The sequence below is a fragment of the Ruegeria sp. CF3 genome, from assembly GCF_056537365.1.
Genome location: NZ_JBQFRK010000009.1, coordinates 1 through 55,843 on the forward strand (window position 1 = coordinate 1; position 55,843 = coordinate 55,843).

Genomic DNA, 55,843 nt, shown 5'->3' on the forward strand with positions numbered 1-55,843 from the left:
CGATAGGTCACTTAAAGTGTCGCGGGATGGAGCAGCCCGGTAGCTCGTCAGGCTCATAACCTGAAGGTCGCAGGTTCAAATCCTGCTCCCGCAACCAACTTTAGAAAATCCAAACACAGCCCGTGCGGACTACAATTGATCAACCCGATCAATTGCTTAACGATCAAACCTCGTCAGGCTCATAACATGAAGGTCGTAGGTTCAATTCCTACTCCCGCAAATAAAAATACACCGTGCAACATCAGATGTTTACGCACCGCCCTAGGGCGGTGTTTCTATTTGCACCAATACTTCTAGAAGCACTGTGGAAGCAACGATAGGAAACTTCTTTTCGTAACTAGCCACTTACCCCCTCAGCTCTTTTTTGCCAACTTCTGTGCTTCGCCCACGGTGACCTTGCCGTGACGACCGATGGAAATCCTCTCCTTAGAGCGTGTTGAAGCATTCAGGGCACGAACAACTGGTTCGGCGAACTGCTGTCTTTGGTATCAACTATTTTGGTAATAAAACGATAGCCTGCGGCTTGACCCGCTTGGTGGGCGGGGAAATGGAGCGGCGCGGATGACTTGATCTCTGGCGGCGCGTTCGATTTCAGGTGAGCCAGAGCTATCGACGATATCAACCCAAGCCAGTGATCCATCAGGATTAATTTCGAAGAATACCTGCGCAAACCCGCGGACCGGTACATAGACGACGGGCGTTTGATTGAGGTGGACCAGGACTTGTCCGGCATAGTTAGTGGTATCGGAGTTTCCAACGCCGCGACCCGAGGATTGATTTCGGCCACTGCTGGTTCGGAACGGATCAGCCCCTTCCTTTTGATACAGGCTTAAGGGCGACTCTACTGTCCGCGAAGGGTTGCGCAAATTGTCGAAGTTACTGAACCCATCGAGCGATTTTGGCGTATCCGTTGCGGGCCTTCTGTCCGGGAGGCGGGGGCGTTTGGAAACAGATACAGCCTGATCGGAAGGCGCGGCTTGTTCTTCTGGTGGCTCGTTTGTTGGCTCATCGACCGAACTTGGGATTTCTGGTTCGACTGCCGTACTCTCAAGTGGAGGGACCGGCGCAGTAGAGGCGTCTGTGGGCGGTAAAGCTGCCAAGCGCTCGGGTTCCGGGTCGACCGCTGACGTTACGGAGGTATCTGCGTCTGTGGCTGGTTCCGGATTGGACGGGGCGACCGGTTTGGTCGGCACCTCTTCCTGTAGCTCTGATCGTGGGGCGACGGGCGCTCCGACATCGGGTGAAGATACCTGCTGAGGATTGGGGGAAGCGACGAGTGTATCGCTGATCGGGATGTCGGCAGTATCGGGCTTAACAGTGTCTTCAACCGGAGGCTCGGGTGTTTCAGCAGAGTCCGGCTGCACCGGGTCCGTCGTGTCTTCGGTGAATTCCTCGAATGTGTTGCCAAGCTCGATCAAACTGACCGATTCCTCATTGGCCCGCAGTTCTGGCAGACTGGAACCGTAGAAACTGATCCCAAAGATATGCAGGACAAGCGAAAGCACACCCGCCAACGCAGCGATGGCTGCTGACTTCCGGATCATTATAAAGCCTGCTGGGTCACGAGGTACACAGATGGCGCCCCATGCCGTCGAAGGGCACCGGTTACCTCCATCAATCGTTGGCCTGAAACATTGCGGTCGGGGACAATCCTGACGGGTCCGTCATCATGGCTGGCCATAAAAGCCTCAGGGTCGGTTTGCACTCCGCGAAAGCTGAGGATGCCATCAGCGTTCAAGACAAGCGCATCGGGAGGGTCGCGGCCTTCGAGTTCCGATGTGTCGACAAGCTGAAGCTCGGGATCAAGCGGTGGTGCCAGGGTGCCTGCAATCAGAAAGAAGATCAGCATCAGAAAGACGACGTTGATCAGAGGGATGGTCGAGTCTCGTTTGCGGCTTGGGCGACCAAAGCGGATCATCGGTCTACTCCAACACCGTGACGGTCAAGCCATCGCGGCCACGCAAAACAACCAGCAAATCCACAAGTCGTTGGGCGGATGTATCCGCATCAAGGCTTACCAGTGCCTGACCGGCCCCGATCCGCGTAGACAGTTCATCCAGCGCCAGTGTTTCGCCATTCAAAGTCACGCGCTCGGTACCGATCTGGATGAATATTCGCTCGACGGGTTCAGCCGATTCTGATGCGCCTGAGGTTGCGCTGCTGATTTCGATCTCCGCGAACTTTGAGAAAGTTGAAGACAACATGAAAAACAGCAACAGCAAAAAGATGACATCGATGAGCGGGGTCATCGACATCGGTCGTCTGACAAAGGGCGCCGTGTTACGCATGTTCAGCGTTCAGAATCTCGGTCCTGCCTGAGGCGGGCTGGTTCGAGCTGTTCGGGACCAGAACCGTGCGCAGTGCTTTGTCCGCAAACACCCGTTCCCGGGCAGTTCGGCTTTCAAACCAAGACAAGACCATTGAAGTCGGCATTGCCACCGCAAGGCCAACGGCTGTTGTTACCAGAGCAACCCAGATGCCACCTGCCAACAATGAGGGATCGACAGAAGACCCGGCAGACTGAAGGCTTTGGAATGCATTGATCATTCCCAAAACTGTTCCGAACAATCCAAGCAGGGGTGCAAGCTGGGCGACCGTATCCAAAAGCCGAAATCCGCGCTCCAGCCCGGCCAGTGCCAATCCAGCTTCGGCATCCAGTCGAGCGTCCAGATCAGGAGTGTCCGGCGCGTCCATCGCGGCTTCGACAAGCGGTGCAAGATAGCTGCTGCTCCGAGCGAGGCGCGCGCGTGCAGTGGCTCGATCTCCAGCATCCCAGGCTTGCAGCGCTTGTGACAGAACCTTGTGCCGCCCTACGCCACAGGCAGCGAACTGCCAAAGCTTGTAAAGAGTAACTGCTAAGGTCAGGACCGACATGACAATAAGGATAGCCACAACGGGCCCGCCAAGGGTCAGGATCTCTCGAAGAGAAGAGAGAATATTCATCCAAGCAACTCCACTTCAATCCGGCTGCTGAGCGTTAGGGTCGATTGACAGATGTCGCTCTGAGAGCCTTTTACCACGCATGAACTCGCGCCATTGATCAATGCGCGCCCAACAGTCGTGCAAGACATCTCTGGCAGATCGAACTGACGGACACGTGGGCGATCCAAAGGTAAGTCGCGAAAATCAAAAAGCGAGAGGGTAACGACACTGCCTTCGGTGTCAAATATCACCGTCTCGAATACGGCTTCATCGATAGTGGCTCCGGATTGGTTGGTCACCAGAAAGGTCAATCTGCAGGCACTACCAACGTCTTCCAACGCATTGAGCTCTAACGAAATCTCAGCGACAGGCGCCTCAGCGGATTGGGCCAGAGCTGCAAAAGGAAGCAGGCATGCGAAACAGGTAAGCAGGACACGGAGAGATCTCATTGAAGGCACCTATATGCTTGGGCGAACCGCGATTGCCCGCGTTGTATAGCCGACAATGGTCCTCTCATACCTGATAGTACAATCACTTCAAAGGAGCGCTGAAACGATTGTGAATTCGACCATGTTCGAAGTCATATTCGAGTAAGTTATTTAGCAAAGTGACGTATAATATGGCAAAATGACGGAATATTACCTCATTTCGTCAAGATACGATCTGCAATCCGAACAAGTCGCCCTTCATAATCAAAAGAAACACAGAATGGAGGCGCGTTTTGAGCTGGAATATTTGCGTAGTCGGGGCGGGGAAGATCGGTCAGATGATCGCGACTTTGCTGAAAACCTCGGCACATTACACGGTGACTGTTGCCGATCACGATCTTGCGGCCCTGTCAGCATTCAAGAAACGGGGCATTTCTACGCGGCAGATTGATGCCAGCGATAGCGCGGGCTTGGAGAAAGGCCTTAAAGGGTTTGATGCGGTGATCTCTGCTGCGCCGTTCTTTCTGACACCGGCGATTGCGAGCGCGGCCAAAACTGTTGGGGCGCATTACTTTGACCTGACCGAAGATGTCGCCGCCACCAACGCGGTGCGCGAGCTGGCGCAGAACAGCGAGACGGCATTTATGCCGCAATGCGGGTTGGCCCCCGGGTTTGTCGGGATTGCAGGCGCTGCGCTGGCGGCGGAGTTCGATGAAATCGACAGCCTGCATATGCGGGTCGGGGCGTTACCGCTCTATCCGACCAACGCGTTGAAATATAACCTGACTTGGTCAACCGATGGGCTAATCAACGAATACTGCAACCTCTGCGATGCCATTGTGAATGGCGAGAGGGTTAAGACAGCCCCCCTCGAAGATTATGAGCTGATCGGCCATGACGGAGTCGAGTACGAGTGCTTCAATACATCGGGCGGGCTGGGCACCTTGCCCGAGACGCTAGACGGTAAGGCGAAGGCGGTATCCTATCGCTCGATCCGCTATCCGGGCCATCGGGATATCTTGCGCTTGTTGCTCAGTGACCTGGGACTAGAGCGTCGCCGCGATCTGCTGAAAGAGATTTTTGAAACGGCCTTGCCGCGTACGGATCAAGACGTCGTGTTGGTCTATTGCACTGCAAAGGGCATCGTTGACGGCACGTTGCGTGAGAAATCCCTGATCAACAAGTCCTTTGCGCGCACCATCGATGGACAAGTCTGGAGTGCGATCCAAGTAACCACTGCGGCAGGCGTATTGGGTGTCGTCGATCTGATGCGGACAGGGGTTCTGCCCTCGAAAGGCTTTGTTCGGCAAGAGCAGGTAAAGCTTGCCGATTTCCTGAACACCGAATTTGGCCGGCTTTATCGCGCCGGTGACGTTACCGAACAAAACAAGGCGGCTTGAGATATGAAAGACATTATAATGACTGCTGAAACCACGCTTGCGAATTTGGACCTGACTGCAGCTGAGCTTAGCGGCGGGTCGCTGCGGGTGACCTCTCCGATAGATGGCAGCCTGTTGGCCGAGGTTCACGAAACTCCGGTTTCCGAGATGGGGGCCATCTTTGCCCGCTCGAAAGCGGCGTTCAAGGAATGGCGCGTTGTGCCGGCTCCGCGCCGGGGTGAGTTGATCCGACTGCTGGGCGAAGAGCTGCGGGCCGCCAAGGACGACCTTGGCGCGCTTGTCAGTTGGGAGGCAGGCAAGATCACCTCGGAAGGTCTGGGCGAAGTGCAGGAGATGATCGACATCTGTGATTTTGCTGTTGGTCTGTCGCGGCAGCTTTATGGTCTGACCATTGCTTCGGAACGCCCGGGTCATCGGATGATGGAAACGTGGCATCCGGCGGGACCGGTCGGAGTGATCTCGGCCTTTAATTTCCCGGTGGCGGTATGGTCGTGGAATGCTGCGCTGGCCCTGGTCTGTGGTGATCCGGTAGTTTGGAAACCGTCCGAGAAAACGCCTCTGACCGCGTTGGCTTGCCAGAAAATCTTTGAGCGGGCGTTGGCCCGGTTTGGTGACGCCCCCGAGGGGCTTTTGCAGACCCTGATCGGTGGTGCCGATCTGGGTGAGGCGCTGGTTGCAAGCGAGGATGTGCCGATCATTTCAGCCACCGGCTCGACCCGGATGGGCCGCGCGGTTGCGCCGATCGTGGCGCAGCGCTTTGGCAAGTGTATTCTTGAGCTCGGCGGAAATAACGCGATGATCGTTGGGCCGTCGGCTGATCTGGAAATGGCGGTGCGCGCGATCGTATTCTCGGCTGTCGGGACAGCGGGGCAGCGCTGTACGACACTGCGGCGGTTGATTGTACACAACTCGATCCGCGAGGAACTGGTTGGGCGTCTGAAGAAAGCCTATGCAGGTCTGCCCATCGGTAATCCGTTGACCGAGGGTACGTTGATTGGGCCGTTGGTGGATGAAGCTTCGGGCAATGCGATGACCGCAGCGCTTGAATCAGCAAAGGCCGAGGGTGGTGCCGTGTTCGGAGGTCAGCGCGTGACCGAAGGTGTGCCGGGCGGTGTTTATATGCAACCGGCCATCGTTGAGATGCCGGGCCAGACCGCGACTGTGAAGGCCGAGACCTTTGCTCCGATCCTTTACGTCATGGGCTATGACGATTTTGCCGAGGCGATCGAGATTCAGAACGACGTGCCACAGGGCTTGTCGTCCTGCGTTTTTACACTGAACATGCGCGAAGCCGAGCAATTCCTGACAGCGGCCGGGTCGGATTGCGGGATTGCCAATGTGAACATCGGCCCGTCCGGGGCCGAGATCGGTGGCGCATTTGGTGGCGAGAAGGAAACCGGAGGCGGGCGCGAAAGCGGATCAGATGCCTGGAAAGCCTACATGCGCCGTCAGACCAACACGGTAAACTATTCGGCCGAGTTGCCATTGGCGCAAGGTGTCAAATTCGACATCTGAACTCGAATGTCCGGCGGCACCTGATCGTGCCGCCGGATTCAATCAGCGAACAGGTAATCCAGTTGCATGATCGCTTTGGCCTGATCGGCACTGATCCCCAGAAATTCCGCGATAATCACCTCATTCTCCGAACGTTCCGCCGCTTCGCGCAAATGGAACAGCCCATCATTCTGGGTACTGCGGATCAATTCAGATTCGTAAGCCAGCGCATTGCGAAGGGTCGGTAGCAGACGTGCGAGAGAATCCTGTGAGCTGTTCTGGCCCGCAAGACCGACGCGATAGGCATGGCCGGTCAGATATTCATCTGAATAGGCACATTCGATTTCCAGAACACGTGTTTGGGCCTGGTCTGCACAGAAATCCTGAATGACGTCCAGATTGGCCGGATCTACGCAGAGTACCAGCCTGTCGCTTTGGAAATAATCGAACAACATACGTGCAACGGCCCGCCGATGGCGCGACCGCTTAATCAGGGTCGTCTCGATTCCACCCAAATCGGGCAATGGCGTATCCTGCTCATCATAGATGTATTCGATACAGGGAATGGGGGTTTCCGACGCGATCTGGTCAACAAGCCGTTTGGCGACATGCCACTTCTTGCAAACAATCAAAAACGCCTGCCGCTCGGGGCCTAACGTATTGCCGACCTCCCAAAAGCGCTGAGCGAAACGTCGTCCTACCCGACCGCGACCGGCAAGGAAGTGATACAGATTACGCCCTTCGTCCGAGATGTGGAACGTGACTCCTTCGCTGGCATAAAGCTGACCCAACCGTTCCTTCAACTCATGGGCCTCGGGGCTGATCTTGCGAGCGAACAGGTAGTTCTGCCCCAACAGCATGTCATAGTGATCATTGTAGAAGGTGACAGGCATGCCATAGTCGGAAAACATCAAAAATGTCAGTGTACGGTTTTCGATTTCCTGCTTCGGGACGAGGTGGCGAACAAGCGTCTGAAAGAACGTCTCGTCCGGAATCCAGGTGGTCGAGAAAAACCGGACCACATCGCGGCGTTGGTGCAGGAAGTCCAGAATCATCTCGACTGTGCGACGGCGCAGGCACCACCACTGGCTGCCGATCTTGACCTGCAGGTCTGCAGGTATGCCGCGGGTCAGACCGAAACGCTTTTGCATTTCGTATGCGGCATAGAACAGGCGCGGCTGATTGCGTTCGTTGAAATAGTGGCGATAGATCAGCCGGTCTTCTTTCATTCCGGTCTTAATCCAATTGCTTTCGAAGAAGTCATGGCTTTCGATGAAATCCATGTCGCGTTCATCAAGGAAGCTGTGCACATACTCGGCGGTTTTAATTGCCATGCAATCGCCGGACAGCATGTAAAAATGGGTGACCCTCGGGAACTGATCCACCGCCGCCTGCAATGCATGGAGCGTGGCCTGAACCAGTGACCATTCGCCCCATCCGCATTTGATCCGCTTCGTTGCAAATGTGACATTGCGGTTATCTTTCAGGGCGTCGCGTATCTGCGCATAATCCGTATCGTTGGCGCGGGCGTCAAAATGGATCGCCATACAATCGCCGGCAGCCGTCAGCTGACGTGCCTGCGCAATGATCGCGTCAGGATCTTTGTGGCACAGCAAGATATAGGCAATCTTTGCCATTTGCGTCTCGTAATTCCCCGTTTCTGCCCAATTGCAACCGTGATACTGAGGATGAGCGATTGAATAAACAGAATATTTTTGGTTCTTTGGGTCAAAATGCCGGAGTATCAATGCGATAACTGGCTAAGGAGGCGCAGTAGATGGGTTTTCCCGGAACGTGGATGACCGAAAGTCAAAGCATGGTCTACCGTGTTGTGCCGAAATGCGCCTGTTCGACGATCGGGCAAATCATGTATTTCTCGGATCATGGCAGCTTCTTTGATGGTGACATTCACGATGCCAAGGACGGAATGCACAAGTGGGCCTTTGGTGCCAGTCAGGATCCGATTGCCAGAAATGTTCAATCGCACCAGTCCTATACATTCACCTGCGTGCGTAATCCCTACACACGCATTCTCAGTTCCTTTTTTGACAAGATCTGTGGCATCCAGCGCAACGGCAAACGATATCGCGGCAATCTGGTGCCAACGCTGATTTACAACTATGGAATCGAGGTTGGCGGTGACGATGGCAAAGGCGAGTTCGATCAGATCGCCAGTTTCCGCCGGTTTCTGTTATTTGCACGTGACACGATCCGTTGGCGGCGTCCGATGGACCCCGACATTCACTGGTCGGCCATGTCTGGCCATGTCTCGACGCTGATCGCTAATGGCGGGCGATATGATCGGATTTTTTGGACCGAGAAGTTCAACGATGGGATGCAGGGTGTATTGGACAATCTTGAAACCTCGCATCCCGTGACTCTGTCCGAAATCCCGCGCTTCAACGAATCCGAAGGCCATGGGCCAAAACGCGTGCATCCGGTCGAGGATTACTTTGACGATTTGTCGATGCATCTGGTCTACGAGATCTACAAACAGGATTTTGAACTGTTCAAGTACGATTTCGAAAATCCCGCCAACAAAATGCCGACGGGTGAGATCGATCTAGATGAGATTCACGCCAAGCTGGGTGATTAAGACGCTCGAAGTGTGAGGCTCCCGCCCATCGTCAATGTCTCTTGTGAGACATCTCCTCTGGTTGGGCCCGGCGCCGCGCAAAGCGCGGCGCCGGGCCCAAATTCCGATACATGGAATCGGCGCAGCCGATTCCATGTATCGGGTGCGGGAGTATTCGCCCACCCGCAGTGCTTAGACCTGACGGACGGCCCCTTTTGCGGCACTGGTCGTCAATTTGGCATAGGCTTTTAGCGCGGTGGACACTTTACGCTTACGTGGTGCAACGGGCTGCCAGCCCTTCTCGTCCTGCTCTTCGCGCCGCGCGGCCAGGTCTTCGTCGGAGACCGCCAGATGGATGCTGCGGTTGGGAATGTCGATTTCGATCGTGTCGCCGGTTTTCACCAAACCGATCTCACCACCTTCCGCTGCTTCGGGCGAGACGTGGCCGATTGATAAGCCCGAGGTGCCACCCGAGAAACGACCGTCAGTCAGCAGCGCGCAGGCTTTGCCCAGCCCCTTGGATTTCAGATACGAAGTCGGATACAGCATTTCCTGCATTCCCGGCCCACCACGCGGGCCTTCGTAGCGGATCACCACCACGTCACCTTCCTTGACCTTGCCGGTCAGGATGTCATTGACAGCCTGGTCCTGGCTTTCGCAGACATAAGCTGAGCCCGTGAATTTCAGGATGTTCTCATCCACACCCGCAGTTTTCACGATACAGCCGTCGCGCGCGATATTGCCGAACAATACTGCCAGACCGCCATCCTGGCTGAATGCGTGCTCTTTCGAGCGGATCACGCCGCCTTCGCGGTCAGTGTCCAGCTCCTTGTAGCGGTTCGACTGGCTGAAGGCTTGTGTAGTACGCACGCCGCCGGGCGCCGCTTTGAACAGGTCCTGAGCCTTCGGGTTGTTGGCGACTTTGATGTCCCAGTTGGCAATTGCTTCGCCCATGGTGCCCGAATGCACTGTATGGCAATCCTCATGCAGCAAGCCTGCGCGGCTGAGTTCACCGAGGATCGAGAAGATGCCACCAGCGCGGTGGACGTCTTCCATGTGCACGTTTTCGATGTTGGGCGCGACTTTGCACAAACAGGGCACTTGGCGGCTCAGGCGGTCCATGTCGGACATGGTGAAATGCACTTCACCTTCGTGCGCGATGGCCAGCAAATGAAGCACCGTATTGGTCGATCCACCCATTGCGATATCCAAGCTCATGGCATTTTCGAACGCGTCGAACGTGGCGATTTCACGCGGCAGGAAGCCTTTCTCGTCCAGATCATAGTGGCGCTTGGTGATCTCGACGATGCGGCGACCAGCTTCCAAGAACAACTCTTTACGGTCGGCATGTGTGGCCAGGGTCGAGCCATTGCCCGGCAGCGCCAGACCCAGTGCCTCGGCCAGACAATTCATCGAGTTCGCGGTGAACATGCCCGAGCATGAACCACAGGTTGGACAGGCGTTTTCTTCAATGTGTTGCACCTGCTCATCGGTAAATCGATCATCCGCTGCGGCAACCATGGCGTCGACAAGGTCGATCTTCTTGGCGTCCAGATCGGCGATGTCGATCTTGCCCGCCTCCATAGGTCCACCCGAGACAAAGATCGCAGGGATGTTCAGACGCATGGCCGCCATCAACATGCCGGGCGTGATCTTGTCGCAGTTCGAGATACAGACCATAGCGTCCGCGCAGTGGGCGTTAACCATGTATTCAACAGAATCCGCAATCACCTCACGCGAGGGCAGCGAATACAGCATCCCGTCATGGCCCATGGCGATGCCGTCATCGACCGCAATGGTGTTGAACTCTTTGGCGACACCGCCAGCGGCCTCAACCTCACGCGCAACCATCTGTCCCAGGTCCTTCAGGTGGACGTGACCGGGTACAAACTGGGTGAACGAGTTGACGATGGCGATGATCGGTTTGCCGAAATCGTCGTCTCCCATACCGGTGGCGCGCCACAGGCCGCGAGCACCGGCCATGTTGCGGCCATGGGTGGAGGTTCTGGATCGGTACATTGGCATGATGCTGTATCCCTATTGCCCAAACTGCGATATTGGGTGTGTACGTTATAGCGCACGTATCATATGTACGTTATAACGCACAAGACAAATCGCAGGGCGCGGCTATGGAATCGGACGAACTAACGCTGAAACTAAGGGATGTGCGGGCGGCATCCGGGCTGAGCCTGTCAAAAGTCGCGGAACTCACCGGGGTCAGCAAAGCTATGCTGGGCCAGATCGAGCGTGGCGAATCAAGCCCGACCATCGCGACCCTGTGGAAGATCGCGAAGGGTTTCCAGCTCCCGCTGAGTGCTTTGATTGGTACTGCTGCAATGCGTGACACGACAGATGCCGATGTGTTCAGTACCGTGAGATTTCCAGGAAGCATCGAAGTCAAGATTGTCTTTCCCTTTGATCCCGCATTGGGGGCCGAAACATTTCATGTCGAGTTGTCACCCAATCAAAGCCACGAATCTCCGGCCCATGCAGCAGGCGTAACCGAAGAGGTTTTTGTTCTGAGCGGAGCTTTGGACGTGCTGCGAAATGGAAACTGGGTTCCGCTGCAATCCGGTCAAGGATTGCGATTTTCTGCGGATGTGCCGCATGGATACCGCGCTGGTGATCAGGGAGCAGCTTTTCTAAATATGCACCACTATTCGCAACCAGCGGAAGTTTCAGAATAGGAAAGCCCCATACAATGACCGCACTACTGGACAGTTTGACCGTCGTCGATGCCATCGGCTCATTCGGGGCTTTGATCGTTGTTGCGGCATATTTTGCGACCCAGATGCGAGTGATGAACTCGGAGGATCTGGCCTTTCCGCTGGTGAATCTTATCGGTTCGGTGCTGATCGTGTTCTCACTGCTGCAGAACTTCAATCTTGCGTCCATGCTGATCGAAGGCTTCTGGATCATCATCAGCGTTATTGGGATCATCCAGTATTATCGCCTGCGTCGTTTGCGATAAATCCAGTGTGGTCGGGACGCTAGCGCTATCCAGCCTTGAACCTGCATCCTGCCAAGTATAGGGAAAACCCAAGCTCGCTTAGGGGAGGCATAGATGCAGGACGATCCAAAAACCCTCGTTTCTACCGAATGGCTTGCCGCACATCTCAAGGATCCGGATCTAAGGATTCTGGATGGGTCGTGGTACCTGCCGCAGCAAGCGCGAGACGCCAAGGCAGAGTATGACGCTGCCCACATCCCTGGTGCGCGGTTCTTTGATATTGATGAGATATCCGACCATCGTTCCGACTTGCCGCATATGGCACCTCCGGTCGAGAAGTTCATGTCGCGCCTGCGCGCGATGGGCGTTGGCGATGGCCATCAGGTCGTGGTCTATGACGGTGCGGGGCTGATGTCGGCGGCGCGGGTCTGGTGGTTGTTCCGTCTGATGGGACAGGACAATATTGCCGTTCTGGATGGTGGACTGCCAAAATGGCAGTCCGAAGGGCGCGAGATCGAAGACCTGCCCCCCATTATTCGCGACCGTCACATGACGGTGCGGGTTCAGAACCACCTTGTCCGCGATGTGACGCAAGTTTCATCAGCCGCGAAGCTTGCGGATCACGAGATCATCGATGCCCGCTCGGCGGCCCGTTTCGTCGGGACCGAAGCTGAACCGCGCGAGGGGTTGCGCTCGGGTCATATCCCAGGCTCGCGCAACGTGCCTTTTGGAATGCTGTTGAACAAGAATGGCACGATGAAGTCGCCCGAGGACTGCCGCGCGGTTTTCGAAGATGCCAGCGTCGACTTATCGAAACCCGCGATCACATCCTGTGGCTCTGGTGTGACTGCCGCAATTCTCAGCCTTGCCTTGGAACGCATGGGCAAGAAAGACCACGCGCTATATGACGGCTCCTGGGCTGAATGGGGTGCCTTCCCAACCCTGCCCGTCGCAACCGGAGAGAACTGATGTTCGAGAACCTTAAACCGCAGCCAGCAGACAAGATTCTGGCGTTGATGCAGATGTACCGCGACGACCCACGTGATCAGAAGATCGATCTGGGCGTTGGTGTCTACAAGAACGCCGAGGGGGTCACTCCGGTGATGCGCGCGGTGAAAGCAGCTGAAAAGCGTATTCTCGAAGAGCAGGAGAGCAAGGCTTATACCGGTCTGGCTGGTGATCCAGCCTTTGCGGACGCGATGATCGACTTGATCCTCGGAACTTCTGTCCCGCGTGGCAACATTGCAGCCGTAGCCACCCCCGGTGGTACCGGAGCCTGTCGTCAGGCGTTTGAGATGATCCGTATGGCCAACCCCACCGCGCGTGTTTTCGTGTCGAACCCCACATGGCCAAACCATTTGTCGATCCTGAACTATCTAGGGATCGAGACAGTCCAATACCGTTATTTCGACGGAGAATCGCGTGGCGTCGATTTCGACGGTATGATCGAGGACCTGAAAACTGCCAATGCAGGCGACGTGGTTCTTCTGCACGGCTGTTGCCACAACCCAACGGGTGCCAACTTAAATATGGTGCAATGGCAAGAGGTCGTGAACCTGATCAACACGCGTGGCCTCGTCGCAATGATCGACATCGCCTATCAGGGCTTTGGCGACGGTCTGGAAGAAGATGCGCAGGCAACCCGTCTGGTAGCATCGTCAGTGAAGCGCTGCCTGATCGCGGCGTCTTGTTCGAAGAACTTCGGCGTCTACCGTGAACGCACCGGCCTGCTGATGGCGATCAGTGACGATCCGGCACAGACTGCACTGAACCAGTCTACGCTGGCATTTCTGAACCGCCAGAACTACTCATTCCCGCCTGATCACGGCGCGCGGGTGGTGACGACGATCCTGAATGACGATGCTCTGCGGGCAGATTGGGCGACCGAATTGGAAGATGTCCGCCTTTCCATGCTGGGCCTGCGTCAGCAACTGGCTGATGAGTTGCAGAGCCTTAGTGGATCGGATCGATTTGGATTTATCGGCCAGCATCGCGGCATGTTTTCGCGACTGGGTGCCGCGCCAGAACTGGTTGAAAAGCTGCGTGCCGATCACGGCATTTACATGGTCGGTGACAGCCGCCTGAACATCGCTGGTTTGAACGCCAATACTGTGCCCATTCTGGCGCAGGCGATTGTAGATGTCGGCGTCTGAGCGATATCTTTGAATGAAGGAAAACCCGGGCGCGAACGCCCGGGTTTTTTTTTGTTTTTACTTGGTTGGCTATTAGCCCTTGGAGAATTCCGGATACGCTTCCATACCCAGTTCAGCCATGTCGAGGCCGTTGATCTCGTCCTCTTCGCTAACACGGATACCTACGGTGGCCTTCAGGATCGACCATAGGATAAGAGCAGCACCAAAGGTGAAGACACCATAAGCAATGATCCCGGTCAGCTGAGTGATCAGGCTGGCTTCGCCATAGAAGATCACGGCGATGGTGCCCCAGATGCCAGCGAACAGGTGGACCGGGATGGCGCCGACTACGTCGTCGATCTTGAACTTGTCCAGCATCGGAACCGCGAAGACCACGATGATACCGCCCACAGCACCGATCCACAGAGCGCCGAACAGGGTTGGGGCCAGCGGCTCAGCAGTGATCGACACCAATCCCGCCAGCGCGCCGTTCAGCACCATGGTCAGGTCGGGCTTTTTGTACAGCAGCTGTGTCATGATAAGGGCGGCAACGGCACCGGATGCAGCAGCCATGTTGGTGTTGGCAAAGATGCGCGATACGTCCGAGACATCTCCTACAGTGCCCATCGCCAGCTGCGAACCACCGTTGAAGCCGAACCAACCCAGCCACAGGATAAAGGTACCCAGAGTGGCCAGAGCCAGGTTTGAACCAGGCATCGGGTGCACTTTACCGTCCTTGTACTTACCGATGCGCGGCCCAAGGATGAGGGCACCTGCCAGAGCCGCCCAGCCACCGACCGAGTGCACGATGGTCGAACCAGCGAAGTCCGAGAAGCCTGCTTCGGACAGCCAACCACCACCCCACTGCCACGAGCCCGAGATCGGGTACATGATGCCGGTTAGGACAACAACGAAGGCAAGGAAGGGCCACAATTTGATCCGTTCAGCCACCGCACCGGACACGATCGAGGCGGTCGCTGCGACAAAGACCAGTTGGAAGAAGAAATCCGAACCGATTGAGGCGTAGTCAAGCGCCGCAGCATCTGCACCGACACCCACTGGGTCAAGCACGGTAGTCGAGAAGAACGGGCCCAGCCAGCCAGAAATGGTCCAACCATCACCGGGGTACATCAGGTTGAAGCCGATCAGCCAGTACATGATCGCGGCGATTGAAAACAGCGCGATGTTTTTGGTCATCTGCATCGCGACGTTCTTTGAGCGCACCAGCCCGCCTTCGAGCATGGCAAAGCCTGCAGCCATGAAGAACACCAGGAAACCGCCCATCAGGAACAGCAGCGTGGTGAATATATATTGGGTGTGTTGCGCGGGCTCTCCGGTAGCGGCCTCTTGCGCAAGACCCATCTGCGGCAGTGCGACGATCGCGGCGGCAGGGATGAGAGATTTCATCAGGTTCATTGTTAGTCCTCGAGTGATTGTGAGTAAGCGCGCTTAAAGCGCCTCTTCGTTGGTTTCCCCGGTCCGCACGCGCAGGGCTTGCTCGACATCGAGGACGAAAATCTTGCCGTCACCGATCTTGCCGGTCTTGGCGGTTGTGGTGATGGTTTCGACGATCTGGTCGGCCATGGTGGCGGGCACCACGATCTCAAGCTTGATCTTGGGAACGAAATTCACGGCGTATTCGGCACCGCGATAAATCTCGGTGTGACCCGATTGCGAGCCAAACCCTTTGATCTCAGTCACCATCATGCCGCGCACGCCTGCATTGGTCAGTGCTTCGCGCACCTCCTCAAGCTTGAACGGTTTGATTGTCGCAATGATCAGTTTCACGTCTTTCCCCTCTACTACTCCGGGCGGCCCGGCATTTTGCACCTGCAGAAAAATGCGCGACAGAGGTTCAGATGGAACGTTTTCGGAGGGTAAATGAGGGTAAAAAATCAGCAATTATGCACAATTTTTGCACAAAACACGCTACTTGGTGAAAATATAGGCAAACTTGTGAGGGGAAATACGGGTATTTCACACCTCTACATGGCCGTTCCGGCGGGGTATGGTGCCCCAAAAGCATAACCGGGCAGAGTTTGAGCATGACTGAGTCCAACCGTCGCAAATCGCGCCTTGTCGCGGATAAAAGGTACCCGACCAAAGGCCGAAAGCCTGCGGCGACCAAGCGGGCTGCAAAACCCGCTGATAAGAAGTCGACGGCCCGAAAAGCCGCTCCGCGCAAAACGGCGCGGAAGAAAACGCGGCGCAGTTCTGGTGGGAAGGGCGGTGGCATTTTCCGCCGGCTGTTCCGCTGGCTCTGGCGCATAATTTGGGGGATCACTTGGAGGGTCGGCGCAGTGGCGGGGTTGCTGTTGGCGCTGGCGGTGGGTGTTGTTTACACCTCATTGCCGGATGTCGATGCCCTGCTTGATGGGCGGGCACGTGGTTCGGTGACCTTACTGGATCGCGACGGCAAGGTCTTTGCCTGGCGCGGCGATCAGTTTGGCGGCGTGATTACGGCGGATACAGTTTCGCCGCATCTCAAGAACGCCGTGATTGCAACCGAGGATAAACGGTTCTACCGCCATTTCGGCGTCAGCCCGCGCGGTGTCGCCAGCGCGGTACGCATCAACCTGAGCGAAGGACGTGGACCGCTGTCTGGTCACGGTGGTTCAACGATCACCCAGCAAACCGCGAAACTTCTATGCCTGGGTGTGCCTTATGAGCCCAGCGAATGGGAGTCTGAGGCTGCATATGAAGCCGATTGCCGTCAGGGTTCGCTATGGCGCAAGGCGAAAGAGGCAGTTTATGCCATTGCGATGGAGGTCAAATACTCCAAGGATGAAATTCTGACGATCTATCTGAACCGCGCCTTCCTCGGTGCGGGAGCCCGCGGCTTCGAGGCCGCCAGCCAGCGGTATTTCGGTATTTCAGCAGCCGAAGTGTCTCCGGCCGAGGCGGCAATGCTGGCAGGTCTATTGGTGGCCCCGACACGCTATGCGCCAACGAACAACCTGCAACGTTCACAAGATCGGGCACGTTTGGTGGTTGGGCTAATGGAGACTCAGGGCTATCTGAGCAGCGCGCAGGCCAGCGAGGCCCGCAGCCGTCCGGCGCAGTTGTCCGAGGCCGCTGCCGCGCGTGCTGGTGGTTACTTTGCCGATTGGGTCATGGCCAGCGGGCCAGAGTTTTTCACACGTAACACAACCGAGGACGTGGTGATCCGAACCACACTGGATCAGCGCATTCAAACGTCGGCGGAAGAGGCGCTTAAATTCATCTTCCAGGAGAAAGTGCGCGAAGGGTCCAAAGCGCAGGCCGCTATTGTGGTGATGTCAGCGGATGGCGCGGTTCGAGGTATGGTCGGTGGGCGCAAGACCCGTGTTTCGGGGGCGTTCAACCGGGCTACGCAGGCTCTGCGTCAAACGGGTTCGTCGTTCAAACCGTTTGTCTATGCGACGGCCTTGGAGTTGGGATATTCACCGCTGGACACGGTGATGGATGAACCAACGTGCTGGAACATCGCAGGTTCAGGACAGTGGTGTCCGAAGAACTACACCAATAAGTTCTATGGCCGGGTGACATTAGCAGATGCGTTGAAGAATTCGTTGAATATTCCCGCAGTCAAAGTGGCGGATATCTCGGGGCTGGATAACGTGCGCACGGTTGCCAGTGGTTTCGGCCTTTCAAGTGATCTGGCCGAGGGACTCGCGCTGGCGCTCGGCGCATCGGAAAGCACGCTGATAGAGATGACGGGCGCTTACGCCGGTATCCTGAACGGCGGTTCAGCGGTGGAACCCTATGGTCTGACCGAGTTGATGCTGCTTGGTGAGACCGATCCAGTTATGATCACGACAACCGGTATCGGTGAACGCGTCATCAACGACAAGGCCGCCAAACAACTGACCTGGATGATGGAGCGTGTGGTCTCTGAAGGTACGGGTGGGCGCGCGAAGCTGCCGGGCTGGCAGGTGGCGGGCAAGACCGGCACGACCCAGGCCGCGCGGGATGCCTGGTTTATCGGATTTACCGCGGACTACGTTACGGGCGTTTGGATGGGGTATGATGATAATACGCCGTTGTCAGGTGTCACGGGTGGAGGCTTGCCGGCGGAGATATGGAAAGAGACCATGCTGCGCGTGACAGAAGGGATGACGCCCACGCCGTTGCCCATGCTGGCGCCGGACCCACCGGTCAGAACCGCGCAGCCGCAGCAACAGCGCCGTAAGAATCAAACTGGTTTGGACCGTGCGATCAACAACCTGCTGAACAACATCTTCGGAAACTGACCAACAAAAAAAGGCGGTGCGCTGAGCACCGCCTTTGATGTCTGAATGATCGTAAGATCAGACGCTTTCGTCTAGCGCTGCCAGAATTGCATCACCCATTTCGCTGGTTGAAACCGGCTCAACACCATCTTCGGCCAGCAGATCAGCCGTGCGAACGCCGTCGGCCAGAACCTTCTCGATCGCGGTTTCCAGACGATCCGCTTCGTCGCCCTGGTCAAAGCTGTAGCGCAGTGCCATGGCGAAGCTGAGGATACACGCAATTGGGTTGGCCTTGCCTTGACCTGTAATGTCCGGGGCCGAGCCATGAACGGGTTCATACATGGCCTTAGGGCGGCCATTCGCCATCGGTGCGCCCAGCGAGGCAGACGGCAGCATGCCCAAAGACCCGGTCAGCATCGCTGCGCAATCGGATAGTACATCGCCAAACAGGTTGTCGGTGACGATCACGTCAAACTGTTTGGGCGCGCGCACAAGCTGCATCGCGCCGTTGTCTGCATACATGTGTGACAGCTCGACCTCGGGGTATTCCTGACCGACACGTGTCACGACCTCGCGCCACAGGATGCCCGATTCCATCACATTGGCTTTTTCCATCGAGCACAGTTTCTTATTCCGGCGCATCGCCAACTCAAACGCGGAACGTGCGGCGCGTTCGATCTCGGATTCGGTGTAGCGCTGGGTGTTGATGCCCACGCGCTCATTGCCTTCTTCAAAGATGCCGCGCGGTTCACCGAAGTACACGCCAGATGTCAGCTCGCGCACAATCATGATGTCGAGGCCAGCGACCACATCCTTCTTCAGCGACGAGAAATCCGCCAGCGCGTCGAAGCACTGAGCTGGGCGCAGGTTGGAATACAGGTCCATTTCCTTGCGCAAACGCAGCAGTCCGCGTTCGGGTTTCAGGCTGAAATCCAGATCGTCATACTTAGGGCCGCCAACAGCCCCCAGCAGCACAGCGTCGACCTCTTGTGCCTTGGCCATGGTCTCATCCGATAGGGGCTTCCCGTGCGCATCATAGGCAGCGCCGCCGACCAGATCCTCGCTCACGTCAAATTGAAGACCGCGATTGGCGCCGAACCAATCGATGATTTTGCGCACTTCGGCCATAACTTCCGGGCCAATTCCGTCTCCGGGCAGGATGAGGAGCGAGGGGTTGGACATCGACAGTCTCCTTGCGTTTTGTCGCACAGGCCCTAGCGTTTGCGGCGCATCGGGTCAATGAGACGAACCCATCAAATCACGAGGAAACCACATGCTGACACCCGGAAATCCGGCCCCATCGCTAAAAATCGAAACAGTAAGCCATGGCACCTTTGATCTTGAGCGCGACACTGGCGAAAACGGAACGCTGGTGATTCAGTATCGCGGCCTGCATTGCCCGATCTGCGTTCGCCAAATGGGTGAGGTCGAGGCTGCGCTGGATGAATTCGCCGAGCTGGGGATTGCGGTGATCATGATCACCACGGATACCGACGAACGTGCGGCCGAGACGGTTGAGAAGGCCGGAGTGTCGAAGCTGCGCGTAGGATACGGCCTGTCCATGGCCGACGCGCGGGATGTCTGGGGCCTGAACATCTCGGTGGCTCGTGAAGGTAGTGCCGAGCCAGCGTTGTTCGCTGAGCCGGGACATTTCTATATCAAACCTGATCAGACCCTCTATTACGTCTGGCAGCAGACAACGCCCTTTGCGCGACCGCCGATGTCGGACATCGTCGGCGGTTTGAAATTCACCTTGGCTAATAACTATCCTGCGCGCGGCACCTATACCGGCGCGCTGTAGGCGGTTTTAAAGCCGGGCCTTCAACCCGTCGGCCAGCAAATCCCAGACTCTGCGAATGCGCGGGGTCTGTCGCATCGCCTGAGGGGCAGCCAGCCAGACCGGCAGCACCGGTATCTCGACATCAATATCTAGCACTTCGACCAGAGGATCGGACTGCGCGATGCTGAGTTGGCTGAAGCCCACCCCACACCCTGCGCGGATCAATTCCCAATAGGCGGTCTGGTTGTCGCATCGCGTGGCAAAGCTGCCCCGGCTGGCAGGCCAGCCCTTGTTCCGCATAGCGGTGATAATGTCTTCATTGGTGTCAAATCCCACAAGGTCGTGCTGCATCAACTCTGTCGGCGTTGTTGGTCGCCCTGCACGATCCAGATAGCTTTGGGCGGCGCAGAAACATAACGGAACCTCACCGATATGCTTTGCCACGATGTCAACCTGTTCGGGCCGATACATGCGCACGGCAATATCGGCCTCGCGGAACAGCAAGTTTTCGCTGGCATCCGAGGCGACCAGATCAAGCTGAATCGCCGGTTCTGCCTCACGGATTGCGGCAAGTATCGGCGGCAACAGGTGATGCGATACAAATACCGAAGCGGTGATCCTGACCGACCCTTCCAGCTGTTGCGCCTGACCCGCTGCCGTCAGCCCCAGGGCATTGACTGCGCTGTACATCTGCTGCGCCATTGGCAGCACTTGCTGCCCCACCTCGCTGAGCGTCAGTCCACGCGCGTGACGATCAAACAGCGAGACCCCCAATTCTTCTTCCAGCGCATGCACCTGACGTCCAAGCGTCGGCTGGCTGCGACCCAGTTGCTTTGCGGCTGCGGATAGTGAGCCGGTTTCGGCAACCGCCAGAAAGCTTTGAACTAAGGACCAGTCGGATAGTTGGAGTGTTTTAGCCATTCAAAAACGAATACATAATCTGCGATTTTTCGCAATTTCCAAAACATCGTGAATGAATAGATTGATCCGGAACGGAGGGATCAATGCCACAAACGGTACTTATTCTCGGGGCCACCGGTCGATTTGGACGCAACGCTGCAAGAGCCTTTTCGGATGCGGGATGGATTGTGCAAAAGTTTGATCGACGCAGGGAGGAATTGCGCACGGCGGTACGTGGAGTAGACGTCATCGTGAACGCCTGGAACCCGCTTTACCCCGACTGGGCGGAGCAGGTGCCAGAGTTGCATCGTCAGGTAATCGCCGCTGCATCAGAGCGTGACTTGACGGTCATTGTCCCGGGGAACGTTTATGTTTTCGGTGCGGATACGCCCGGCCCCTGGTCGACCAGGACACCGCATCTTGCGCGAAATCCGTTGGGACGCATTCGGATCGAGATGGAAGAGGCTTATCGTGCCTCGTCGGTTCGGACCATCATGTTGCGGGCAGGTGATTTCATAGACACCACGGCCTCTGGCAATTGGTTCGATCAGATTCTCATCAAACACTTGCGGCGCGGGCGCTTTGTGTATCCCGGCAATCCGGATATCGAGCATGCTTGGGCCTATCTGCCCGATTTAACTCGCGCTGCTGTGGAGTTGGCAGAAATGCGCAGCCTGCTACCGCGTTTCTGCGATGTCCCCTATGCTGGATACACCTTGACCGGCAATGAAATGGCATTGGCGCTTTCGCAGGTTGCGGGGCGTGAACTCACCCTTAAACAGATGGCATGGTGGCCTTTGCATCTGGCCCGCCCGTTCTGGCGTATGGCGCCTCATTTGCTTGAGATGAGGTATCTATGGAATACTTCTCACCGGCTGGACGCACGCCTCTTTGATGCTCTGCTCCCGGAATTTGCGCAGACCGACCTAAATGACGCGTTGAGGAACGCCGTGTCTGAACCTGTGCAATATGAATCCCGCCAGCGATTCGGCACAGTCATACGGTCATGATCGAAGCCTATTCGTCGAATAGATCGACCCAGACAAGCCGGTGACGGCTTGCGGCGACGGCCGCGTCACGGGATGTGGGTTCCGGCCAGTAAATGCCCGCATCGTGCACACGCCAATCCGCCGAAGGTAGGACATAATCCACTCTCATCTCGCCAACGCCCTTCCACAAAACTGTTGAAGTTGACCCCGCAGGGTCAACAGGCATCGGATCCTGCAGTTGCGGATTGGCCAGAAGATCACGGATTGCCGATTTGCGACCCTCGCCTTTGTAAGGATCCTGGTTCGCATCACCTGCGATGACAAAACGCCCCGTAGGTTTCTCACCCAGATCACCGTTCAGCAAAAGCGACCAGAGCCGAATTTCATCCCTGTTGCGCAGTCCGTTCCGATCTTCAGGTCCATCAAAGACAGGCGGGCTGGCGTGAAACGTCATCAGGTTTAGGCGACCACCCGGGGTGTCGACCGGAACGACCCAATGCGATGTAGAAGACAGCCGCTGAACAGCCTGCGCTTGTGGTGATGGGAAGGGCTCTCCATCCTTGGCTGGCAGCTGGGCATTCGGCAAGTCGCGCCACCGCATCTGGGTGAATGACCGCAATTGATCGGTAGCGATAGGATAGCGGGACAGCACTGCCAGCCCATTCTGGCCGGTGAACCGCCCCCAGCCTTGTGCATCGCCCGGACCGCCCGTCTCGCCGTCCCCATCCAGATCCAACGCGGTTTCGATCCCGGAATTGGGTTGCTCGGCGTAACTGTATCGATAATCCAAGCCGTTGCTTTTCAGCGCCTCGACCAGCGCAGCAAGGGCAAGCCCGTCTAAATCCCAATCGATGCCTTGCAGCGCGACGATATCGGGTCGGGTTGTCGTCAGCACCTCGATCACCGCAGCGACCTGAGGGTCGTTCCGCCGAATATCACGCAGCAACAGGCCGGGACCTTCGCGACTGAGTTCTGTATTGAAACTTGCGATGCGCAATGTCTCTGCCTGTGCCGTAAACGGCAACAGCAACAGAACCAGCAGTCGGATCATGCGATCTGAGTTGACTCGGAAGTTGAGTATGCGCGGCGCTTCTCAACGATCAGGCCGGCAATGCGCAGTGTCGCCATGCCTCGCATGATCATGCTGGCAGGCAGGAATGCCCATGCGCAAAGCGTCCAGATCAATGTCTGCGGATTGCTGAGCGCGATCGGCGTGATGAAAGCAGCCATCAGCTTGATCAGGGCGGGAATCAGGAAAGGCAGCAAAGCCCCAATTGCGATGTTGAGCCGCCCGTCACGCTGCAGACGGGTGACCACATCACCACCCTTGGTTGGGTCAAACAGCGGTAGATTGGTCCAGACGTTGAACGCGCCGTTGCCTGTTGGCCATCCCCGAAGCTTCACTGCATAGGCAAAGCTGGCGATGGTAACCAAGGCCGCGACATAAGCGACGCTGGCGGAGATACGCACCAAATCTACAAGGGGCTGGCTGGCATCGGCGGGCAGCATCAGAACCACAAGACGAACGGGGGAGTAGGGGAAATCCACCACATTCGCGACCATCAGGCCAACTGAATAAAACAGGCCAGTAAGTTCCGAGGGGGCATAGGCGTTTTTGCAGATTAGCGTCAGGAAGGTAACCATCGACATCAAACCGACAAAGCGCAGCCTGTTCACAGGTGGTGCGTCACGAAATTCGATAAAGCTTGGAAAGGCCGAGTTGTATTCCGAGAAAGTCAGGATAAACGCAAGGATCGCCAGAAAGACGACAATCTCAGTCCCATTCGACGTCGATGTAGGCAGGTACAACGCAGGGGTAAGCACCATAAGTGCTACCAATAATCCACGTATCGCCGCCCCCGTTGTGCGTGCAATCACAATCCGAACCCTTTTCCAAACCGGCGTAGTCGATTCTGTGCCGACTTATCGTCCAACTTGTGCTCACCGCTCGTTCGTTGGCGGCTACCTCATGGGTGCCAACTTTGCCGATAAGCGGTATTTCGCTCAAGCCAATGAGCAAATAACACGCAATTTCGGGCAAAATGATGGCGCAACTGGTGCGGGATTGCATCAATTTCGACGCAAATCCGACGTGTATCTCAAATTGATACCTATATGTTGTGGTGCACTGGGTTTTTGCCCCAAGAATGCGAACAGGGCCGCGCTTGCGACCCTGTTAGGTTGAGTATCAACAGATTCGTCCCCAGAATCATACCCAGGGGCGGGCCTGACTCGCATGATCTTCGAACTTGTCGATGTGATGGTCTTTTTCCATCGTCAGGCCAATATCGTCCAGACCGTTCAGCAGGCAGTGCTTGCGGTGTGGGTCAATGTCGAACTCGATGACCATGCCATCCGAAGTGGTAATCTGCTGATCTTCCAGATGCACCGTCATGCGGGCGTTTTCACCCTTGTGCGCGTCATCCATAAGAATCGCGTGATGCTCTTCTTCGACTACGATGGGCAGGATGCCGTTCTTGAAGCAGTTGTTGAAAAAGATGTCGGCGAAGCTGGTCGAGATCACCACCTTGATACCGAAATCCTTGATCGCCCATGGCGCATGTTCCCGCGACGAGCCGCAACCGAAATTGTCGCCGGCCACCAGAATCTCGGTGTTGCGATAAGCGGGTTTGTTCAGAACGAAATCTTCGTTCTCGCCACCATGATCGTGATAGCGCATCTCATCAAACAGCACGACACCCAGGCCAGAGCGTTTGATGGTTTTCAGGTGCACTTTGGGAATGATCATATCGGTGTCGATATTGATCAGTGGCATTGGGGCGGCCACCCCGTGGACTTTTTCGAACTTTTCCATTTCTACACTCCTGCGGGGTAGGGCCGCGCCCGTGCTCCGCGTTTAAGCTTCTTTCGCTTCTGTTGTTTCGTCCTTGGGTGCGTTCTTGACGAAGAACGCCATGAAGACCAATCCGAACCCGTTGAACAGCATCTCAATGCCCAGGAAGATCCCCAGTATACTCAGCAGAGCAGCCGGTTCCTTGCCCACATAGGTCCAGATGATGCCGGCGAGGATGATCGACAAGATGCCCGAGATCATCGTGGGCCAGAAAAACTGCGTTCCTTTCATCTGGAACGACAGAATGACCCGTGCGATGCCGCCTGCCATGAACAGGATGAGCATCACAGTTGCCAGCGTCAGCGTGCCCTGCAGCGGGTGATCCAGAAAGGACCAGCCCAGAAACAGCATGACCGCACCCATGATGAGTGACAGGATCTTGTTGCCAGTGCCTTCAACCGTGAAGCCACCAACGATCTGCATTCCGCCCGCAATCAATAGCAACACACCAGTTACTACTGTTACGGCAACGGACGCCACGACCGGTGCGCCCAATACGAACACCCCGAATGCTATGGACAAAAGTCCAAGCAGTAGCCATTTGACCCAATCACTCATGTTAGTCTCTCCATCAAATATCTAGATATGAGAGACTCTTACATCAATTCACGGACGTCTGTCAGCCGTCCTGTGATTGCCGCAGCGGCAGCCATTGCGGGGCTCAGCAGATGGGTACGCCCACCGCGACCCTGACGGCCTTCGAAGTTTCGGTTCGAAGTCGCGGCACAGCGCTCGCCCGGTTGCAGCTGGTCGGGGTTCATCGCCAGACACATTGAACAGCCCGCAAGACGCCACTCGAAACCGGCATCTTTGAAGATCTCGGCCAAACCTTCTTCTTCGGCCTGTGCACGCACCAAGCCCGAGCCTGGTACGACCATGGCGCGCATGCCGTCCTTGATCTTCTTGCCCTTCAGGATTTCCGCCGCAGCGCGCAGGTCTTCGATCCGACCGTTGGTGCAAGAACCGATGAAAACAGTGTCGATTTCAACATCGCTCAGCTTTTGACCGGCTTCCAAGCCCATATACTCGATCGAACGGCGGGCCGCGTCGACTTTACCGCCTTCGAAATCTTCGGGATGCGGTACGGATGCGGTGATCGGCAGCACATCTTCGGGACTGGTGCCCCAAGTGACGACCGGCGCGATATCTTCACCACGCAGCGTGATGACTTTATCGAAATGCGCATCTTCGTCGGTGTAAAGCGTCTTCCACCAGTCCATCGCGGCTTCCCACTGCGCGCCTTTGGGGGCATGCGGGCGGCCTTTGACATATTCAAAGGTGGTCTCATCCGGCGCGATCAGGCCAGCGCGGGCACCGCCTTCGATGGCCATGTTACAGACGGTCATGCGCCCTTCCATCGAAAGATCGCGGATCGCTTCGCCGCAATACTCGATGACATAACCTGTACCGCCAGCAGTACCGGTCTCGCCGATCACAGCCAGAGTGATATCTTTGGCGGTCACACCCGGCTGCAGTTTGCCGGTGATTTCGACCTTCATATTCTTGGACTTCTTCTGGATCAGAGTCTGGGTGGCCAGAACGTGTTCAACCTCGGATGTGCCGATGCCGTGCGCCAGAGCGCCGAATGCACCATGAGTCGCCGTGTGGCTGTCGCCGCAAACAACGGTCATGCCGGGCAGGGTCCAGCCCTGTTCGGGGCCGACGATATGCACAATGCCCTGACGGACGTCGTGCACAGGGTAATAGTGAATGCCGAAATCTTTGGCGTTCTTGTCCAGTGCCTCGACCTGAATGCGTGATTCCGGGTTTTCGATACCATTCACACGGTCCGGCGTGGTCGGAACGTTGTGATCCGGCACGGCGATGGTTTTTTCTGGCGCGCGCACCTTGCGGCCCGCCATGCGCAGGCCTTCGAATGCCTGTGGGCTGGTCACTTCGTGCACCAGATGGCGGTCGATATACAGCAGGCAGGTGCCATCATCGGCCTCGTGGGCGACATGGGCATCCCAGATCTTGTCATAGAGTGTTTTGGGGGACATCGGTCCTCTCCCGTATGTAATGAGAAATAGCTGGCGAGTTGGCTTAGGCCGCCGATAGGCGGGCCAAGACCGTGCGGGCAGCCCCAAAGAACCGTTCACGCAGACGCGCGCGATCTTCCAGATTCTGTTCTTGGGCCACATTGAGTCTCATACGCACCAGATATAACGGGCATTCGTGTCAATCAAGGTTCAATCCCAACCGTCTCACTGCGGGCTTGCATCATCCAGCATCGCTGTCCAAGCTGACCTGCAGGAGAGGTGAATGAACCAGGATTTACTACCGGAGACGCTCTCGGAGCTTTACGCCAACATGACGGCGGCGTTTTCCTCGCAAATTGAAGGTCTGGTCGAGTTGATCGTCACCCCAGGATGGCGGCAGTATCAACTCATCATCATCCTGTTTCTCTGGGCAATCTCATTCTTGCTGAAACTGCTGACGCAGGGCCGATGGGAAACCTGGGCGAGGGCCCGGGTGGGATGGCCGAAATGGCGTCTGCGGATATTGATCCAACTGATGCGCCGTCTGACGCTGGTGTATTTTGTGTTGCTGTCTGGTGGGCTTTATCTGGTGATGCAACAGGTCACATGGCCGTCGCGGAGCTATATACTTGGTGTCTTCGCAACGCTGGCTGTCGCATGGCTGGCCATCGCGTTGGTTTCGCGATTGGTGAGAAACCGAACGCTGCGACAAATATTTAAATGGTCTATGTGGGTCTATGCCACGTTGATTGCGTTGAACCTGACGGATGATGTAGCCGGGTTCCTTGATGGCGTCGCCATTTCTATCGGTGATCTTCATATCTCGGCGCTGGGCATCATCAAGGCTGTACTGCTGATCGGCGTCCTGCTGACTTTGGCGCGTGTCGGCACACGCGCGGCTGAGCGCGGCCTTACGAACAATCAAGACATAACACCATCGATGCAGGTTCTTCTGGCCAAGGGTATTCAGGTGCTGCTCTACGGGGCGGTGTTCATGGCGGCGATCCGCACCCTCGGGTTTGATCTGACTGGCATAGCGTTGCTGTCCGGGGCCATTGGCGTCGGGATCGGGTTTGGCCTACAAAAAGTGGTTTCGAACCTGATCTCAGGCATCATCATCCTGATGGACCGGTCGATCAAACCGGGCGACGTGATTTCACTCGGGGACACATTCGGTTGGATTAACGCGCTGGGCGCGCGCTATGTCTCGGTGGTTACGCGGGATGGTCGGGAATATCTGATTCCAAACGAAGATCTGATTACCAATCAGGTTGTAAACTGGTCGCATTCCGACCGTTTCGTGCGGTTGGATCTTGATTTCGGCACCAGCTACGACGACAACCCACACAAAGTCCGCGCGACTGCGATCCGTGCCGTCAAGACGGTCGGTCGAGTACTGAGTGGAGGCAAACATGAACCTGTCTGCCATATCACTGGTTTCGGTGACAGCAGCGTGGACTATGTGTTGCGCTTCTGGATCAGTGATCCGAACAAGGGTCTGACAAACATTCGGGGCAATGTCTTCCTGGCGCTGTGGGATGCGTTCAAGGTCGAAGACATCTCGCTTCCGTTCCCGCAGCGTGAAATCCGCGTATTGGGCGGCCCGGAGGCCGACGCTGAGGTGCAACATCTCGCCAAAGAGTGACCGGATGTGCGGCACCGCGTCGGCCCTTTCATTGAAATGTTGCAATCCCCTTGTTACCTTATTAGTACCCCGGCGCCGGGGTTTGGCGGCGCGCAGCAAAGGAGGATTATGTCCTGTCTCTACATACACAGGCGGGTTTGCCCGCCGATGATGGGGCCGATGTAATGGCCCACTCTCAGTCAATCAGCGACAAGCTGCTTGAACGTATCCTTTCCTCACTTTCCGATGACAAGGCCGAAGACGTCGTGCAGATCAACCTGCAAGGTAAGTCTTCTGTTGCGGATCACATGGTGATTGCCTCGGGTCGGTCGACCCGTCAGGTCTCGGCCATGGCGGAAAAGCTGACGGATCGCATCAAGCAGGAATTCGGTTTCACCTCGAAGGTCGAAGGCAAGGATGCCGGCGACTGGGTGCTGATCGATACGGGCGACGTGGTCGTTCATATCTTCCGCCCCGAAGTGCGTGAATTCTATCAGCTGGAAAAGATGTGGCTGCCTCAGGGCGGCAGCGCCTCGGCGAATTGAGGCGCCATCCCGGCCTGTATTGAGGGGCCGGAGGCGAGAGAGACATGCGTATCAGCATCGTTGCGGTTGGGCGATTGCGCGCCGGACCGGAGAAATCCCTGCTTGACGACTACCTGACCCGATTTGACAGGACCGGCCGCGCGCTGGGCCTTGGTCCTGCGAAGGTGATCGAGGTCGAAGACAAGAAAAACGCAGGCATGGGGGCCGAGGCGGCCCTGCTGCGCAAGGCGCTGCCCAAGGGTGTGGTGATCTGTACGCTAGATGAGCGCGGACGGGTGTTGTCCTCGCCTGATTTTGCAAAAAAGCTGGGTGGATGGCGCGACGCGGGCCGACAGGATCTGGCGCTGATCATCGGCGGAGCGGACGGAATAGACCCTAATCTGCGGGCGGAGGCTGATTTTTCCCTATCCTTTGGGTCAATGGTCTGGCCCCATATGTTGGTCCGTGTGATGCTGGCCGAGCAACTTTACCGGGCCGCGACCATCCTTTCAGGCGGCCCTTATCACCGGGTCTGACATGGCGCAGCTATTGATCGTCTACCACTCGCGCACCGGCGGCACCCGGCAAATGGCTGAAGCCGCAGCCGAAGCAGCGCGGGATGAAGCGAACACCATCCTGAAAACCGCCGATCAGGCCGGTCCGAACGACTTGCTGGCCTCCGATGGCTATATCTTCTGCGCGCCCGAGAACCTGGCCGCGATCTCTGGGCTGATGAAAGAGTTCTTTGACCGCTGCTATTATCCGGTGCTAGGTCAGATCGAAGGTCGACCCTATGCGCAGATGGTCTGCGCCGGATCAGATGGTGAGAATGCCGCGCGACAGATGGCACGGATCGCAACGGGGTGGCGGTTGAAAGAGGTGCAACCGCCCCTGATCATCTGCACTCATGCGCAAACACCCAAAGCGATCTTGGCCGAAAAGATCATTCCTGAAGAACAACTTGAAAACTGTCGTGAGGTTGGAGCGGCCTTGGCCGCAGGTCTCAGCCTCGGGGTGTTCTGAGGGTCAGTTCAGATCGACCACGGTCGTGTCTTCGCTCCAACCACCGACATTGTCGCGCGCCTGAATTTGCACCTGCGTGGTCCCGTCCGGAATCACCACCCCGCCAAGTGACCGTGTAAAGGGCTGCTCATCGACATGAGGGTGATGCAGCACACGCATCCCCAGCTCGTTCCCCTGCATATCCAGAACACGCCAGCCATCGGCATAGTCATCCCATCCGGTGTCGGAGTGGCGGATCGTGACGTCGAACCGCCAGGTATCCCCATTTGATTGGGCTGAAACCTGTTCGACCGTCGGAGGGTCGGCGAATGCGGGGCTGGCCAGTAAGGCGCTGAGAATCAGATATCGCATGGGGTCAAACTATGCGCTCGCGCATCGCATTGCGATCACGACTCTGTGTTTGGTGGCGCAGTCATGATTACGGTGCGTGAATGCGAGGCGAATTCGCGACGATAGAGCACACCGAATGTGACGATTGAGCTTAGGATCAGGGCTACCGGTCCAAGTATCCATGCGATTGAAGCCAACGCAAAATATGTCGCCCGCAACGCGCGATTGAAACTACGAGCCGCCGTGATGCAGATATCAGCGGATTGTGTGGCGCGTGGATAGGCCTGTGGATCATCGGGATCATTTGGAACAGCGGCCATCAGGATTGCGCAATACCCAAACAGGCGATGCGACCAGACAAATTTCAGAAAAGCGTTCGACAGAAAAAGCAGAATAATCAGTATCTTGATTTCCCAAACCATGGCAGGCGCACGGCCGATGGCAAGATCTTCAGCAACCCCAGCAAGGCGTTCGGTATTGCCAAGCAATGCCAAGCCGCCGCCTATTGCAATCATGATAGTCGAAGCGAAGAACGTGCTGCCCTGACGCATGGCCGAGATCACTTGTGCATCGAACACACGCGGCTGGCGCGTCACCATTTCACGCATCCAGACCTTGCGGAAATCATCCATCATCAATGAAACCGACGGTTTCTGAGAGGACGGATTTTCGATCCTCCACCCAATCCCTAGCCATGTCGCGAACAACAGCAAAACGGCAGCATAGTCCAGCGAGGAAAACAGTAATGTGCGGTCGATCCAGGTCATGCCGCGACACTATTGTTGGATTCGGCAACTTGCCAGTCGATAAAATTGGTAATATAATTTTACCAAATGGAGGATCAGCGATGGAAATGCCCAAGCCAAATCCGGATGTCTTAGCACGCAAGCAGGCATTGGTTGCGCGACTACAGCAAGTGCTGCCGAAGGATGCTGTTATCCATGAAGAGGCCGAGACCAGGGCTTATGAATGTGATGCGCTGACCGCCTATAAATGCCCGCCAATGCTGGCTGTACTGCCTTCGACCACGCAGCAGGTTTCCGATGTCTTGCGTATTTGCCATGAACTGGGTGTGCCGGTTGTACCGCGCGGCGCGGGCACGTCATTGGCGGGTGGTGCCCTGCCGACGGCAGATTGTGTGATTCTAGGCGTTGCACGGATGAACGAAGTTCTGGAAATCGATTACGACAACAGATTTATCAAGGTGCAATCCGGCCGAACCAACCTGAGTGTAACCGGTGCCGTTGAAGAAGAGGATTTCTTTTACGCCCCCGATCCCTCATCTCAGCTTGCCTGCGCCATTGCAGGGAATATCGCGATGAATTCGGGCGGGGCGCATTGCCTGAAATACGGGGTGACGACCAACAATCTGATGGGTGTGACTATGGTCATGATGGATGGCAGCGTGGTCGAAATTGGAGGTGCCTATCTGGACGCTGGCGGGTTGGACCTGTTGGGTGTTATCTGCGGATCCGAAGGGCAATTGGGTGTCGTAACTGAAGCAATGTTGCGCATCCTGCGCAAACCTGAGGGCGCGCGTCCTGTTCTGATGGGCTTTGACGATAATGAAGTAGCCGGTCAATGCGTCTCTGACATAATCAAATCGGGCATATTGCCTGTCGCGATCGAGTTCATGGACCGCCTTTGTATTCGAGCCTGCGAGAATTTCGCCCAAGCGGGTTATCCTGATTGCGAGGCGTTGCTGATTGTCGAAGTTGAAGGATCAGAGGCAGAGATCGATAGCCAGTTGTCGAAGATTATCGAGATCGCCAAGCGGCATAATCCGGTTGAGCTGCGAGAAAGCCAATCGGCTGATGAAAGCGCCCGTATCTGGCTGGGGCGGAAATCGGCCTTCGGCGCGATGGGGCAAATCAACGATTATATGTGTCTGGATGGGACGATCCCGGTCTCATCGCTACCCTTCGTCCTGCGCCGGATCGGGGAGCTGAGCAAAGATTATGGCCTGCCAGTCGGCAATGTGTTCCATGCCGGTGACGGCAACATGCACCCCTTGATCCTGTTTGACGCCAACAAACCCGGCGATCTTGAGAAATGTGAAGCGTTCGGGGCGGACATCCTGAAGCTTTGCGTTGATGCGGGGGGCTGCCTGACTGGTGAGCATGGGGTCGGCATCGAAAAGCGTGATCTGATGACACACCAATATGAACCACAGGATCTTGAGGCGCAGATGGCGGTGAAAGATGTGTTTGACCCGCATTGGCTGTTGAACCCAGCCAAGGTGTTTCCGCTAAAGGCGTCTGCCACGCGCAGGATGGCCGCGGAATAGATGAGCCTTCCCCATCAATACCCAGAGTATTTGCGAAAAGATGAAGTGCCATGACACCTGAAACCGAGGCTGAACTTGCGGACATCGTTGCCGGCCTGGATGGCCCAGTGCGTATTGCCGGAGGCGGCACGCGCGGCCTTGATGGGCCCGAGCCTGTGCTGAACCTGTCGGGACTGCACGGAATTACACAGTATGAGCCGGGCGCATTGACTCTGGTCGCGCATGCCGGGACTCCAGTGACTGAGATCGAAGCGGCTTTGGAGGCCGAGGGTCAGCAACTGGCGTTCGAGCCGATGGATCATCGCGGTTTGCTGGGCACCACGGGGGAACCGACAATCGGCGGTGTTGTCGCGGCCAACATCTCGGGGCCGCGTCGAATTCAGGCGGGCGCGTGCCGGGATTTCCTGTTGGGCGTACGTTATGTCGACGGGTTGGGGCAGGTGATCAAGAATGGCGGGCGGGTGATGAAGAACGTCACCGGTTACGATCTGGTCAAGCTCATGGCGGGTTCCTGGGGCACGCTAGGGGTGCTGTCCGAGGTCTCACTGAAAGTGCTGCCTAGACCTGAGGTCGAGACCACTCTGGCAGTCGGGGCCGCTGATGTAGGAACCGCAGTTGATCTCATGTCCACTGCCCTGAAATCCCCCTTCGAGGTGAGCAGCGCAGCCTATGATCCACTGGATGGTCAGGCCTTGTTGCGGATCGAAGGATTTGCCGACTCGGTTGCCTATCGGGTAGGTCGATTGCGCGAAATCCTTGGGGGCGAATGCACCGAGTTAGAGAATTCGAGCAACCACTGGGTCGATCTGCGCGATCTGCGTGCGTTTCAGGATCTGGAAGGTGATGTCTGGCGCTTATCGGTGAAACCCGGCGATGCAGCCAGCCTTGCAGAACGGATCGACGCGGATCGAACCTTATTTGACTGGGGCGGGGGCTTGATCTGGGTATTGGTGCCAAAGGGCACCGATCTGCGTGCACGACTGGGTCACTTTGAAGGACATGCAACGCTGGTACGCGCAGAGGCTGACACCATCGTTGAATTTGGGCGATTCCAACCAGAGAGCACGCAGATTCAGGCTCTAACAAAGGCAATTCGGAAGAGATTTGACCCTCGGAACGTGTTCAATCCGGGTCTGATGGGGTAGGCGATGCAGACGAAATTTACCGAAAAGCAGTTGCAAGACCCAGCGATTCAGCGATCCAACGAGATACTCCGAAATTGTGTTCACTGTGGTTTCTGTACAGCAACCTGCCCGACTTATCAGGTGCTAGGCGATGAGTTGGACAGCCCTCGCGGGCGCATCTATCTGATCAAGGACATGTTGGAGAATGAGCGTGTTCCGGACGAAAAGACTGTCAAGCATATCGATCGCTGCCTATCCTGCCTCGCCTGCATGACCACGTGCCCCTCGGGCGTGCATTACATGCACCTCGTGGACCACGCACGGGAATATATCGAAGACAACTACAAGCGCCCGTTCTCGGATCGGGCTCTGCGCTGGATATTGGCCAGAATCCTGCCTTATCCGACACGCTTTCGCTGGGCTCTAATCGGGGCAAAGCTGGGTCGTCCGTTCCGGTTTCTGATGCCGGATGCCCGGCTAAAGGCGATGCTGGACATGGCGCCGAGATATATTCCACCAGTCAGTCGCAATGATGACCCTCAGAGCTTTGCAGCAAAAGGCGCTAAGAAGAAACGCGTCGCCCTGATGACGGGGTGTGCGCAAAAGGCTTTGAACACCGATATCAACGACGCCACGATTCGTCTGCTGACCCGGTTGGGCTGCGAGGTCGTTGTCGCCGAAGGTGCCAGCTGTTGTGGCGCATTAACCCATCACATGGGTAAAACCGGTGAAAGCCATGCGTCTGCTGCAGCCAATATCCGGGCCTGGACACGCGAAATGGATGGTGATGGTCTGGATGCGATCGTGATCAACACCTCGGGGTGTGGGACCACGGTTAAAGATTATGGGCACATGTTCCGCAGTGATCCGCTGGCGGTGGATGCGGGGCGTGTATCCGCCATGGCGATGGATATCAGTGAGCTTTTGGTGCAGCTAGAGATGCCGGACAGCGACAAGAAAGAACTGGTTGTTGCCTACCACGCGGCGTGTTCATTGCAACATGGGCAAAAGGTTACCTCTTATCCCAAGAACCTGCTGAAATCGGCTGGATTCACAGTGTTAGAGCCTAAAGATAGTCATTTGTGCTGTGGCAGTGCAGGAACCTACAACCTGATGCAGCCTGAGATTTCGGGTCAGTTGAAACAACGAAAAGTGCGCACGCTTGAGGCTAGGAACCCTGATGTTATCGCGGCAGGTAACATCGGATGCATGATGCAGATCGGCTCTGGGACTGACACGCCCGTTGTCCACACAGTCGAGCTGCTGGACTGGGCCACCGGAGGGCCGGAACCGCGCGCATTGCGCGACGGCATGGCTGGGGTACCCCAACTGCGCTGATCGATTGCTGCACCCGCGCATCAGGTCCGGTTGAATTTAATCCAAGGGGCAATTGCCCTATTTTCGCCGCACCAACGGCATACGAATCTTGGTCGGACCTCATGACCGGAGACCCGCGTGCGCAACTGGATCACGGCTATTGTCTTCAGCTTGCTGCCCTTGGCAGGACAGGCGCAGGATACTGGGCTTAGGAGCCTGGAAACCACCGATGCTGGGCGCGAGTGGATGGCAGTTGGTCGACTGGATATCGACGGCACCGGGTTTTGTACCGGATCGCTGATATCTCCGACTCTGGTACTGACGGCTGCGCATTGTCTGTACGATAAAACCACGAAACAGCGAATTAATCCGGCCCGGATCGAGTTTCTGGCCGGTTGGCGCCTTGGTTCCGCCTCGGCTTATCGTCCGGCGCGTCGAACAGTGGTTCACCCCGACTATGTTTATGAAGGCAATGTTTCTGCAACGCGGGTGCGTCATGATATTGCGCTGATCGAGCTGTGGCAGCCGATCCGCAACACCTCGGTCATTCCTTTCGAAACCGGACGCCGTCCTGCCCGCGGTCAAGAGGTGGGGGTTGTCTCGTACGCGCATGACCGCGCCGAAGCGCCAGCACTGCAGGAAGTCTGTTCCGTCATTGGGCGACAGGCTGGAATTCTGGTTATGTCCTGCAACGTGGATTTCGGGGCATCCGGCGCGCCGATCTTTTCGTTTGACGGCGAGCGGCCACGCATTGTGTCGGTCGTTGCAGCGAAGGCCGAATTGCAGGGTCAACGCGTTGCGCTGGGCACCGCCTTGGATGAATCGCTGGAATTGTTGCGGGCCGAGCTTTCGCAGGGGCGGGGTATGAACGCCACATTGGACAACAACACCAAAAACCTCGGAGCAAAGTTCCTTAAGCCATGATGCGTGTTTTATTAAGTATCACCTTGCTTGTTTCTATTCTCGCAACTGCCGCGCAGGCCCAGACCAGCGGCAAGCGCCGACTGACGGATCGCGATGATCTGTATGGGTGGGAGGCGGTCGGACGTCTGGATATTGGCGAACAGGGCTTTTGCACCGGTACTTTGATCGCAAAGGACATCGTGCTGACAGCGGCGCATTGCGCTGTGAGCAAGGCCACCGGAAAACCCTATGCCCCCGGTGAATTGACCTTTCGCGCCGGTTTGAGCGACGGTCAGGCGCTTGCGGATCGCAAGGTCATCCAGATTGCGACCCATCCCGAGTTTGTTGCCAATGCGCCGGTATCGGCGTCACGTGTTCGAATTGATGTGGCTCTAATGCGGCTGGAAGAGCCGATTCCCTATTCGATTGCTGATCCGTTCGCCCTGCACAGCGGCCGCGTCAGCGACAGCGAAATCAGCGTCGCCTCGTATGGTCGCGGTCGGGCCGAGGCGATCACGCGCCAACGCTCTTGCCGCATCCTGCAACGCGGGCAGGGGCTGATCAGCTTTGATTGCGATATTACATTCGGTTCGTCGGGCTCCGCTATTTTAGCAAAAAAAGGCCCGCGTTGGCAGATCCTGTCGGTTGTTTCGGCGGGCGCATCGGATGGTCAACGCAAGATCGGCTACGGGATGGAGCTGTCGGGGATTGTCTCGGAACTCAAGGCGATATTGCGTCGTGACGCGCCCCGACCCACGGCAACAATCCGCAGATTGCAGCCGGGTTCAGCCAAGTCCAGTTCGGGTGCTAAATTCCTCAGCGCGGGCGGGTCTTGAACCCGGTCCTTTTACTTCCCATCTGAGTTTTACCGGATCGCCAAAGCTGGGGTCCGGCATAAATCACCGCCCGTCCATTTCGGAGGGCAATTTTGTGAATCGCTCAAAGATGAGGATACGACATGCGTACATTTGACTTCGCACCACTTCACCGCGCAACCATCGGTTTCGACCAGATTGCAGACATGATGGACCGGGTTTTGACCAATGACGTGGCTCAGCCCAGCTATCCCCCTTACAACATCGAAAAGACCGATGCTGATACCTACCGCATTTCGGTCGCTGTTGCCGGGTTTTCCGAGGCCGATCTGTCGGTTGAGGTAAAGGAAAATTCTCTGGTGGTTTCCGGCAAGAAAGCTTCGGACGAAAAAGAGCGCAGCTACCTGCACCGTGGCATCGCCACCCGCGCGTTCGAGCGCCGCTTTGCTCTGGCCGACCACGTTCGTGTCACCGGCGCGAGCCATGAAAACGGCATGCTGAACATCGATCTGAAGCGCGAAGTGCCAGAAGCGCTGAAACCGCGCCGGATCGAAATTTCGTCTGGCAAGGCCATTGAAAAGGACGTGGTTGACGCCAAAGCCGTGAACTGAGGCTGTTGATCACTTAGCGACAGTCCCGCCTCTCTGGGTTGTCGCACCACACGCCCCGCGTTCCTCCAGGCGCGGGGCGAAGTTGTATCCATCGCAACACGGACATGGTGGGCAACACGTTTTCACGAAAATCTGGCAATAGTTTAGGTCGTCAGGCTAGTCTCTTCTGGAACACTTCAATGAACTGAATTTCGTTCAGTGCCTTCAGAGGGAGACGAAATAGATGCGAATGAAATCCGTTTTTGCCGCTATGGTCTGTGCCGTTGTTGCATCGACCACACTGACCGCGACACCAACCCGTGCCAACGATACAGGAGCGCTTATCGCTGGGGTCGCGTTGGGTGTGCTGGGAGCGTCGATCGCCAAACACCATCACAAGCACGGATCAAAATACCAGAAGCATCCGCACGTTTCGCCCGAGGAGAATGCGATCGGGCTTTGTATGCATCGGACCCACACCGCCATGAGCAATCAGGGCTACTATGCCGTCGATTTTGAGCGGACGCTTTCCTATACGACGAATTCTGATGGCATCGATCTGATTGATTTGGAGGTCGCGCGCTCAAAGGACAGCAATGATGCGCGGAGCCACATAAAAGCCCATTGCGCTATTCAAGATGATTCTGTGGTTAATTTCCGGTATTCGAACTACTGAGCTTGCCATCGGCAGCTTCAACTTAAGAAATCCAAGAGCTTCTATTTTCCCTTCTGAAAACCAGCGGGCAATGTGTCTCGGCCTTGTCTCTGCGTCTATCTTTTTAGCGTCGAGTTTGTCACAGTCTTGGTGATTTGGAGACCTAAGGGGATGTAAATTTCCATAACATTCCCTATGTCATTGGATGATAAGAAGAATAGGGATAGCAGATGTCGAACCAGCAATTCGAAGCATTGATTCAAGAGACGCAACAGAAAGTCCGCGAAAGCCAGTCGCAGATTGAAGGCTTGACCTCACGGATCGAAGCGGCGCGTGCCAAGATCGGAACCGCAGAGGCAGATATCGACATTGAAAATGCCACTTTGGAAGATGTGCACGCCCATACCGAGGTGATGAACGCCAACATCGCTGAGCTGATCATGGGGCTCGACGACGTGACCAACGCGTTTTCCAAGGATTTCGACGAAATGCGTTCGAAAACCGGGTGGGAGTCGTTCGTCGGCATCTTCGCCAAGGCCAAATCCGAGTCCATGCGGCAGGAACGCATGCGCACCGCCAATATCGACGACAAGCTACAGGACCTGATCGCTAAATCGGATGTGATCGTCAAACTGCTTGAAGGACAGTTGGCCGTGCTGGAAGAACAGCGCGTCAAGGTCGAGGACAACCTGACCGTCACGCTGGACGACCGCGAGGCGACCGTGGCCGAACTGGAGGCTTTGCGGGCAGAGATTCAGGGCATGGACCCGGCGATCATCACGCTGGAAAACAAGATCAGCGTCGAACAGGATGCCGCCGCGCGGACTCAGTTGGAAACCGAACTGGCTGACCTGAATAAGCAATACAACGCCAAGGTTCAGGAAGAGCAGGTCAAGCTGGCCAAATCCCAGACGCTGGAACGCTATATCGAAAAGGGTAAAACCTGGGTCGATTCACTCCAGAACCAGGCGGCGACGCAGATGGTGCTGATCAACAAGCTGCAGACAGATACGCAACAGCGCGTGGTGCTGTATGATGCCCTGACCAAATCGCTGAAAACCGCGCAGCAGCAGGACGTGGCCCACCGCATCAACGAGATCGGCGTGCAAACTGACCAAGAGGCGCAGACGGCGATGGCCGCCATCGGCACCGCGACCAACCAGAAAATGGCCGACATGCTTGAGGCGCATGAGGACCACATGGTCTTTGCCCGCGACGTGCTGGAGAAAAAGGCCAAGGCGGATGAGCGGTTCGCGCGGCGCTTTGCCTCGATTGTCGAGAAGCATGATAAGAATTTGTATGGTGGTTAAGTGCGTTTCGCTCACCAACAATTTCTATTACTAGCAGTTAGTCTTGGTCCCTTGGAGGTGCCGAGATTCTTGGAAAAAATTGGTTTTATAGATCAGAAGCCGACTTATCCTAAAGTGCTACAGGCATTGCTTATTGCAGTAATTGCGGCTTGCTTAATGCGACTTCTGTGTTGGTTGAGTTGGGGCAGCGAAAGGGGGCGGCGTTTTCAGTACTCGGTTGGGATCAACCCTCAAGTAGTACTGCATAGTGTCGGTTCGCCTCTCTTTAGATGGTGGTTTCATATCGACAAAAACGGGAAGGACTTGGACGCCCCAAGATGACCGATACCAACCCCACCCAAGACCATGTCGGCCTGACCGACACCTTCGCCTCACGCCGCTATTTCCGCAAATTCGAAGTCATCACCGTCCACCTCCTGCGCGTGGCCGCGACGATGGAGGCGGAGGGCGCAATCAGCAAGCAAGAGGTGCGGATCGTGTCGCGCTACCTCTCGGGGCTGCTCTACACCTTCCGCGCGCTTTCCATGAAGTATCTGCTGGTCGGTCGCGATACGGGACGGTTTTTTGGCAGCCTTGCGATGGACAAGCGTGACAGCGGGTTTCCGGTGGCGGCTGAGCTGCTGACCATGGCCAATGACGCGCAGCAGGCGCAGGTGCATCTGGCGAATATGCCGTCCGAGGATGACCTAAAAACTGACATGGTGCGGACGATCATTGGGGATCAGGAAATCCCCACCAAGCTGCAATTCGCGCTGTCACAAAGGCTCTACTATGAGGAATTGCTGAAAGGTCAGCTGTTCTGGGCCCGCAACGATCCCGAATGCCACTGGATCGGGAATGAGGGCGAACGGCGCAAGTTCATGATCCACTGGGCGGTCTATGACAGCCAGATCAACCTGCCGGTGATCTATCTGATGCAGCTGGAGGATAGCGGCAAAACCGCCCTTCCCAAAGACCAACGCCGCTGGCCCGAAGTGCAGGCGCATCTGATGGCGCAGTCTCTGGGCGGGTTGAAACTGGTGACCATAGCCAAAGGGTTCGATCAGGATTTCGACGACCTGCACCCCAAACACCTGCGCCGCATCCATGTGGGGCCGATGTATTCTTCGGCCTATACCGAGCAATCTGGTCCTTTGAGGCAGGTGCTGGAGGATGCGCAATCTCCGCAAGGTCAAGATTGGGCGCTGGCCTGGACCACAGAAGAGTTGGAAAGCGAAGAGGTGATCGAAGAACGCGCCGGCTGGTTTTCTACTGTTGAGCGCGAGGTCTTTGCGCTCGACCCATTCGGCGCGCAAGGGGCCGAAACCGGGGCCACCCGCACACAACGGTCGATCATCTTGCCCCAGCGCCCGTTTCAGGTGCTGGCCGAACGCAACCCGCCGGGATTCGCCGATGTGCGCAAGTTTGTTGTTAGCAAAGCCGGACAGGTGCTGAGATATTGAGACCAGTGGCGGGCTGAAGCCCGCCCTACGTGATTAGAGTAGGCCGGGCTTCAGCCCGGCATTGCGAGGAAGAAGATGAGTTTGACGTCAGATCAGATGGAATTGCGCGAAGACGACATTCGTAAGCACTATCCGGCAGCGACTGCCTTGCTGAATGGTTTCGAGCATGCTCCACGGATTGCCAAAGCGGTTGAAACGACTGTCGAACGGTCTCCTGGTGTCTCTACCGGGCGGCGCTTTCGGTCGACGACGCCGGGGTTGGTGACGCGTCGTACTGCTCGCAAGGACGGGGTGCATCTGGTTGAACGAATCGAGGCATCGGACGATGGCGATGCGCTGGTCTCACCACCACAGGCGACCACGCAACAGGCGATACGACGTGCCATCGCCATCGCTCTGGCCATGGCTGAGGCTTATGCGGAACAGACCCCGCTTGCCGATCTTAAACGCGCCAATCTGGCCGGAGATCTGCCTGCCGCGCGCAAGACCGAATTCTCTGAACTGCTGACGGCCGAGGCTCTGATCACCTCGCACACCTTCGGCAATGCGCTGGCGTACTTGATGTCCTCGCATCTGGGAGAGACCACTGTCGATATCGGTGAGATCGAAGAGGTTCTGACCGACAACGGCCAACTCGCCTTGCACGGCGCGCTGTGGGAGTTGGACCAGACCCTTGCCAAACACGCCCCCGATGATGCCCACCTGATCGCGGCCACCAGCGCCTATGCCGAGCAACTGTTGGAAAAGGTCGCTCTACGCGCCCAGTCCGCAGGCCATCTGGCACCGTTCCAGAGTGCCGCCTGGCATATCGAGGCCGATGATCTGACGATCCGGGGGTTCGAGCCCGCCTCAAAAGCCAAATCCACCACTCTGACCATGACGTTCAAGAAGCCGAACGAGGTGGTCGGCAACCATATCGCCAAGTATCAGGCGATGAAGCTGGCCAAGATGGTGATGGCCTATGATTTCGACCGCCGCCTGAACCCGTTCGCGGAACTTGGCGGGTTCATCTTTACCTTCATGGGCGACGGCAAACCGGGCACCGGCAAGACCACCCTGATCCAGATGATGGCCGGGCTGATCAATGACTATTGTCAGAACGCGGGCTATCCGTTTCGCTATCAAAACCTGAGCACCGACAATATCGACAGCTATCAGGGCAAATCCGGCCAGAACGCCAAGGCGTTTATCAATACGATCATCGACCCCACGGTTATCGGCTTCGGCACCATCGACGATATCGACCAACTGGCGGGCAAACGCGGCGACCGGCAGTCCTCAGCCGGGCAGCTGGAAATCACCGCCGTGCTGATGGAGAGCTTTGCAGGCGCCAACACCGTCGTGCGCGGCAACTGCACCTTTGGCATGTTCTCGAACTACCCCGAGAATGTGGACGACGCCTTGCGTCAGCGGGCGGGCGCGCGGTTCCTGGTGGACGGCCCGCAAACGCGGGAGGATTATATCGACATCCTGCACCTGCTGATGGGACGCAACCACGACATTCCGCTGGGCGAGCACGAAGCCTATGCCGCGCAGGAGATCAAGAAGGCCGTCGCCGCCAGTTTCGAAAGCCACTCCCGCCCGCATGAGGACGCTTTGCTGCAGGTCTATGACCGGGTCTCCGGCGAGATCGGCCAGATGGACACCATCGCCAAGCTGGGCACCTACCTCAAGGCGATCCAGCAGGCGGATGAGCGCTTTACAGGCCGCGCGATCAAGAACATCACCGACGCGGTCAAGGTCCGCGCGATGGATTTCGAACTGCCCGATGAGTGGATGGAAAACCCCGACCTGTTCCTATTCCGCGACTACGACACCAAGAAGGCGATGATCGAAGACCTGCGCCAGCCGATCACGGTGGAAATGGTGATGCAAGAGATCAACCGCTACGCCGACAGCGAGTTCCGCTATGCTGACAAGAGCGACGAGGTCGCCATCGAAAACGCCGTGCGCGAGATGGGCCGGATGGAGGAGGCCAAGCGGCGGTATCTGGAGGGGAAGGGGTGAGTATTTTCCGACTAGCCATCGTCGTCGCGATATTTTCTTTCGTTCCAGCGATTTTCATGACCGTAACGATTTGCGGTTGGAAGGGTTTATCACCTGAGAACTTTCGTATTGTTCGCACATGCTCAGTGACGGACCCACCAAGCGAAGTGTTTTTTGGCTTTCTGACAATTGCAGGCATTTTGTGCGTGGCCGCCACAGTATTGTACTATTTTTGGCGGTGAGTTTCGAAATGACAAGTTTAGCTTTGACACATTCAATAATCGCGGCGCAGCCGCGACGCGCCCGACCCGCCCCCCAGGGCGGGCGCGTTCCGCACCCACCCTCGTGCCGGGTGCATCGCTACCGTTGCGCGGGAAGGCATATGTCATGATCCGCCTCATCGAAAAAGGCCTGATGTTCGGCAACCTCGTCCACATCTCCAGCCCGGCTCTGGTCGAGCGGTATAACCGCGCACTGCAACATCTGGCGGGCAAGACCACGGCGCTGACGGATTTCCATGTGGATATCTCGGGTTTTTCTCCGGAAGTGGGGATTGAGCTTGAGGATGAGCTCTACCTCAACCCCAACGGGGTCAACCGGCAGTTCATCCTGCTGACGACCGAGCAGAAGCACGCGCCTTTGCTGAACGTCAAATTCTCGACCTCGCGCGATATTCTGCGCGAATTCATCGAGATGAACGAGGCACAGTTGTTTGCCCTGACCGCCACCGATGCGGTGGCCGGAGAGCTGGTGAACTCGGTCATCAAACTCACCACGCCCCGCGATCTGCTGAACCTGCGCAAGATCGAGATCGAGGCAGACACCGCAGGCGGCACTCTGCGCAAAGCGCAACAACTGGCGGGCATGGTCGAACGCTTCAAAACCGAAGAGGACGCTTGGTTCGACGATGTGCTAATCGCCAAGATGATCGAAACCGCCAAAGAAACTGGCGACGTAACGCGCAATCCGGTGCGCCTGCGCCATACCGCTTTCGAGCAGCGTAATTTCTGGACGGCACACTTTGGCGGGCTCTACCTGTTCCCGGATATGGATCACCCGGCGGCGATTTGCATAGGCGAAAAGCCCGACGATATGCCGATCAAATACATTTTTGACCCGTCGCAGCGGAACCAGATTGCCAAGTTTCTCGACTACAACGATCTGGTTGAACCTATCGTTAAGGCGCGCGGCGTGGATGCTGCCGCGATCCTGCAACAGAAAATGGATTTTCTGACCATTGCTGCGGCTGCTGACGCAGACGTTGATCTGAGCGGGCTGGATCGCAGCGACATGCGCCGACTGGCACGCAACCACGCGGATCGCCTGCCCGAGGCGTACCACGGCCTCGCACAACTGTTGCGCTGGGCGACAGATGGTGGGCGCTGGCCACGCATCACCTCGGATCATCCCGCCTATTTCTACACATTGCGCGCAGCCGATACGCCGAACCGCGATCTGGTGAATATGCTGTTGACCGAATTGGCTCCGCTGGATCCGCGGCAGATGTTCATCTGCCACAAGGAATTGTTTTATAGTACTTACAGGACCTGGCCCGAGACCAAGAAAGCCTATGTTGCCGACTTCCTTGCCCGCGAGTATCAGGTGGACAAGGCTGGTGCGCGGGCGGCTCTATTTGGTCATGAACCGGATATGACCGGCAATGACCGGGTCAGCGAAACAGTGATCGCACGGGTCGGCCCTTGGGGCGCGGTCAGGAGAGATTAAGATGTTCGGAGCGATGCGCCTGTTTCTGATCCTGCTGGTGATCCAGACGATTGCCTATTTCGCGCTGTCCTTTTATTCGCGAGGAGTTAGGCGGCGAAAGTTGGAGACGTGGTGGGACGAAAAGGGCAAAACCGGTAACAAAGAAGCGTTTGTTGCGCGTGGTTTGCACGTCTACGACAACTCATTCCGGCGCAAACTGATTTTGGGTGTCTATATTGTACCTTGGGTGGCGATTGGCGCGCTGATCTACATCGTGAATTACATGTGAGGGTTAAGGCATGGCCTATGTGAAATGGGCGTTCATTATCATCTTCTGGGGCACGATCGCCGTGATCTTGCAGTATTCCTTACCGCAGCACGATGTGGTGCGGATCGTCAACACCTATGAGGAACGTCAGGACCTGACGGACTGGACGCGAATTTTCTGGTCCGAGCCTGAAGATCAATCCACCAGCCTGTCAAACCGCGATGTACAGTTCATTCAGGCCGTACGCGCCAACGGGAAGCCCATTGTCTATCGCAACGAAGACACCGGTTGGGGCTGGCCGCCTTATTTCAAGTTCGACACTGCGAATCTTTACACCGAGGCCAACGATGCCAAGTCGACCAAAGATAACCCCGATTGGGTGGTCGTAACGCATTACGGCTGGCGCAATGAGTTCATGTCGATTTTTCCCAACGCAATTTTCATCCGGCATGTCGAGGGGCCGGATGTCCGCATCATCCCGTGGTTCAATATCGTCTTCCTGACTGTGTTTGCTGCGCTGGTTTGGGCCATCTGGGTTCGATGGCGGCGGTTTCGGCAAAAGAAGATCGATCCTGTTTTGGAGAACATGGAAGATGGTCTTTACGCCGCTGGTGATGCAATAGATGAAAAGCGCAAGGGCTTTCGCCGCTGGCTGGACAGTTGGAAATCCAAGTAAAGTGGTACACCAAAAGGCGTGCGCTGTGGTCTGACTGCTCATCTCACGATGAACTCTGCATGAAGTGCCCCGGCAGCTTTGATGGTTTTCAGGATGTCGATCATATCGCGTGGCGACACGCCCAAGGCGTTCAACCCGGCGACCACTTCGGACAAGGTGGTTGCCTCGGGGATTTCTGCAAGCCCCGTTCCTTCTTCCTCTTCGATCCCAGCGTAGGTGCGCGGAACAACGACTGTTTCGCCTCGCGCAAACGGATTTGGCTGAACAGCAATCGGGGCTTCCTCGACTGTGAGGGTCAAGTTGCCCTGCGATACCGCGACGCGTGAAATCCTGACGTTCCGACCCATAACAATTGTGCCGGATCTCTGATCCACCACGACGCGGGCCTTGCTTTCGGGTTCGACCAGTATGTTTTCAATACGTCCAATCGCATGCGCGGTTGATACGGCCCGCGTCGCCTCAATGCTCAACTCCACAGTGCCGGAATCGCGCATGAGTGCGACGGCGCGGTTGAATTCTCTGTTGATGGCGGCCTCAATGCGGCTTGCGGTCGTGAAATCCGGTTCTCTCAGCGCCAGTCTGAATTGAGTCAAATCAGCAAGCTGAAAATCGATCTCGCGCTCCACACGCGCGCCCGAGGGTATGACGCCCGATGTCGGCACCCCGCTTACAACCGACGCTGCTTCGCCTTCAACCGCAGCGCCTCCGGCTAGCACTGTCCCTTGCGCCACGGCATAAATCTGACCATCTGCTGCATTCAGGGGTGTCATGATCAATGTCCCCCCAAGAAGTCCTTTGGAATCTCCAATGGCAGAGACGGTGACGTCAATCTGACCGCCGACGCGCGCGAAGGGTGGTAGGGTGGCGGTGACCAAAACGGCGGCGACGTTTTTGGGGCGAAAATCTTCGCCATTCACGTTTACACCCAGCCGTTCGAGAATGTTGGACATAATCTCTTCGGTGAACGGAGAATTGCGCAAGCCGTCGCCGGTGCCATTCAGGCCAACCACAAGGCCGTAGCCAACCAGATCATTGCCGCGGACACCGTCGAAATCCACCAGATCTTTCAGGCGTATTGCCCCGGCATTGGCAATGCACGGTAAGACTATCAAAAGGAATGCGAGTATCTTCATCTTAAGAAATTCACCAGTGACAGGTTGGCATTGCGAACGGTCACGGAATACAGACTCTCCAGTTGGAACTGCACGGTTTGCAACTGTGCCGCAGTCTCATAGGGATCTGCAGCGATCAACGCATTGCGCGCATGCTCAGCGCTGGTCTTTGCGGCGGCGTTGCGCGTTGCGGCTTGCTCCACACGCGCCTCAGTCGCGCCGACCTGGGCGCGCAAATTGACCGTCGCATCCTGTGTATTGGCCAGCTCAACACCAAGCTGCGTGAACATTGCGGTTCGTAGATCAGGCGTCCATCCAAGCGCATCATTTGTGGCCAGAGCCGCAACCGCAACATCGCGCAAAGCGTCCTTGAGCGCGGGGTCTGTCGCTGTGATCGGAAGCGTGATCCGCTCGTTCTCGGAAATCTGCATCGGAGCCAAGGTGCCCGTACCACCTTGATATATCACCGCATCAAATCCGGCGGGGTCGTTGAACCAATCCTCAGCGGCCTGTTGGATATCTGTTAGGGAGGTCAGTCCGGTCAATTCGGCCTGCAGCGCTGTCAATAATGTTTCAGCGGAGGGCAGAGGTGAGACGTCAGTCGACGTTCCGGAATACAGGCTGCGCCCTCCCGCCCGCGTATTCAGGGCTGAGATCATTGTGTCGAGCTCATTTCGTGCCTGAACCGATGCTTGTTCATGTGTCACGGTCTGGTTCGCCGTGCCGAATGATAGCAGCGACGCTGACATCTCGGCGACCGAGCCGCTTAGCGTTGTCAGGCTCAATTGCATTGCGTCCGTGAATAGCCGCGCCTCGGCGGTGGCGATGGAAAGCGCGTCCAACCGTTCCAGGCTGCGATCTAGATCCAGTAGGTGCGAGTAATCACCACCCAGACGGCCCGAGATATCCTGCACCTTGCCGGTGGACATCTCATACGACAGTGTTTCGATTTGTGATTTGATCTCGGCGCTGCGAGTTCTGAGGGTAAGACCGCGGGCCAGATCCCCGATCGAATTCAGTGTCATGTTCATAACCTCAACAGGGTATCCATCAGTTCATCCACGACGGCGACGATGCGTGCGTTTGCGGCATAGGCCTGCTCGATCTGCATCAAGCGCTGCAGTTCCGCGTCACTGTCAACACCTTGCTCCGCGACGATTTTTTGCATCTCCAGCTGCGCGTTTGCTGCAAAACTGCTGCGCTGGTCAGCTGTGTGTGCGTTTGCCCCGGCTTTGGAAAGCAACGCCTCGGCGATCTCGGCCGCGCGCATCGTGCCTGTCCCAAACCCCACGCTGGGGGCCGGGCGCGAGTCGGTCAGAACGGCCCCAAAAGCTTGCAACTGGCTGGCATCACCCGGCGCACCGAGGGTCAATGCCCCCAGACCCGCGCGTAATCTCCAGCTGTCACCCCCTGCATCCGGGTCGACCACAACATTTAGTGAGATGCGCGACGCAAGACCGGTTTCAGAAACCGGATCAAAGCGGCTGCCGTTATCCGTGAAGACGCCCGGATCGGTCGCGGCAGCGGTCGGGTCCAACCCGGTGGTTTCAAAGCGCTCGATCAGGTCGCGGGCGACGGCGTCCAGATCGGCTTGCGTTTCGACGGTCAGTTCGTCGCGGACCGAGAACTGGGCCATCAATGCGCCGCCTCGGATTTGGGCGAACTCTCCGCTCACGCGAACGGGTCGGCCGTTGATCTCGAGCCCGGACAACAACCCGTTGCCAACGGTCATATGCGGCATGGTATCGCTTGTGGTCGAGAACGAAAACTCGGCCGCGGTTCCTTCCAGCAGGATCAACCCGCCATCGGAATAGAGGGAAATCTGATCATTATCGCGCGCGATCGCGTTGACAGGCACCAACTCGTTGACTTGATCGACCAGAATCTGACGATGATCCAACAGCGCGCCAATATCACCGCCCGAATTGCGGACAGCGGGGATACGAGCATTCAGTTTCTCGATGTCTTTCAGAGTCTGATTCAGCGTATCGACCTGTTTGCCTATCGTGCGATCCGCATCGGATCGCATTTGCCGCACCCCTTCGGACGCTGTATTGAGCGCTGTGCTCAATGTACCGCCTGCACGGGCGGCCTGATCCAGCCGTTGGGCTGAGCCGGGCAGGCTTGCAGCTGTAATCAGGCTGCTTTCGAATTGGGCCAGTCTGGACGAGATCGAAGTGGCATCGTCGGCTGCCCCCAACAGTTTCTCGTAACTTGAATGAAATTGCGCCACGGTTTTGGCTGCCATCAGGTCTGCATCGGTCGCACGGCGGTTTGCGATCAGTACCGGATCCTGGTGCCGAGTGATACCAACGACACGAACGCCATTACCGGAAACTGTGCTGGTCGCCAGTTCAAGCGATCTGCGGGCATATCCCGGGGTCAACGCGTTGGCGATGTTTCCTGAAACCACCGCCGCACCACGGCTGGCTGCGCTCAGCCCGCCCAGAGCGTTGTTCAGTGCTGTCGACATATTCATCGGACGCATCCCTTTCGTTGATCAATCATCATGTCAGCGTTTGATATTGGTGGTTTCCTGCAGCATCTCATCCACAGTCTGAATGACCTTGGCGCTTGAGGAATAGGCCCGCTGGGTCTGGATCATTGAAGTCAACTCGGTGGCGACATCGGTGGTCGATTCCTCGCGTGCAAAAGACACAAGATCGCCCGTCGGCCCCTCGCCTGCGTTCCACAAGAAGAAGGTACCGCTGTCACGCGAGGGGGCATAGGTCTGACTGTCCAGTGCCGTCAGGCCGTTTGGATTCGGCACATCGGCCAGTGGAATCTGGAACATCCGGCGACTGACCCCAGTATCATAGAAAGCATAGACATAGCCGTTCTCATCAACCTGTACGCTTGTCATCGTGCCAACGGCCGAACCATCGCGTGTGATCGAAACCGGAGCAAAGGTATCGGAAAGCTGTGTAATGCCGTCCGCATCGCCGATCTGGCCGATGTTGATCTCCATTGGTCCGCCGGCGACGTTGACGACAACGCTGCCGTTTGCCGGGTCATAGGCACCGCCGGTCACGGCGGTGACGCTGGCTAGTGTACCACCGGCTGTACGGCTATCGGTGAAGGTCAGGGTATATTCTCCGATGACAGCGCCGCCCGAGGCTGAATCGCGCAATGTCATGGTCCATTCATTGCTGCTGCCGGTTGCAGGAACGGTGGGGACCAATTCGATATCGACGCTTTCAGACTTGCCCAAATTGTCAAAATACTCGACCGACAAGGGCTGCGTGTCACCCGGAGCACCGGCGTCGGTCGCTGTTGCAGGCAGGTTCATCCGCAGGTTCATGGATGTTGTGGGGGCGCCCGAAAGTTGATTAACGCTTAGCTGAATGGGTTCCAGAGCGGCAGGCGTATCCCTCGGGACGCTGGGGATCGAGCCATCTGGGTTGGCACGCCAGCCAAGAAGTACAAGGCCGGATTGTGTGACCAGATACCCCTCCTCATTGGTGCGGAATGAGCCTGTCGTGGTCAGCAGCATCTCATTTGAACCTGACGCGATCTGCGAACTGGGACGGACAGGCAGCATGCCTCTACCGCGCACGGCCAGATCGGTTGAATTGTTGGTGGTTACCAGCGATCCGCGCTGATCTATCAGGCGTTGGCTGGTGGTTCTGACCCCACCTGCCGAATAGCTGCCGCCCTGACCAGACGTGACCATGGAGTGAAAGTCGGTCTCGACCCTTTTATAGCCAAATGTCGATGAATTGGCGATGTTGTCAGAGATCGTGGCCAGCCTGTTGGCGTTGGCCTTCAACGCTGCCACACCGGCATTCAGCGAAGAGGATATGGTCATCGGTACGCCCTTTTGTTGCGTCATTCGTTGATGCAACACGTACCGCACTGGCCCTTAACAGCCGGCTAACAGCTAAAATGCTGTCTATCCTTTACCCGCTAAGGGTTGCGTAAAAAGATGATCTCAATCCGATTATTGCGTACCGCCATGGGGTTTTTATCCGAAAGCTCTCGGTCCGCGTGCCCAGTCACGCGGTCCAACCGCTGTGGCTGGATGCCTTTGTTCTGCAGCAGTTGGCGGGTGCTTTGCGCCCGCGCGGTCGACAGATCCCAGACCGGGTTATTCGCCAACACGACGGGCGCAGACCGCACATGCCCTTCAACCGCGATTGCGTTTGTCACCAGATCAGAAGACCGCGCTACCAAAAGTGTCAGCGCGCGCATCATTTGGGTTGGCGTGTCTGTCCCCGATTCGAACAACGGTTGTCCCTCAGTGGCGAACAGCTCGACCACCAGCCCTTCGTCGGTGACGCGGGTCACGATGTGCTTGCGCATCTTATCGGAAACAAGGCTTTCCCCAGCGCGCCCCAGCAACTGCGCCTCGAGCGACGAGAAATCTTCGAACGCACCCTTACCGCCGCCTTTCGCATCCACGCCGGTTGATCCGCGCGCCTGTTTTGCCTCGGTGGGGTTCCGATTGCTGGCACCTGATCCATCCATAACCATGGTTTTTTCCGAAAACATGTTGTCACCGCCGAAGGCACCATCACCACCGCCCGAGACCGGATTGACCGGAATCGTAGGCGAAAAATAATCCGCCAGACCCTTGCGTTGCGTCTCGGTCGTTGCATTCAGCAGCCACATCAACATGAAGAACGCCATCATGGCAGTGACAAAGTCCGCATAAGCGACCTTCCACGCACCACCGTGGTGAGCATCGCCACCCGATACACGTTTCTTCTTGATGATGATTGGCGCCGCATTGGATTGCGCACCCATCTCCACCACCTTCTATTCACCCGCTTACTGGCCTAGCAGGGCAGGTGTTAAGGTGGTCTTAACACTTAAAACTGTTCTGAATTCTAAGACTGCGACACCGGGTTTACACCAGCGCGCCTCAAAATCAGAGATAATCGATTGAAGCTGTTTTCGATACCATCGGGATCGGCCTTCGCAAAAAAGCTATCTAGCTCTTCGTGGACCCGGACGGCGCGATCCAACAAAGGATCTGTTCCTTCGGCATAGAGGCCGGCTTTGATCATCACCTCAGATTGCTCATAACTGCCGACCAGCTTGCGGGTTTCTGTAATCAACTGGTTCTCATCCGCGGTCGCCGCACCTGGTAGGCTGCGTGATACGGATCGGCTGAGGTCAATGGCCGGGAAGCGCCCGCGTTCGGCGATGTCTCTGCTCAGCACGACATGTCCGTCCAAGACGCCGCGCAGAATGTCCGCAATGGGCTCGTCCATGTCAGAACCCGCGACAAGAACACTGAAGACTGCGGTGATGTCACCTTGATCGGGAGTTCCGGGACCCGCCCGTTCGCACAGGTTTGCAATCAGCGGCGTGACCGATGGCGGGTAGCCACGTAGCGATGGGGCTTCACCCATTGCGGCGGCAATCTCGCGGTGCGCTTCGGCAAAGCGGGTAACTGAATCGGTCAGAAACAAAACGTTTAACCCTTGATCCCGCAGGTATTCCGCCACCGACATGGCCGACCATGCGCACCGTCTGCGTATCAGGGCCGATTGATCCGAGGTTGCGGCCACGACGACGGATCGTTTCAGACCTTCGGCACCCAGGGCGTTCTCGACAAACTCATTCACTTCGCGCCCGCGTTCGCCCACCAATGCAACGACCACAGCATCCGCCTGGACTGAGCGGGCAAGCGTCGCCAGAAGTGTTGATTTGCCAACGCCTGAACCAGCGAACAGGCCGATTCGCTGACCTTGGACAATGGGCAGCATCGTGTTGAGGATGGCCAACCCGGTTTCCATACGACCGCCCAGCGGCTTGCGCGATACCGCAGTTGGCGGGGCCTGCATAAGGTCACGTTCAAGCGTGCCAGGCAGCAGGGGCTTGCCGTCCAGAGGTTTGCCAAACGGATCGATCACCCGCCCAAGCCAATGCATTCCGGGCGCAAAGGTAGGCATCTGGTTGAGAGAGACCTGATCCCCCAGGCTTACGCCATCGGGTGCGGAGGCTGGCAGCATATGGATCGCGCCTGATTCGACATGCAGGACCTCGCCCGGCAGGTCCGGGCCTTTTTGTCGGCGCAGCGTCAGATGATCCCCGATCCGGGCTTGGGCGGTCAGACCATCGATTTCAACCACGCCGCGCGCAACACCGGTCACACGCCCGATATGGTGTACCGCCGACATCCTATCGAATTCGCATTTCAGACGCATCGGATCGAGATCGGCCATCGCAGGTCCTCCAAATAGATTTGTTGAAAACGGTTTCTAAAGGAATCGGGGTTAAGCCTTGATTGAAATTGATCGAGGGAGAAGCCCCGATGTTCAATGACCTGAACGTCTTTAAGACTGCGTACGCAATGGCAACCCATGCCGGACAACGGCAAGCGGTTGTTGCGCGCAACATGGCCAACGCGGATACGCCGGGATACAAGCCCCGCGATATTGAAGCCTTCCAGACAGCGATTGAAAACACGAGCCGAGAGGTCGCGATGACCGCGACTCGGACGGGTCATCTGAATGGTGATGTGCGCGCTCAGCCTTGGGCTGAATTCACGGTCGCGGCTTCGAGCGATCCGAATGGCAATGGTGTTTCATTGGAAGAAGAGATGCTGAAAGCTGTCGAGGTAAAGCGACAACATGACCGGGCATTAGCGATCTACAAGTCTTCAATCGGTGTGCTGCGCACGAGTCTGGGCCGGGCATAGGGGGTTTCACGATGAGCGATTTTTCCTACTCGTTGGACGCGTCGGCTAGCGCACTGCGTGCGCAAGCAGCGCGGTTGCGTCATGTGTCCGAGAACATCTCGAACGCCGATACGCCGGGATACCGGCGTAAGATAGTCCCGTTTGAGACAGTCGAACGGGACGGAAAAGAGATGGTTCAGGCGGGGCGCGTCAAACTCGATCGTCGCGACCTGAGCCGAATTTATGATCCTGGCCACCCTATGGCTGATGAGACTGGCCATTACAGAGGATCAAACGTCGATCTGATGATCGAAATAGCAGACGCCCGAGAGGCACAGCGCAGCTATGAAGCCAACCTCAAGATGTTCGACCAGACCCGGCAGATGTCATCAAGTCTGATGGATCTACTCCGAAAATAAAGGAATACCAGAATGGATGTTCGCTCACTTACCGCCGCACAGAACTATACGGGTGCGCGCCCTGCAACGCAGGCCGACCCCGGACATCAGGGGACAGCGCAAGGGCTGCGATCCTCGTTTCAGGATTTCGTGGCGACGCTGGAACAAAGCGAGCAAGTCACGCAATCTTCGATGGTTGGGCAGGCCGACCCGCACGCTTTGGTTCAGGCGCTGGCGCAGACAGAGTTGGCAGTGGAAACGGCTGTGATTGTTCGGAACAAAGTCGTTGAAGCCTATCAGGAAATCTTGCGGATGCCGGTCTGAACGATGCTGAGCGAAGGTCTGTTCTACGACATCGTGCGCCAGGCGCTTTGGGTTGCAGTCATCACGTCGGTTCCGATCCTGGCGGTGGCGCTGATCTCGGGCCTTACAGTTGGTTTGTTTCAGGCGCTGACCTCGGTTCAGGAGATGACCCTGACCTTCGTGCCTAAGCTGATTGCAATCGTGGTCGTGTTCTGGATGTCGATGGGCTTCATGACCCAGACCCTTGTTACGTTTTTTACCGGGACATTGGTCCCGCTTATTGCCGGAGGTCGCTGATGGACACCACTTATGTCACCTTGTCCCGCCAATCCGGTCTCATGGATGAGATGCGAATGGTGGCCAACAATATCGCCAATGCCAACACGACCGGGTATCGTCAGCAGGGGCTGGTGTTCTCCGAATTCGTCCGGGATATGCCGGGCAACCCTTCACTATCGCTCAGCCGTGCGCAGGTTCGAAACACTTCTCTGCAACAAGGTGTGCTGACCGAGACAGGCGGGTCCTTCGACTTTGCCATCGAAGGGGACGGGTTCTTTATGATCGAAACGCCCGCTGGGAACCGCCTGACGCGTTCCGGCAGTTTCTCACTCAATGCTGAGGGCGATCTGGTGACGATGGACGGGCACCGGGTTCTGGACAGCAATGGCGCGTCGGTCTTTGTCCCGCCCGACGCCGCAACGATCGATGTTGGCAGCGACGGCACGATGAGCGTCGATGGACAACTTCTGAGCCAGATCGGTGTCTACAACGTCGCCGATCCCGAAAACCTGGTGCGCGAAGGAAGCACACATTTCCGTGCAGGCGGGCAGGTGGACCCGGTGGACGAGCCGGTCGTGCTGCATCGGTTTCTCGAAGGATCGAATGTCAATGCCATTGGTCAGGTGACCCGGATGATTGAAATTCAGCGGGCCTACGAGCTCGGGCAGAGTTTTCTTGAGGCCGAAGACGAACGGGTTCGCGGGGCGCTTAAGGCATTGATGCGCTGATTACCGGAAGGAGAATACGACATGCGAGCATTGAAGATCGCGGCTACGGGCATGACCGCACAGCAGATGCGGGTTGAGACAATTTCAAACAACCTCGCGAATATGAATACAACCGGCTACAACACCCGCCGGGCCGAGTTTGCCGATCTGCACTATCAACAGATGGCGCGCGCCGGGGCGGTCAATGCCTCGGATGGAACGGTCCTTCCGACAGGTATTCAGCTTGGGTTGGGCGTGCGCCCTGCCGCCGTCACCGTACAGCTGCAACAGGGTGGGCTCTCGGCAACAGGCAGTGATCTGGATATCGCCATCGAAGGGCGAGGTTACCTTGAAGTCACCATGCCGAATGGCCAATCCGCCTTTACCCGAGACGGAAGCCTGAAACGTTCGGCCGAAGGTCTGATCGTAACTTCTGATGGCTTTGCCGTTGCCCCTGAAATTACCATTCCAGACGATGCCAGATCGATCTCGATCAATGCGGCGGGTGAGGTCTATGCCTATTTCGATGATACGGCCGAGGGGCAGTTGCTGGGCGAGTTTACGCTGGCCAGCTTCTCGAACGCCAAGGGTCTTGAGGCCATTGGTAGCAACCTCTTCAAGGAAACCGAAGCCTCGGGTGCACCGGTGGTCGGCACCCCGGGCGAAGATGGGCTGGGCACATTGCGGCAGGGCTATCTTGAGGACAGCTCTGTCGATGCGGTGCGCGAGGTCACGGAACTGATCGAAGCGCAGCGTGGCTACGAAATGAACGCCAAAGTTATTTCCGCCGTCGACCAGATGATGGGCGCGACCACGCAGGTGCGGTGATGCGCCTGTTAACCCTCATACTATGCATGATGCCGATGCCAAGCTTGGCCGAGATCGTTGTGCCGACCCGCACGATCCGCGCCAAAGAGGTCATTGTCTCATCCGACCTCGAAATCAAAACCACTGAGGTCAATGGGGCGGTTCGTAGGCCAGAGGATCTTATCGGTCAGGAGGCACGTGTTGCGCTTTATCCAGGTCGGCCAATCCGCCCTGCCGATGTCGGTCCGCCTGCGATCGTGGACCGAAACGATCTGGTGACGCTGGTGTTCGATCACGTCGCGCTATCGATCACTGCCGAAGGCCGCGCGTTGGGCCGGGGCGCAGCAGGCGAGCGTATCCGTGTCATGAATCTGGCGTCTCGCACAACAGTAACGGGCGTAATCCGTCCCGATGGAC

At 56.8% G+C, this 55,843-nt stretch carries 59 protein-coding genes and 1 tRNA gene (1 of these 60 cut by a window edge); 35 read left to right on the forward strand and 25 right to left on the reverse strand.

The features are described 5' to 3' along the window. Positions 1-20: 20 nt before the first annotated feature. Positions 21-97, forward strand: a tRNA-Met gene (locus tag ACR0KC_RS20695). Between the two features lie 391 nt (positions 98-488). On the opposite strand, the gene ACR0KC_RS20700 is transcribed toward ACR0KC_RS20695, so the two are convergent. The 5 genes from ACR0KC_RS20700 to ACR0KC_RS20720 are packed head-to-tail and all read right to left on the reverse strand — an operon-like array spanning position 489 to position 3,371. Continuing rightward, positions 489-1,544 (reverse strand): energy transducer TonB family protein, encoded by a 1,056-nt coding sequence (locus ACR0KC_RS20700; RefSeq protein WP_480772264.1) that lies wholly within the window; start codon positions 1,542-1,544, stop codon positions 489-491. Beyond that, positions 1,544-1,918 carry an ExbD/TolR family protein gene (locus ACR0KC_RS20705; protein ID WP_480772265.1) on the reverse strand — a complete coding sequence of 125 codons (375 nt, stop codon included), beginning with the start codon at positions 1,916-1,918 and terminating at the stop codon, positions 1,544-1,546. The genes ACR0KC_RS20700 and ACR0KC_RS20705 overlap by 1 nt, the downstream gene beginning before the upstream one ends. Positions 1,919-1,922: 4 nt before the next feature. Next, entirely contained in the window at positions 1,923-2,249 is a 327-nt protein-coding gene (locus ACR0KC_RS20710) for a biopolymer transporter ExbD (RefSeq protein ID WP_170395115.1), read from the reverse strand. Positions 2,250-2,280: 31 nt separating this feature from the next. Next, on the reverse strand, positions 2,281-2,943 hold the full coding sequence (locus ACR0KC_RS20715; protein WP_480707545.1) for a MotA/TolQ/ExbB proton channel family protein: 663 nt from the start codon (positions 2,941-2,943) through the stop codon (positions 2,281-2,283). After that, the gene (locus ACR0KC_RS20720; protein ID WP_480707546.1) at positions 2,940-3,371 is read right to left on the reverse strand and encodes a hypothetical protein; all 432 of its coding nucleotides are present in this window, start codon (positions 3,369-3,371) and stop codon (positions 2,940-2,942) included. Before ACR0KC_RS20720 ends, ACR0KC_RS20715 begins: the two co-directional genes overlap by 4 nt. Before the next feature lie 272 nt (positions 3,372-3,643). Between ACR0KC_RS20720 and ACR0KC_RS20725 the strand changes: the two genes are divergently transcribed. Both ACR0KC_RS20725 and amaB read left to right on the forward strand, forming a co-directional pair. After that, positions 3,644-4,750 (forward strand): saccharopine dehydrogenase NADP-binding domain-containing protein, encoded by a 1,107-nt coding sequence (locus tag ACR0KC_RS20725; RefSeq protein ID WP_170626354.1) that lies wholly within the window; start codon positions 3,644-3,646, stop codon positions 4,748-4,750. Positions 4,751-4,753: 3 nt separating this feature from the next. Then, complete coding sequence (gene amaB, locus ACR0KC_RS20730) at positions 4,754-6,265, forward strand: L-piperidine-6-carboxylate dehydrogenase (protein ID WP_480707547.1); 1,512 nt, start codon at positions 4,754-4,756, stop codon at positions 6,263-6,265. A gap of 38 nt (positions 6,266-6,303) precedes the next feature. On the opposite strand, the gene ACR0KC_RS20735 is transcribed toward amaB, so the two are convergent. Further along, a complete protein-coding gene (locus tag ACR0KC_RS20735; RefSeq protein WP_480772266.1) occupies positions 6,304-7,881 on the reverse strand; it encodes a DUF5928 domain-containing protein in 1,578 nt (525 codons plus the stop codon). Positions 7,882-8,021: 140 nt separating this feature from the next. On the opposite strand from ACR0KC_RS20735, the gene ACR0KC_RS20740 reads away from it, so the two are divergent. Then, positions 8,022-8,840 carry a sulfotransferase family protein gene (locus ACR0KC_RS20740; protein WP_170423261.1) on the forward strand — a complete coding sequence of 273 codons (819 nt, stop codon included), beginning with the start codon at positions 8,022-8,024 and terminating at the stop codon, positions 8,838-8,840. Positions 8,841-9,011: 171 nt separating this feature from the next. On the opposite strand, the gene ilvD is transcribed toward ACR0KC_RS20740, so the two are convergent. Then, on the reverse strand, positions 9,012-10,844 hold the full coding sequence (gene ilvD, locus ACR0KC_RS20745) for a dihydroxy-acid dehydratase (protein WP_170395133.1): 1,833 nt from the start codon (positions 10,842-10,844) through the stop codon (positions 9,012-9,014). A gap of 104 nt (positions 10,845-10,948) precedes the next feature. Between ilvD and ACR0KC_RS20750 the strand changes: the two genes are divergently transcribed. The 4 genes from ACR0KC_RS20750 to ACR0KC_RS20765 all read left to right on the forward strand — a co-directional run bounded on the left by ACR0KC_RS20750 (position 10,949) and on the right by ACR0KC_RS20765 (position 13,922). Then, positions 10,949-11,506: an XRE family transcriptional regulator gene (locus ACR0KC_RS20750; RefSeq protein ID WP_170395136.1), complete on the forward strand. Its 558-nt coding sequence runs from the start codon at positions 10,949-10,951 to the stop codon at positions 11,504-11,506. 14 nt (positions 11,507-11,520) lie between these two features. Continuing rightward, complete coding sequence (locus ACR0KC_RS20755; RefSeq protein ID WP_170395139.1) at positions 11,521-11,790, forward strand: CBU_0592 family membrane protein; 270 nt, start codon at positions 11,521-11,523, stop codon at positions 11,788-11,790. 93 nt (positions 11,791-11,883) lie between these two features. Continuing rightward, complete coding sequence (gene sseA / locus ACR0KC_RS20760; protein ID WP_480562686.1) at positions 11,884-12,738, forward strand: 3-mercaptopyruvate sulfurtransferase; 855 nt, start codon at positions 11,884-11,886, stop codon at positions 12,736-12,738. Beyond that, positions 12,738-13,922 carry an amino acid aminotransferase gene (locus tag ACR0KC_RS20765; RefSeq protein WP_480772267.1) on the forward strand — a complete coding sequence of 395 codons (1,185 nt, stop codon included), beginning with the start codon at positions 12,738-12,740 and terminating at the stop codon, positions 13,920-13,922. The genes sseA and ACR0KC_RS20765 overlap by 1 nt, the downstream gene beginning before the upstream one ends. 72 nt (positions 13,923-13,994) lie before the next feature. Here ACR0KC_RS20765 and ACR0KC_RS20770 read toward each other — a convergent pair whose 3' ends face one another. Continuing rightward, entirely contained in the window at positions 13,995-15,317 is a 1,323-nt protein-coding gene (locus ACR0KC_RS20770; protein ID WP_170395150.1) for an ammonium transporter, read from the reverse strand. Between the two features lie 33 nt (positions 15,318-15,350). Beyond that, positions 15,351-15,689: a P-II family nitrogen regulator gene (locus tag ACR0KC_RS20775; protein WP_039541190.1), complete on the reverse strand. Its 339-nt coding sequence runs from the start codon at positions 15,687-15,689 to the stop codon at positions 15,351-15,353. A 257-nt stretch (positions 15,690-15,946) separates the two neighbouring features. Between ACR0KC_RS20775 and ACR0KC_RS20780 the strand changes: the two genes are divergently transcribed. After that, positions 15,947-18,133, forward strand: coding sequence for a transglycosylase domain-containing protein (locus tag ACR0KC_RS20780; protein ID WP_480772268.1), 2,187 nt, complete (start codon positions 15,947-15,949; stop codon positions 18,131-18,133). A 57-nt stretch (positions 18,134-18,190) separates the two neighbouring features. Here the strand turns inward: ACR0KC_RS20780 and leuB are convergent, their stop codons facing one another. Further along, the gene (gene leuB / locus ACR0KC_RS20785) at positions 18,191-19,294 is read right to left on the reverse strand and encodes a 3-isopropylmalate dehydrogenase (protein WP_480753824.1); all 1,104 of its coding nucleotides are present in this window, start codon (positions 19,292-19,294) and stop codon (positions 18,191-18,193) included. A gap of 91 nt (positions 19,295-19,385) precedes the next feature. Here leuB and ACR0KC_RS20790 point away from each other — a divergent pair, with 91 nt between their 5' ends. Further along, a complete protein-coding gene (locus ACR0KC_RS20790; RefSeq protein ID WP_480772269.1) occupies positions 19,386-19,913 on the forward strand; it encodes a redoxin domain-containing protein in 528 nt (175 codons plus the stop codon). Between the two features lie 6 nt (positions 19,914-19,919). On the opposite strand, the gene ACR0KC_RS20795 is transcribed toward ACR0KC_RS20790, so the two are convergent. Continuing rightward, positions 19,920-20,813 carry a LysR family transcriptional regulator gene (locus ACR0KC_RS20795; protein WP_480772270.1) on the reverse strand — a complete coding sequence of 298 codons (894 nt, stop codon included), beginning with the start codon at positions 20,811-20,813 and terminating at the stop codon, positions 19,920-19,922. 83 nt (positions 20,814-20,896) lie between these two features. Here ACR0KC_RS20795 and ACR0KC_RS20800 point away from each other — a divergent pair, with 83 nt between their 5' ends. Next, positions 20,897-21,802 carry a sugar nucleotide-binding protein gene (locus ACR0KC_RS20800; RefSeq protein WP_480615143.1) on the forward strand — a complete coding sequence of 302 codons (906 nt, stop codon included), beginning with the start codon at positions 20,897-20,899 and terminating at the stop codon, positions 21,800-21,802. 7 nt (positions 21,803-21,809) lie between these two features. On the opposite strand, the gene ACR0KC_RS20805 is transcribed toward ACR0KC_RS20800, so the two are convergent. The 6 genes from ACR0KC_RS20805 to ACR0KC_RS20830 all read right to left on the reverse strand — a co-directional run bounded on the left by ACR0KC_RS20805 (position 21,810) and on the right by ACR0KC_RS20830 (position 26,774). Then, complete coding sequence (locus tag ACR0KC_RS20805; RefSeq protein ID WP_480772271.1) at positions 21,810-22,832, reverse strand: endonuclease/exonuclease/phosphatase family protein; 1,023 nt, start codon at positions 22,830-22,832, stop codon at positions 21,810-21,812. Then, positions 22,829-23,659: a hypothetical protein gene (locus ACR0KC_RS20810; protein ID WP_170395166.1), complete on the reverse strand. Its 831-nt coding sequence runs from the start codon at positions 23,657-23,659 to the stop codon at positions 22,829-22,831. The genes ACR0KC_RS20805 and ACR0KC_RS20810 overlap by 4 nt, the downstream gene beginning before the upstream one ends. Positions 23,660-23,990: 331 nt before the next feature. Next, on the reverse strand, positions 23,991-24,596 hold the full coding sequence (gene leuD / locus ACR0KC_RS20815) for a 3-isopropylmalate dehydratase small subunit (RefSeq protein WP_170395169.1): 606 nt from the start codon (positions 24,594-24,596) through the stop codon (positions 23,991-23,993). Between the two features lie 42 nt (positions 24,597-24,638). Next, positions 24,639-25,193, reverse strand: coding sequence for an HdeD family acid-resistance protein (locus tag ACR0KC_RS20820; protein ID WP_170395171.1), 555 nt, complete (start codon positions 25,191-25,193; stop codon positions 24,639-24,641). 38 nt (positions 25,194-25,231) lie between these two features. Next, complete coding sequence (leuC, locus tag ACR0KC_RS20825; protein ID WP_170395174.1) at positions 25,232-26,635, reverse strand: 3-isopropylmalate dehydratase large subunit; 1,404 nt, start codon at positions 26,633-26,635, stop codon at positions 25,232-25,234. A gap of 43 nt (positions 26,636-26,678) precedes the next feature. Beyond that, a complete protein-coding gene (locus tag ACR0KC_RS20830; RefSeq protein WP_260023663.1) occupies positions 26,679-26,774 on the reverse strand; it encodes an isopropylmalate isomerase in 96 nt (31 codons plus the stop codon). Between the two features lie 123 nt (positions 26,775-26,897). Between ACR0KC_RS20830 and ACR0KC_RS20835 the strand changes: the two genes are divergently transcribed. From ACR0KC_RS20835 to ACR0KC_RS20850, 4 genes are all read left to right on the forward strand, one after another. Then, positions 26,898-28,259: a mechanosensitive ion channel family protein gene (locus ACR0KC_RS20835; RefSeq protein WP_480772272.1), complete on the forward strand. Its 1,362-nt coding sequence runs from the start codon at positions 26,898-26,900 to the stop codon at positions 28,257-28,259. Positions 28,260-28,423: 164 nt separating this feature from the next. Continuing rightward, a complete protein-coding gene (gene rsfS / locus ACR0KC_RS20840) occupies positions 28,424-28,783 on the forward strand; it encodes a ribosome silencing factor (protein ID WP_039541351.1) in 360 nt (119 codons plus the stop codon). 44 nt (positions 28,784-28,827) lie between these two features. Further along, the gene (gene rlmH / locus ACR0KC_RS20845) at positions 28,828-29,298 is read left to right on the forward strand and encodes a 23S rRNA (pseudouridine(1915)-N(3))-methyltransferase RlmH (protein ID WP_170515483.1); all 471 of its coding nucleotides are present in this window, start codon (positions 28,828-28,830) and stop codon (positions 29,296-29,298) included. Position 29,299: 1 nt separating this feature from the next. Next, positions 29,300-29,785: an NAD(P)H-dependent oxidoreductase gene (locus tag ACR0KC_RS20850; RefSeq protein ID WP_170664335.1), complete on the forward strand. Its 486-nt coding sequence runs from the start codon at positions 29,300-29,302 to the stop codon at positions 29,783-29,785. 3 nt (positions 29,786-29,788) lie between these two features. Here the strand turns inward: ACR0KC_RS20850 and ACR0KC_RS20855 are convergent, their stop codons facing one another. Both ACR0KC_RS20855 and ACR0KC_RS20860 read right to left on the reverse strand, forming a co-directional pair. Next, positions 29,789-30,136, reverse strand: coding sequence for a hypothetical protein (locus tag ACR0KC_RS20855; RefSeq protein WP_170395187.1), 348 nt, complete (start codon positions 30,134-30,136; stop codon positions 29,789-29,791). Positions 30,137-30,171: 35 nt separating this feature from the next. Further along, on the reverse strand, positions 30,172-30,882 hold the full coding sequence (locus ACR0KC_RS20860; protein ID WP_170395190.1) for a DUF599 domain-containing protein: 711 nt from the start codon (positions 30,880-30,882) through the stop codon (positions 30,172-30,174). An 80-nt stretch (positions 30,883-30,962) separates the two neighbouring features. Between ACR0KC_RS20860 and ACR0KC_RS20865 the strand changes: the two genes are divergently transcribed. The 13 genes from ACR0KC_RS20865 to ACR0KC_RS20925 all read left to right on the forward strand — a co-directional run bounded on the left by ACR0KC_RS20865 (position 30,963) and on the right by ACR0KC_RS20925 (position 45,192). Further along, positions 30,963-32,402, forward strand: coding sequence for an FAD-linked oxidase C-terminal domain-containing protein (locus ACR0KC_RS20865; protein ID WP_480772273.1), 1,440 nt, complete (start codon positions 30,963-30,965; stop codon positions 32,400-32,402). Positions 32,403-32,452: 50 nt separating this feature from the next. Continuing rightward, the gene (locus ACR0KC_RS20870; protein ID WP_480707556.1) at positions 32,453-33,547 is read left to right on the forward strand and encodes an FAD-binding protein; all 1,095 of its coding nucleotides are present in this window, start codon (positions 32,453-32,455) and stop codon (positions 33,545-33,547) included. A gap of 3 nt (positions 33,548-33,550) precedes the next feature. Next, positions 33,551-34,864: a glycolate oxidase subunit GlcF gene (gene glcF / locus ACR0KC_RS20875; protein ID WP_170408701.1), complete on the forward strand. Its 1,314-nt coding sequence runs from the start codon at positions 33,551-33,553 to the stop codon at positions 34,862-34,864. Between the two features lie 117 nt (positions 34,865-34,981). Then, positions 34,982-35,767, forward strand: a complete 786-nt coding sequence (locus ACR0KC_RS20880; RefSeq protein WP_170423291.1) for a trypsin-like serine peptidase — start codon at positions 34,982-34,984, stop codon at positions 35,765-35,767. Beyond that, entirely contained in the window at positions 35,764-36,582 is an 819-nt protein-coding gene (locus ACR0KC_RS20885; protein WP_480796371.1) for a trypsin-like serine peptidase, read from the forward strand. Before ACR0KC_RS20880 ends, ACR0KC_RS20885 begins: the two co-directional genes overlap by 4 nt. A gap of 122 nt (positions 36,583-36,704) precedes the next feature. Continuing rightward, positions 36,705-37,172, forward strand: a complete 468-nt coding sequence (locus ACR0KC_RS20890) for an Hsp20 family protein (protein ID WP_170395206.1) — start codon at positions 36,705-36,707, stop codon at positions 37,170-37,172. Positions 37,173-37,395: 223 nt separating this feature from the next. Further along, positions 37,396-37,827: a hypothetical protein gene (locus tag ACR0KC_RS20895; protein ID WP_170515464.1), complete on the forward strand. Its 432-nt coding sequence runs from the start codon at positions 37,396-37,398 to the stop codon at positions 37,825-37,827. Positions 37,828-38,036: 209 nt separating this feature from the next. Next, positions 38,037-39,116 (forward strand): hypothetical protein, encoded by a 1,080-nt coding sequence (locus ACR0KC_RS20900; RefSeq protein ID WP_480707558.1) that lies wholly within the window; start codon positions 38,037-38,039, stop codon positions 39,114-39,116. Between the two features lie 317 nt (positions 39,117-39,433). Beyond that, on the forward strand, positions 39,434-40,558 hold the full coding sequence (locus tag ACR0KC_RS20905; RefSeq protein WP_480772275.1) for a hypothetical protein: 1,125 nt from the start codon (positions 39,434-39,436) through the stop codon (positions 40,556-40,558). A 75-nt stretch (positions 40,559-40,633) separates the two neighbouring features. Then, positions 40,634-42,565, forward strand: a complete 1,932-nt coding sequence (locus tag ACR0KC_RS20910; protein ID WP_480772276.1) for an AAA family ATPase — start codon at positions 40,634-40,636, stop codon at positions 42,563-42,565. A gap of 366 nt (positions 42,566-42,931) precedes the next feature. Continuing rightward, the gene (locus tag ACR0KC_RS20915; protein WP_480707561.1) at positions 42,932-44,269 is read left to right on the forward strand and encodes a DUF6638 family protein; all 1,338 of its coding nucleotides are present in this window, start codon (positions 42,932-42,934) and stop codon (positions 44,267-44,269) included. A 1-nt stretch (position 44,270) separates the two neighbouring features. Beyond that, entirely contained in the window at positions 44,271-44,537 is a 267-nt protein-coding gene (locus tag ACR0KC_RS20920; protein ID WP_170395242.1) for a hypothetical protein, read from the forward strand. Between the two features lie 10 nt (positions 44,538-44,547). Beyond that, complete coding sequence (locus ACR0KC_RS20925) at positions 44,548-45,192, forward strand: DUF1523 family protein (RefSeq protein ID WP_170395244.1); 645 nt, start codon at positions 44,548-44,550, stop codon at positions 45,190-45,192. Between the two features lie 38 nt (positions 45,193-45,230). On the opposite strand, the gene ACR0KC_RS20930 is transcribed toward ACR0KC_RS20925, so the two are convergent. From ACR0KC_RS20930 to ACR0KC_RS20955, 6 genes are all read right to left on the reverse strand, one after another. Next, on the reverse strand, positions 45,231-46,325 hold the full coding sequence (locus ACR0KC_RS20930; RefSeq protein ID WP_480707562.1) for a flagellar basal body P-ring protein FlgI: 1,095 nt from the start codon (positions 46,323-46,325) through the stop codon (positions 45,231-45,233). Beyond that, on the reverse strand, positions 46,322-47,329 hold the full coding sequence (locus ACR0KC_RS20935) for a flagellin (protein WP_480772277.1): 1,008 nt from the start codon (positions 47,327-47,329) through the stop codon (positions 46,322-46,324). The genes ACR0KC_RS20930 and ACR0KC_RS20935 overlap by 4 nt, the downstream gene beginning before the upstream one ends. A gap of 2 nt (positions 47,330-47,331) precedes the next feature. Then, a complete protein-coding gene (flgK, locus tag ACR0KC_RS20940; protein WP_480772278.1) occupies positions 47,332-48,783 on the reverse strand; it encodes a flagellar hook-associated protein FlgK in 1,452 nt (483 codons plus the stop codon). Between the two features lie 33 nt (positions 48,784-48,816). Continuing rightward, positions 48,817-50,112, reverse strand: coding sequence for a flagellar hook protein FlgE (locus ACR0KC_RS20945; RefSeq protein WP_255611994.1), 1,296 nt, complete (start codon positions 50,110-50,112; stop codon positions 48,817-48,819). A 98-nt stretch (positions 50,113-50,210) separates the two neighbouring features. Next, complete coding sequence (locus ACR0KC_RS20950; RefSeq protein ID WP_480707565.1) at positions 50,211-51,050, reverse strand: flagellar motor protein MotB; 840 nt, start codon at positions 51,048-51,050, stop codon at positions 50,211-50,213. An 83-nt stretch (positions 51,051-51,133) separates the two neighbouring features. Then, positions 51,134-52,459: a FliI/YscN family ATPase gene (locus ACR0KC_RS20955; protein ID WP_480707596.1), complete on the reverse strand. Its 1,326-nt coding sequence runs from the start codon at positions 52,457-52,459 to the stop codon at positions 51,134-51,136. Positions 52,460-52,566: 107 nt separating this feature from the next. On the opposite strand from ACR0KC_RS20955, the gene ACR0KC_RS20960 reads away from it, so the two are divergent. The 7 genes in view from ACR0KC_RS20960 to flgA are tightly spaced (at most 21 nt apart) and all read left to right on the forward strand, a layout consistent with a single transcriptional unit that may run on beyond the window. Continuing rightward, positions 52,567-52,953 carry a FlgB family protein gene (locus ACR0KC_RS20960; protein WP_480707566.1) on the forward strand — a complete coding sequence of 129 codons (387 nt, stop codon included), beginning with the start codon at positions 52,567-52,569 and terminating at the stop codon, positions 52,951-52,953. A gap of 11 nt (positions 52,954-52,964) precedes the next feature. Continuing rightward, positions 52,965-53,351, forward strand: a complete 387-nt coding sequence (gene flgC / locus ACR0KC_RS20965; RefSeq protein ID WP_480707567.1) for a flagellar basal body rod protein FlgC — start codon at positions 52,965-52,967, stop codon at positions 53,349-53,351. A gap of 12 nt (positions 53,352-53,363) precedes the next feature. Beyond that, positions 53,364-53,654 carry a flagellar hook-basal body complex protein FliE gene (gene fliE, locus ACR0KC_RS20970; RefSeq protein ID WP_480707568.1) on the forward strand — a complete coding sequence of 97 codons (291 nt, stop codon included), beginning with the start codon at positions 53,364-53,366 and terminating at the stop codon, positions 53,652-53,654. 3 nt (positions 53,655-53,657) lie between these two features. After that, positions 53,658-53,930, forward strand: coding sequence for a flagellar biosynthetic protein FliQ (locus ACR0KC_RS20975; RefSeq protein WP_170395271.1), 273 nt, complete (start codon positions 53,658-53,660; stop codon positions 53,928-53,930). Next, complete coding sequence (locus tag ACR0KC_RS20980; RefSeq protein WP_480707569.1) at positions 53,930-54,640, forward strand: flagellar hook-basal body complex protein; 711 nt, start codon at positions 53,930-53,932, stop codon at positions 54,638-54,640. Before ACR0KC_RS20975 ends, ACR0KC_RS20980 begins: the two co-directional genes overlap by 1 nt. Positions 54,641-54,661: 21 nt before the next feature. After that, positions 54,662-55,447, forward strand: coding sequence for a flagellar basal-body rod protein FlgG (flgG, locus tag ACR0KC_RS20985; RefSeq protein WP_170408683.1), 786 nt, complete (start codon positions 54,662-54,664; stop codon positions 55,445-55,447). After that, positions 55,447-55,843 carry the 5' portion of a flagellar basal body P-ring formation chaperone FlgA gene (flgA, locus tag ACR0KC_RS20990; RefSeq protein ID WP_480571223.1) on the forward strand. The gene runs 17 nt beyond the window's last position, so the window shows 397 of its 414 coding nt (coding positions 1-397); its start codon is at positions 55,447-55,449; the stop codon falls past the right edge of the window. Before flgG ends, flgA begins: the two co-directional genes overlap by 1 nt.

Coding starts and splice junctions, on each gene's coding strand:
- ACR0KC_RS20950 (WP_480707565.1), bottom strand. CDS start 51,050: ATGGGTGCGCAATCCAATGCGGCGCCAATCATCATCAAGAAGAAACGT.
- ACR0KC_RS20700 (WP_480772264.1), bottom strand. CDS start 1,544: ATGATCCGGAAGTCAGCAGCCATCGCTGCGTTGGCGGGTGTGCTTTCG.
- ACR0KC_RS20750 (WP_170395136.1), top strand. CDS start 10,949: ATGGAATCGGACGAACTAACGCTGAAACTAAGGGATGTGCGGGCGGCA.
- ACR0KC_RS20900 (WP_480707558.1), top strand. CDS start 38,037: ATGTCGAACCAGCAATTCGAAGCATTGATTCAAGAGACGCAACAGAAA.
- rsfS (WP_039541351.1), top strand. CDS start 28,424: ATGGCCCACTCTCAGTCAATCAGCGACAAGCTGCTTGAACGTATCCTT.
- ACR0KC_RS20905 (WP_480772275.1), top strand. CDS start 39,434: ATGACCGATACCAACCCCACCCAAGACCATGTCGGCCTGACCGACACC.
- ACR0KC_RS20805 (WP_480772271.1), bottom strand. CDS start 22,832: ATGATCCGACTGCTGGTTCTGTTGCTGTTGCCGTTTACGGCACAGGCA.
- ACR0KC_RS20910 (WP_480772276.1), top strand. CDS start 40,634: ATGAGTTTGACGTCAGATCAGATGGAATTGCGCGAAGACGACATTCGT.
- ACR0KC_RS20765 (WP_480772267.1), top strand. CDS start 12,738: ATGTTCGAGAACCTTAAACCGCAGCCAGCAGACAAGATTCTGGCGTTG.
- ACR0KC_RS20770 (WP_170395150.1), bottom strand. CDS start 15,317: ATGAACCTGATGAAATCTCTCATCCCTGCCGCCGCGATCGTCGCACTG.
- ACR0KC_RS20720 (WP_480707546.1), bottom strand. CDS start 3,371: ATGAGATCTCTCCGTGTCCTGCTTACCTGTTTCGCATGCCTGCTTCCT.
- ACR0KC_RS20860 (WP_170395190.1), bottom strand. CDS start 30,882: ATGACCTGGATCGACCGCACATTACTGTTTTCCTCGCTGGACTATGCT.
- glcF (WP_170408701.1), top strand. CDS start 33,551: ATGCAGACGAAATTTACCGAAAAGCAGTTGCAAGACCCAGCGATTCAG.
- ACR0KC_RS20820 (WP_170395171.1), bottom strand. CDS start 25,193: ATGAGTGATTGGGTCAAATGGCTACTGCTTGGACTTTTGTCCATAGCA.
- ACR0KC_RS20945 (WP_255611994.1), bottom strand. CDS start 50,112: ATGACCATATCCTCTTCGCTGAATGCCGGTGTGGCAGCGTTGAAGGCC.
- flgK (WP_480772278.1), bottom strand. CDS start 48,783: ATGAATATGTCGACAGCACTGAACAACGCTCTGGGCGGGCTGAGCGCA.
- rlmH (WP_170515483.1), top strand. CDS start 28,828: ATGCGTATCAGCATCGTTGCGGTTGGGCGATTGCGCGCCGGACCGGAG.
- ACR0KC_RS20870 (WP_480707556.1), top strand. CDS start 32,453: ATGACACCTGAAACCGAGGCTGAACTTGCGGACATCGTTGCCGGCCTG.
- ACR0KC_RS20740 (WP_170423261.1), top strand. CDS start 8,022: ATGGGTTTTCCCGGAACGTGGATGACCGAAAGTCAAAGCATGGTCTAC.
- flgC (WP_480707567.1), top strand. CDS start 52,965: ATGAGCGATTTTTCCTACTCGTTGGACGCGTCGGCTAGCGCACTGCGT.
- ACR0KC_RS20835 (WP_480772272.1), top strand. CDS start 26,898: ATGAACCAGGATTTACTACCGGAGACGCTCTCGGAGCTTTACGCCAAC.
- ACR0KC_RS20755 (WP_170395139.1), top strand. CDS start 11,521: ATGACCGCACTACTGGACAGTTTGACCGTCGTCGATGCCATCGGCTCA.
- ACR0KC_RS20705 (WP_480772265.1), bottom strand. CDS start 1,918: ATGATCCGCTTTGGTCGCCCAAGCCGCAAACGAGACTCGACCATCCCT.
- ACR0KC_RS20955 (WP_480707596.1), bottom strand. CDS start 52,459: ATGCGTCTGAAATGCGAATTCGATAGGATGTCGGCGGTACACCATATC.
- ACR0KC_RS20930 (WP_480707562.1), bottom strand. CDS start 46,325: ATGAAGATACTCGCATTCCTTTTGATAGTCTTACCGTGCATTGCCAAT.
- ACR0KC_RS20980 (WP_480707569.1), top strand. CDS start 53,930: ATGGACACCACTTATGTCACCTTGTCCCGCCAATCCGGTCTCATGGAT.
- sseA (WP_480562686.1), top strand. CDS start 11,884: ATGCAGGACGATCCAAAAACCCTCGTTTCTACCGAATGGCTTGCCGCA.
- leuD (WP_170395169.1), bottom strand. CDS start 24,596: ATGGAAAAGTTCGAAAAAGTCCACGGGGTGGCCGCCCCAATGCCACTG.
- ACR0KC_RS20920 (WP_170395242.1), top strand. CDS start 44,271: ATGTTCGGAGCGATGCGCCTGTTTCTGATCCTGCTGGTGATCCAGACG.
- flgG (WP_170408683.1), top strand. CDS start 54,662: ATGCGAGCATTGAAGATCGCGGCTACGGGCATGACCGCACAGCAGATG.
- ACR0KC_RS20975 (WP_170395271.1), top strand. CDS start 53,658: ATGCTGAGCGAAGGTCTGTTCTACGACATCGTGCGCCAGGCGCTTTGG.
- ACR0KC_RS20925 (WP_170395244.1), top strand. CDS start 44,548: ATGGCCTATGTGAAATGGGCGTTCATTATCATCTTCTGGGGCACGATC.
- ACR0KC_RS20795 (WP_480772270.1), bottom strand. CDS start 20,813: ATGGCTAAAACACTCCAACTATCCGACTGGTCCTTAGTTCAAAGCTTT.
- leuC (WP_170395174.1), bottom strand. CDS start 26,635: ATGTCCCCCAAAACACTCTATGACAAGATCTGGGATGCCCATGTCGCC.
- ACR0KC_RS20885 (WP_480796371.1), top strand. CDS start 35,764: ATGATGCGTGTTTTATTAAGTATCACCTTGCTTGTTTCTATTCTCGCA.
- ACR0KC_RS20855 (WP_170395187.1), bottom strand. CDS start 30,136: ATGCGATATCTGATTCTCAGCGCCTTACTGGCCAGCCCCGCATTCGCC.
- ACR0KC_RS20895 (WP_170515464.1), top strand. CDS start 37,396: ATGCGAATGAAATCCGTTTTTGCCGCTATGGTCTGTGCCGTTGTTGCA.
- ACR0KC_RS20800 (WP_480615143.1), top strand. CDS start 20,897: ATGCCACAAACGGTACTTATTCTCGGGGCCACCGGTCGATTTGGACGC.
- ACR0KC_RS20780 (WP_480772268.1), top strand. CDS start 15,947: ATGACTGAGTCCAACCGTCGCAAATCGCGCCTTGTCGCGGATAAAAGG.
- amaB (WP_480707547.1), top strand. CDS start 4,754: ATGAAAGACATTATAATGACTGCTGAAACCACGCTTGCGAATTTGGAC.
- leuB (WP_480753824.1), bottom strand. CDS start 19,294: ATGTCCAACCCCTCGCTCCTCATCCTGCCCGGAGACGGAATTGGCCCG.
- fliE (WP_480707568.1), top strand. CDS start 53,364: ATGGATGTTCGCTCACTTACCGCCGCACAGAACTATACGGGTGCGCGC.
- ACR0KC_RS20715 (WP_480707545.1), bottom strand. CDS start 2,943: ATGAATATTCTCTCTTCTCTTCGAGAGATCCTGACCCTTGGCGGGCCC.
- ACR0KC_RS20790 (WP_480772269.1), top strand. CDS start 19,386: ATGCTGACACCCGGAAATCCGGCCCCATCGCTAAAAATCGAAACAGTA.
- ACR0KC_RS20915 (WP_480707561.1), top strand. CDS start 42,932: ATGATCCGCCTCATCGAAAAAGGCCTGATGTTCGGCAACCTCGTCCAC.
- ACR0KC_RS20890 (WP_170395206.1), top strand. CDS start 36,705: ATGCGTACATTTGACTTCGCACCACTTCACCGCGCAACCATCGGTTTC.
- ACR0KC_RS20735 (WP_480772266.1), bottom strand. CDS start 7,881: ATGGCAAAGATTGCCTATATCTTGCTGTGCCACAAAGATCCTGACGCG.
- ACR0KC_RS20710 (WP_170395115.1), bottom strand. CDS start 2,249: ATGACCCCGCTCATCGATGTCATCTTTTTGCTGTTGCTGTTTTTCATG.
- ACR0KC_RS20850 (WP_170664335.1), top strand. CDS start 29,300: ATGGCGCAGCTATTGATCGTCTACCACTCGCGCACCGGCGGCACCCGG.
- ACR0KC_RS20960 (WP_480707566.1), top strand. CDS start 52,567: ATGTTCAATGACCTGAACGTCTTTAAGACTGCGTACGCAATGGCAACC.
- ilvD (WP_170395133.1), bottom strand. CDS start 10,844: ATGCCAATGTACCGATCCAGAACCTCCACCCATGGCCGCAACATGGCC.
- ACR0KC_RS20935 (WP_480772277.1), bottom strand. CDS start 47,329: ATGACACTGAATTCGATCGGGGATCTGGCCCGCGGTCTTACCCTCAGA.
- ACR0KC_RS20865 (WP_480772273.1), top strand. CDS start 30,963: ATGGAAATGCCCAAGCCAAATCCGGATGTCTTAGCACGCAAGCAGGCA.